The sequence below is a fragment of the Streptomyces klenkii genome (assembly GCF_003626645.1).
Taxonomy (GTDB): Bacteria; Actinomycetota; Actinomycetes; order Streptomycetales; family Streptomycetaceae; genus Streptomyces; species Streptomyces klenkii.
Genome location: NZ_RBAM01000021.1, coordinates 1 through 57671 on the forward strand (window position 1 = coordinate 1; position 57671 = coordinate 57671).

The window sequence follows — 57671 nt, forward strand, 5'->3', positions numbered from 1 at the left end:
TCGAGGCCGGTCACGGATCCGCCGGAGGACTCCACGGCCGTGGTGAGCTGGCTGACCGAGGTCCCGCTCGCGGGGACCTCCAGCCGGACCGTCATCGAGTACGAGACGCTTGGCGCCGTTGCCATGGCCGACTTCCTCTGCTTTCCAGGTTTCGCTGATGCGCGGCTCGATCGTCCCACCTACCCACCGGTAGGGGGTAACCAGGTCCGGGTTGCGGAAATAAAGTTCCGCAAAAGCCCGACGGGCGCCCTTCCCGGAGGAAGGGCGCCCGTCAGAACGCTGATGACACCGACCCGCCATGCTCGCCTCGCGGCAAGTGGTCGCTCGTAGCGACGAAGGTTGGGCCCGGGGGCTTGGATCGAGCCGGTGCCACACCCAGGCTAACAAACCGTCCCCGGAAGTCATTCCGCCCCGGCGAATTCACCCGTCGGGGCTCCCCCGGCCGGAGCCCGGGAGCCCCGGCCGGAGCTGGGGGAGGGTCACTTCCGGGACGGGCGCGGCCAGTACCGGAGCACTCGGCTCCACAGCACCCGATCCCGCGGCGCCCGATCCCGCAGCACTCGGCCCCGCAGCACTCGGCCCCGCGGCGCTCAGTCCCGCAGCAGGTCCGGCACGCCGTCGGCGTCCGGGTCGTCGCGCTCGCCGGAGAGCACCGTCAGGCGCTGCGTGGCGCGGGTCAGCGCCACGTACAGCACCCGCAGGCCCGCCGGGGACTCGTCGGCGATCTCGGCCGGCGAGACCACGATCGTCGCGTCGTACTCCAGGCCCTTCGCCTCCAGGCTGCCCAGCACCACGACCCGGTCGCCGAGCCCGGCCACCCAGCCGCGGGCCTCGGCGCGCCGCCCCATGGGCACGACCACGCCGACCGTGCCCTCGACGTCCGCCAGCAGGTGCTCCGCCTCGGCCCGCACGGCCGGGCCGAGCGCGGCGCCCGCGACGGCGAAGCGCGGCACGACGCCCGTGGAGCGGACGGCCGCGGGCGACTCCATGCCCGGCATCGCCAGCGCGAGCACCTTGGCCGCGAGGTCGGCGATCTCCGCGGGGTTGCGGTAGTTCACGGTGAGCCGGAAGCGGGTGCGGCGGCGGGCGCCGAGGGCCTCGTCGCGGGCGGCGGCGGCCTCGTCCGGGTCGGACCAGGAGGACTGCGCCGGGTCGCCGACGATCGTCCAGGTGGCCGTGCGGCCGCGGCGACCGACCATCCGCCACTGCATGGGCGTGAGGTCCTGGGCCTCGTCCACGATGACGTGGGCGTAGTCGCGGCGCTCCTGCGCCAGGCGCTCGGCGCGCTCGCGGCGCGACTCCGAGCGCTGGGGCATCAGCTCCTCCAGCCCGGTGAGGTGGTCGAGCGGGTCGTACTCGCGCGGCTTCTTCGGGCGGGCCGGGGCGCCCAGCAGCGTCTCCAGCTCGTCCAGCAGCGCCACGTCGTGCACGGACAGCGGGCCGCGGCCGGCGGCGTCCAGGCGGCGCAGCGAGCGGGCCAGCAGGCGGGTCTCGCGCGGGTTGAGCACCCGGCGCGAGGCGCGGGCGAGGCGCTTCTCGTCGGCCATGCCCGCCAACACCTGACGCGGCGTCAATTCCGGCCACCAGGCGTCGAGGAAGGCGAGGAAGTCGTCCTCGGTGGTGATGTCCTCGTCGAAGGCGGAGCGGGCCTCGGCGGCGAGCTCCGGGTCGGTGTAGCGCTTGGGGCCGCCGGCCCGGGACCACAGGGCGTCGAGGATCAGCCGGCGGGCGCGCGGGCGCAGCAGGTTGACCGGCGCGGTGCCGCCGAGGGCGGTGTTGCGGATCCGCTTGAGGTCCTCGGCGCCGAGCTCGATGCGGGCGCCGAAGGCGACGACGCGCAGCCGCTCGGGCCCGCCCGGGCCCTCCAGCACGCCGCGGACCGCCTTGCGGAGCACCTTGAGCATGCGCGAGGAGCCCTTGACGCGGGCCACGGCCGGCTCGTCGTACGTGTCGGCCTCGGCGCCGTCGACCAGCGAGCCGACGGCGCGGATGGCGACCTGCCCCTCCTCGCCGAGGGAGGGCAGCACGCCCTCGGTGTAGGCGACGAGGAGCGGGGTCGGGGAGACGACGAGGATGCCGCCCGCGTACCGGCGGCGGTCCTGGTAGAGGAGGTAGGCGGCGCGGTGCAGGGCCACGGCGGTCTTGCCGGTGCCGGGGCCGCCCTCGACCTCGGTCACCGACGCGGCGGGCGCGCGGATGACCATGTCCTGCTCGGCCTGGATGGAGGAGACGATGTCGCGCATCGTGTGGCTGCGGGCCTGGCCGAGCGCGGCCATCAGCGCGCCGTCGCCGACGACCGGCAGGGTGCTCCCGCCGAGCGTGGCCGTCAGCTCCGGGCGCAGCAGGTCGTCCTCGACGCCGAGGACGCGGCGGCCCTTGGAGCGGATGACGCGGCGGCGCACGACGCGGCCGGGCGCCACGGGCGTGGCGCGGTAGAAGGGCGCGGCGGCGGGCGCCCGCCAGTCGATGACGAGCGGCGAGTAGTCGGCGTCGAGGACGCCGATGCGGCCGATGTGCAGGGTCTCGGCGATGTCGGCGCGGTCGCCGAGGACGGCGTCGTCGGCGGGCTCGACGGAGGTGTACGCGCCGTCGGGGCCCTTCTTGCCGTCCTTGCCGAGCAGCAGGTCGATGCGGCCGAAGAGGAAGTCCTCGAATTCGCTGTTGAGCCGGTTGAGGTGCACCCCGGCCCGGAAGACCTGGGCGTCCCGCTCGGCGAGCGCGCCGGGCGTGCCGACCTGCCCGCGCTTGGCGGCGTCGTCCATGAGGAACTCGGCCTCGTGGATCTTCTCCTCCAGACGCCGGTAGACCCGGTCCAGATGCTGTTGTTCCGTACCGATCTCGCGGTCGCGGACCCCGTCGGGCTCGCTCTGCGGTCCGGTCGCCACCTGCGCGTGCGTGGCGTTCTGCGCGGCCACCCAAGCCCCCTTCTGCTGTGCCTAGGGCAGCCGTCAACCGTACGCGAACACAGGTGCTGAGCGCACCTGTCAGGACATGGTTGTTTTTATTCGGGCTGAATGGGTTTTGGTCACACCTTGACGGTGGCGAGGAGTTTGCCGTCGAGGGTCCGGACCTCGAACCGGGATATGTCATTCCGGTTCAGTGCGGCGCCGCCGTGGGTGTAGAGCGGCTCTTTGCCCCATTTACTGCCCGTATCGGCTTTGCCGGCAGCGCCGGTCGCGTCCGTCGCGTCCAGGCCGTAGCCGCCCGGCGGGACCGCCCACGTCGTCACCGTCTGCCGCTCCCCGTTCTTGCCCACGGCCACGAGATCGCAGGTCAGCGGGCCTCTGACGTGGGCGAGCCGGAGGGCCACGTGGGTGCCCCAGGGCTTCTCCTGGAGCGAGACCGTCGCGTCGACCTTCGTCGCCGGATCCACCGCGCCGATCTTCTCGCCGTCCTCGTACATCTGCTGGGCCGCGCTCGCGGTGCTGTGATCCGGCGCCTCCTCCGGGAAGACCGCCGCGCCCACCAGCGGGCCCGCGACGATCAGTGCGGCGGCAGCCGCGACCAGGCACAGGCGGCGGGTGCGCCGCGCGCGGCGGCCTGCCGCGACCCGGCCCAGCAGCCGGCCGAGCAGCGCCGGGTCCGGGCGCGGCACAAGCGCCTCCTCGGGACGGGGGGAGTCCAGGCCCGGCGTGGACTCCTTCAGCTCGGCGAGGAGCGGCGTCAGGTCCATCAGGCCGTCGAGCTCGGCGGCGCACTCCGGGCAGTCGGCGAGGTGCTCCTCGAACCGGGCCGCGTCCGCCTCGTCCAGGACGCCCAGCGCGTAGGCGCCCACGGCGGTGTGCTGCTCGTCCCGCTCGTGCTGGCCGCGGTCCGGTGCCGGCCGGTTCATGCCGTCACTCCTCGTTCTTCGAGCGAGAGCTTCATCGAGCGCAGTGCGTAGAAGACGCGGGACCGCACGGTCCCCGCCGGCACGCCCAGCGCCTCGGCCGCCTCGCTCACGGTACGTCCCCTGAAATAGGTCTCGATCAGCGCCTCCCGGTGCGCCTCCGTCAGGTCGCCCAGCGCGTCGGAGATCGTCATCAGGCGCAGCGCCCGGTCGATCTCGTCCGCCGCGGGCATCAGCTCCAGCGGGCCGGGGTCGACCTCGCGCGGGCGCGCCTGCCGGCTGCGGTGGTTGTCTATGACGATGCGCCGGGCGACGGTCACCAGCCAGGGCCGTACGGAGCCGGGGGCTCCGCGCAGCCGGTCGGCGTTGCGCCAGGCGCGCAGCAGCGTCTCCTGGACCACGTCCTCCGCCCGCTGGCGGTCGCCGTCCACCAGGCGCAGCACGAAGGCGAGGAGCGGGCCCGCGTGCTCTTCGTAGAGCGCCCGCATCAGGTCCTCGTCGGGGCTCGTCCTGTCAGCCACGGCGGCATCCTTGCGCAAGCCTTCTCCCTGGTCGATAGCGCGCGTCGGTGATCCTGCCGGTACCCGTCAGTAGCCGTAGCCGCCGGTTCCGCCCGTCCCGCCGCCGGTGCCGGGGCCCGGTGGGCCCCGTCGGCCAGGAGTACGGGGCGGACGGGCGGCCTGTTCAGCGCGCGGCGGAGAATTTCGGCCCTACGGACCGGCCGCCTCAGCGGGTGCCGACCGTGCGGCGGCGGTGCCGGGCCACGCGCTCGCGGTTCCCGCAGACCTCGCTGGAGCACCAGCGGCGTCTGCGGCCGCGGGAGGTGTCCAGGTAGACCAGGGAACACGTCTCGCCCTCGCAGCGGCGCAGCTGCCCGCGCGCGGCGGGGTCGGTGAGCAACTCCACCGCGTCGCGGGCGACCTGCCCGAGCAGGGCCCCGCAGTCGGGCGCGCCGGCGAGGCTGCGCAGCAGGGTCCCGTCGGCGCCGCGGTCCGCCTTCAGGGCGGGCGGGGCGGTGACGGCGAGGGCGTTCACCCGCTCCAGGTCGGGGTCGGCGGCGCGGCCGTCGACTTCGGCGTGCACGACCCGGTGCAGCAGGTCACGGACGGCGCGGAAACGGGCGAGCCAGGTGGCGTCGACGGCGGCCAGGGGCGTGCCGGGCGGGACGGCTCCGGAGCCGAGCAGCCAGTCCCGCAGCCGCTCGGGGCTGTCGAGCCGCTCTACGGGCTCCCCGCCGAGCCGCCCGCCGACCGTGCCCACCAGATCCAGGCAGAGCCGCCCGCCGTCAAACCTGAGTCCGCCCTCCACCAACACCCCACCAGAGTGCCCCGCGAGAGCCGCGGGTGTTAACCCCGCGAACCCCCTGTCCCCGGCGGGACGGCAGTGTCCGACGGCTACGCCCCCATCGCGGCCGCATCCCCTGGCGGGAGCCACGAGTCGGCGGGCCGAGTCAGCCAGGACTCTCGCGCCGCGAGAGTCGCCGCCGCCGTGCGCAAGGACGTCAGCGCCGGGTGGCGCAGGCCGCGGCGCCAGACCAGGGAGACCGGGGAGAGCGGGACCGGGTCGGCCAGGGGGCGCAGGACCATGCCCGGGACGTCGATGAACTCCTCGCTCGCCAGGACCGACCACCCCCGCCGCCGCACCACCCGCACGAACTCGCCCTTCCCCTCGATCTCCGGGAACGGCGCGGCGATCCCGATGCCCCGCCCCTCGAAGAGCCGCTCGGCCAGGTCCGTCCACTCGGCCGTGGCCGGATTGCCCGCGGCGGCGTACAGCGTCTCCCCCGCGAGGGAGTCCAGCGGCACCTCCGGCAGGGCCGCCAGCCGGTGCTCCTCGGGCAGGAGAACCGCCATCCGCTCGTACCGTACGGGGCAGTGCTCCAGCTGCCCCCGCACCGCCGGGCCGAGCCCGGCCACGCGTCCGAAGGAGACGTCCAGCCGCCCCGCGAGGATCTCTCCGGCCGCGCCCGTGAGCCCGCTGTGGAAGCGCGCCACCAGCTCGTGCTCCGGCGCCGCGCCGCGCGCGGCGGTCAGCACCCGCCACCCCGTGCCGACCGTGGCCGCGCAGTCCACGATCAGCGGCCGCTCCTCCCGCGCCCAGGCCGCGTCGAGCTCCTCGTGCGCGGCGAGCACCCGCCGCGCGTACGGCAGGAGCCGTTCCCCTTCCGCGGTGAGCGTGACCTGACGCGTCGTCCGGGCGAACAGCTCGCTCCCCAGCCGCTGTTCGAGCCGCCGGACATCCCGGCTCAGCGCCTGCTGGGCGGTGAACAGCCGGGCCGCGGCCCGGGTGAAGTGCAATTCCTCGGCGACCACAGCGAACGCCCGCAGCAGCCGCGGCTCTATGTCGTACGGCACGAGCCGCAGTTAACAACAGATCCGCGTGAACGGCGACCGATGAGGTGTTGGACCGCGCGCGGGCGCCGCAACAAAGCTGAAGCCCATGCCCCCGCTCGAACCCCTCGCCCCGTACGCCCGTCTCTTCGCCGTCCCCGGCGCCCGCGCCTTCACCGCCTGGAACCTCCTCGCCCGCCTCCCCATGGGCATGTTCGGCGTCAGCGCCGTCCTGATGATCTCCGCCGCCCGCGGCTCGTACGCGCTCGCCGGCGCCGTCACCGCGACCGGCCTCGCCGCGACGGCGGTCGTCGGCCCGCTGACGGCCCGGCTCGTGGACCGCCACGGGCAGGCCCGCGTCACCGTCCCCGCCGCCGCACTGGCCGCGCTGGGCTCCCTGGCCCTGGTCGTGTGCGTGCACGCCGGCGCCCCCGCCTGGACCCTGTTCGTCTGCTACGCGGCGACCGCCACCACCCCCAACACCGGTGGCATGTCCCGCGCCCGCTGGTCGCACCTCCTGCGCGCCGACCCGGCCGCCCTGCACACCGCCAACGCCTTCGAGCAGGCGGCGGACGAGGCGTGCTTCATGTGCGGGCCGGTCCTCGCGACGTTCCTGTGCACGTCCCTCTTCCCCGAGGCGGGCACGCTCGCCGCCGCGCTGATGTTCCTCACCGGCGCCGTGCTCTTCGCGGCCCAGAAACGCACCGAACCCCCCATATCCGCCCGGCCCGTGCGCCCGCGCTCGCCGCTCCGCGGCAACCCCGGCCTCGCCTCGGTCCTGGCCGTCTTCCTCTGCACGGGCGCGCTGTTCGGCTCGCTGGAGGTCGTGACGATCGGCTTCGCCGACGCCGAGGGCCACCGCCCCGCCGCGGGAGCCGTCCTCGCCCTGCAAGCCGCCGGCTCCTGCGCGGCGGGCCTGCTCTACGGGCTGGCGCGCCCGGCCGCCCCCGCGTCCGCCCGCTTCCCCCGCTGCCTGGCGGCCATGGCCGCCCTCGCGCTGCTGCCGCTCGCGGCGACGGCCGCGGGCGGCGGCCTCCCCGCCCTCGCCGCCGCGCTGCTCCTGGCCGGCATGGCCACGGCGCCCACCATGGTCACGGGCATGAACCTCGTCCAGGGCCTGACCCCGCCCGGCAGCCTCAACGAGGGCATGACCCTGGCCGTGACCGGCCTCCTCGCCGGCATCGCGGCGGGCTCGGCGGCCGGCGGCTACGCCGTGGAGCACGCGGGAGCGGCGGGCTACGCCGTACCGGCCGCCGCCGCGGCGGCCGCACTGCTCACGGCGACGGCCGGCCGCCGGGCCCTCGCCCTGCGGCAGCCCGCGCGGCCCGCCGCCTGAGGAGCGTCCCCAGCCCCGCGGCCACCAGGATTCCACCGGTCGTCCCGCCCGCCACATAGGCCACGGTCATCCCCGAGCCCCCACCGGCTCCGGAGGCCCCGCCCGTCGCGCCGGCGGACGTGACCTCCAGGTGCGCCACCTTCGTGACCCGCCCGTGGTGGCTGGCCACCGTCACCGCGTACGTGCCGGGCGCGAGCCCCCGCCGGATCCGCGCGGGCGCGAAGTACCGCGGATCGTCCCCGTCGCCCGCCTTGCTGTCGTCGCGCCGCAGCCGCACCGGCTTCTCGAACGCCGGCGACGTGGCCGTCAGCCGCTCCTCCTCGCCCGGGTCCGGCGACCGGTCGCGCCACAGGACGTTGACGGTGCCGCCGGGCGGCACCCGGTGCCCGCGGCCCCGGGCGTCCTCCGGGCCGGACGCCGGGGAGGTGCCGAAGAAGGCGGGCCCGCGCGCCCGGCCGACGTAGTCGCGGTCACCGGGCCGCGCCGCCCGCACCGTCAGCGGCTTCTCGTCGACGACGCGCCCGCCCGGCCCGTACAGCGTGACCTTGTACGTGCCGTCGCGGACGCCCTGCGGCAGCTCGGCCGCCCCGGAGAACAGCCGCGGATTGTTCCAGTCCGCGCTCGACGGGTCGTGCGCCAGTCGCACCTCCTTGCGGAAGGCGGGCGAGCGCACGGTGAAGGCCTTGCCGCTCTCGCCGGGGTACAGGTCGTCGTACGCCATCCACAGCCGCTCCCCCGGCCGCAGCACCTCGCCGGGCGAGGCCGCCGAGAAGCTCGGCCGCTGCGACGGCTTCACCTCGACCCGGTCCTCGGCGACGACCCGGCCGCCGGCCCGGACGGTGAGCGGGTACGTGCCGGGCCCGGTGGTCATCGCGATAGCCGGGCGGGCGTGGTGGGCGTGCTCGCGCGGCGCGAGCCGGACGGGGCGCGGGAAGACGGGCGAAGAAACGGTGACGTCGCCGCCCCCGCGGACGCCCTGCACCTCTATGTCGACGAGCTCGCCGGGGCGGTTGTCGAAGGCGCTGTTGAGCAGCACGTGCACGGGGCTGCCGTCGCCGGCGAACGCCGGGGCGGCGGCGCCTCCGGCGCACCACAGGGCTCCCGTGGCCAGCACTGCGGCCACCGCCGTACGCGTCCGGTTCACCGGGCCACCACCCCCTCGTCGTGGAGCGTCACCAGGAAAGAGGGCCGGGGCCGCCGGTAGGTTGCCGCAGCGCACATAACAAAAGCCCCTGATCTGCGTTTCCGCAGATCAGGGGCTTTTGTTCACATGGGATGAAGGGGTCTGGGGGTCATGCCCCCAGAAATACGGCGGACGAACCCGGCTCGCGCACTTCGCGAGCAGGGCCCGCCCGTTCGTCCGTGGAGATGGCGGGAATCGAACCCGCGTCCAACGGTGCAGAATCAGGGCTTCTCCGTGTGCAGTCCGCTGCGATTTTCTCGGCCCCGGAGATCACGCGGACAAGTCTCCGACGGGCTCAGTCACTGTTTGATTTCCCACCCACCCCCGTGACCGGGGTCAGTGGTTTAGTTCCCTAGCTGATGCCAGGATCCGGGTCGGGAACAGCCCCGGGCTGACACTTCGCAAGTCGCTACTTAGGCAGCGAGGGCGAAGGAATCGCGCTTGGTGTTGGCGATTATTGGTTGCGACATATGGTTTACGAGATCATTGCCGCTTCCTCGACACGCTTCCCCTGCTTCGACATCCGCTGTCGAAACCGATCATCCCCATGTTGATTTTTCAATGTGCGCGCACCGGGTACCACCCCGTGTGCCGCTACGCCCATCGTACGTGACCGACGGGCGCCCGTGCCAGCGTATTACCGCTGCCTACCGCTGCTGGCCCCGCGCAGCGGACGCCCGCTGCCGGCGGCGCGCCGCGGCGATCGCACGGTTCGACTCGCGCGTGTCCTGCTTCTCGCGCAGGGTCTGCCGCTTGTCGTACTCCTTCTTGCCCTTGGCGAGAGCGATCTCGACCTTGGCCCGGCCGTCCTTGAAGTAGATGGCGAGGGGCACGATGGTGTGCCCCGTCTCCTGCGACTTGGAGTCGAGCTTGTCGATCTCGACCCGGTGCAGCAGCAGCTTCCGCTTGCGCCGCGCGCTGTGGTTCGTCCACGTGCCCTGGGTGTACTCGGGGATGTGGGCGTTGTGCAGCCACGCCTCGCCGCCGTCGATCTGCACGAAGCCGTCCACCAGCGAGGAGCGACCCTGGCGCAGCGACTTGACCTCCGTACCCGTGAGGACCATGCCGCACTCGTACGTGGTCAGGATGTGGTAGTCGTGCCGCGCCTTCTTGTTCTGCGCGACGAGCTTGCGCCCCGTCTCTTTCTTCTCTGTCTTAGCCATAGCGCCGCCATTCTCGCACTAGGACCCACCCCCGAGGCCACTCAATACTGTGCGGGCCCGCTCCTCCGCGTCGCCGCGGACCACCAGGTCGGGGGCGATGCCGCGGCCGTCGACGACGCGGCCCGCCGGAGTGCGGTAGTGGCCGACGGTGAGCTCGGCGACGGAGCCGTCCGCGAGACGGCTCGGCATCTGCACCGAGCCCTTGCCGAAGGTCCGCGAGCCGGCCACGACCGCCCGGCCGCGGTCCTGGAGGGCCCCCGCCAGCAGCTCGGCCGCGCTCATCGTGCCGCCGTCGACCAGGACGACGAGCGGCAGGGCGGTGGCCCCGCCGGTGCGGGCCTCCAGGGCGCGCTGCCTGCCGTGCACGTCGTAGGTGGCGACGAGCCCGCCGTCGAGGAAGGCGGAGGCGGCCGTGACCGCCTCGTCGACGAGGCCGCCCGAGTTTCCCCGCAGGTCGAGGAGGATGCCCTCGCCGGGCAGGGCCTGCGCGGCGGCCGCGCGCACCTGCTCGCCGGTGCCGCGCGTGAACGAGCCGACCTTGATCCGTACGGCCGCGGCTCCCGCGCCGCCGTCCCCGGCGAGCCGCTCGACCGTGACGCTCTCGGTGGCCAGCCGCGCCCGGTACAGCGTGCGCTCCCAGCTGCGGCCGGCGCGCTCGACCCCGATCCGCACGGGCGTGCCCGCGCCCGGCCGGGCAGCGGTGTCGCCGCGGAGGCGGGCGACGACCTCGGTGACGGGCCGGCCGTCGACGGGCGTGCCGTCGACGCTGCGCAGCCGGTCCCCGGGGCGGAGGCCGGCCCGGCCGGCGGGGCTGCCGGGGCGGACGCTGTCGACCTCGGTGCGGCCGCCGGCGGCGCGGCGCGCGGAGAGGCCGACGCCGATGTACGTGCCGTTCAGGGCGCGCTCCAGGCCCTCGTACTCGCGGGCGCTGTAGACGGCGCTCCAGCGGTCGCCGCTGCGGCCGACGACCTCGGCGGCGGCCTCCGAGCCGGACTTGCCGTCCTCGACGGCCCGCGCCGCGGCGGCCTCGACCTCGCCGCGGTCGACGGGGGTGCCGGCGCCGTCGCCGGGGCGCTCGTCGCCCGCGACGGCGCGGTCCGCGGGTCTCGCCGCCGTGCGCGACGCGGCGCGGGCCTCCGGCGCTTTCCGGCCGTCCTGGCCGCCCCTGCCGTCCGGGCTCCAGGAGCCGGCCGCGGCGCCGGTGGCCAGCACGCCCGCGAAGACCAGTGTCAGCGCGGCGCCGCGGCGGGCGCGGCGCTGCGGGTGGAACATCGACGGGCCGGGCATGCGCGTGAGTCTAGGACACCAAGGCGCGCCGTACGGGGAGTTGACCGTACGGCGCCCTTGGCTCATGTCACACCTTGAGGTACTTGCGGAGCGCCGCGAACGCCGCGAGCGCGGGCATCAGCAGCCCGATGGCGAGCACCAGCGGCAGCTTGGCCAGGACCGCGTCCCAGCCGATGAACTGGATGAGGTCGATCTGGTCGACCAGCCAGTTGTTCACGAGGAAGTAGTGGCCGGCGACGAGCAGCACGCACGCCAAGCCCGCGCCGAGCAGGCCCGCGAAGGCGGCCTCCATGATGAACGGGATCTGGATGTAGAAGCTGGACGCACCGACCAGCCGCATGATCCCGGTCTCCCGGCGGCGGCTGAACGCGGAGACGCGGACGGTGTTGACGATCAGCATCAGCGCGACGACGAGCATCAGCGCCATCACGCCGAGCGCCGCGTAGTTCATGCCGTTGACCAGGTTGAAGAGGTTGGACAGGACGTCCTTCTGGTCCTGCACCATCTGCACGCCGGGGCGCTGCGAGAACGCGGTCGAGATGACCTCGAACTTGGTGGGGTCCTTGAGCTTGACGCGGAAGGACTCCTGCATCTGGTCCGGGGTGACGAAGCCCGCGATCGGCGACTTCTTGTCGAACTGCTCCTTGTAGTGCTTGTACGCCTCGTCGGCCGTCTCGAACTGGACCTTCTGGACGACGCTCATCTTCTCCAGATCGGCGCGGATCTCCTTCTTCTGGTCCTCCGTCGCCGCTCCCTTGGCACAGGAGGGGAAGGACTCCGCGTCGGTCTTGTTGCAGAGGTAGATCGAGACGTTGACCTTGTCGTACCAGTACCCCTTCATCGTGCTGGCCTGCTCGCGCATGAGCAGGGAGCCGCCGAAGAGGGCGAGCGAGAGCGCCACGGAGACGATCACCGCGAAAGTCATCGTGAGATTGCGGCGGAGACCGACGCCGATCTCCGAGAGGACGAACTGGGCGCGCATGGCGTCCTTTCAGGCTTCAGTGCTGGTAGCCGTACACGCCGCGCGACTGGTCGCGTACGAGGCGTCCCTTTTCCAATTCGATGACGCGCTTGCGCATCTGGTCCACGATCTGCTGGTCGTGGGTGGCCATGATGACCGTGGTCCCGGTCCGGTTGATCCGGTCGAGGAGCTTCATGATGCCCACCGAGGTCTGCGGGTCGAGGTTGCCCGTCGGCTCGTCCGCGATCAGCAGCATCGGGCGGTTGACGAACGCCCGGGCGATCGCCACGCGCTGCTGCTCACCGCCCGAGAGCTCGCCCGGCCGGCGGTCCTCCTTGCCGCCCAGGCCCACCAGCTCCAGCACCTGCGGGACGGCCTTCCTGATCTCCCCGCGCGGCTTGCCGATCACCTCCAGCGCGAAGGCGACGTTCTCGCTGACGCTCTTGTTGGGCAGCAGCCGGAAGTCCTGGAAGACCGTGCCCAGCTGGCGGCGCATGTGGGGCACCTTCCAGTTGGACAGCCGGGCCAGGTCCTTGCCCAGGACGTGCACCTGGCCGGTGCTCGCGCGCTCCTCGCGGAGCAGCAGCCTCAGGAAGGTGGACTTGCCCGAGCCCGAGGAACCGACGAGGAAGACGAACTCGCCTTTCTCGATCTCCAGCGAGACGTCGCGGAGCGCCGGACGGTTCTGCTTCGGGTAGGACTTGGAGACGTTGTCGAATCGGATCACGAGTGCACCACGCGTCGACCTGGATAGGGGGACGGACCGCCGCGCAGGCGGCTCCCGTTCGGTGTGCGTGACCATACGCGAACGAGCCGTGCACGCGCAGGCAGCGACCGGGGTCGGCGCGTTTATTACCGTCATGTTCGGGGACAAAACGAGGACAATCGGCCCGCACGCGCCGTTCGCCGGGGAAGCTGGCAGAGTGGTAGGGGGAACCGCACGGCTCTCCCGCGCGTTGGACGTACCGGAGGAGGAGATCGCATGACATGCGACCGACTGGTGTGCGCCAACTGCGCGGGCCCTGTCAGCGAGGGCCGCTGCCCGGTCTGCCGGGCCAGCAGGGAGCGGCTCCAGCAGCAGGAAGGCCTCTTCGCCGGCCTGACGCCCGCAACGCTGATCGCGCTGCTGGTCGCGCTGGTGGCGGTGGCCGTGCTCGCACACGGATTCGCCGGGTAGGCGCGCCGTCACGCGTGGTCATGCGCGTGCCCGCTCGAACGACGCACGAAGGCCCGGAGCGCTGAGCGCTCCGGGCCCTTTGCGTGCTTGCGTGACCCAGCCGCGGGCTGCGTGACTACGCGGCTACGTCCGCGGCCTGTGTCAGGCCGCCGCCGCGCCCGCGTTGCGGGTCATGAGGCGGGGCAGGAGCCGGAAGCCGACGCCGCCCGCGATCATCGTCGCGGCACCGATCACCAGGAAGCCGGTCTGGGAGGCGCCGGTCTCGGCCAGCTGCTCCTTGGGCTTGTCCTGCTGCACGGGCTTGGCGCCCGCGCTGTCGGTGTCCGTGTTGTTGCCGCAGTTGTTGCTGGTGTCGACGGGGCAGACCTTGCCCTGGTCACCGGAGTCGCTGCCGCCGGTGGAACCGGAACCGCCGGTGGCGCCCGTGGTGCCGGAGCCGCCGGTGCCGCTCTGGTCGCCGCCGGTGGTGCCGTGGTCGTCACCGGTGGAGCCGGTGGAACCAGTGCTGCCGGTGGTGCCGGTGGAGCCCGTGCTGCCGGTCGAGCCGGTGGAACCCGTGGAGCCGGTGGAGCCCGTCGAGCCGGTGCTGCCGGTGGAACCGGTGCTGCCCGTCGAGCCGGTGGAGCCCGTGGAACCGGTCGAGCCGGTCGAACCCGTGGAGCCCGTGCTGCCGGTGCTGCCGGTGCTGCCGGTCGAACCCGTGGAGCCGGTGGAGCCCGTCGAACCCGTGGAGCCGGTCTCGCCGGTCGCACCGGTGCTGCCCGTGGAACCGGTCGAACCGGTGGAGCCCGTGCTACCGGTCGTGCCGGTGGTACCGGTCGAGCCCGTGGAACCCGTCTCGCCGGTCGCACCCGTAGAACCCGTGGTGCCCGTGGTACCCGAGCTGCCGGTGGTCTCGCCCGAGCCGCCGATGCTGCCGGTGGAGCCCGTCGAGCCGGTGGAACCGGTGGACCCGGTCTCACCCGTGGAACCGGTCGTGCCGGTGGAGCCCGTGGAACCCGTCTCGCCGGTCGAACCCGTGGAGCCGGTGGAGCCGGTCTCGCCGGTCGAGCCGGTGCTGCCCGTGGTGGTGCCGCCCGAGGTGGGCGGCTGCGGGATGGTGTCCGGGTCGTCGGGCGAGGCGACGGCGTGGACGCCCGCCTTCACACCGACACCCGCGACCTGGACGTTGACGCCGGCGGCCGATGCCGCACCGGCGGCGGTCAGCGAAGCGCCCGCGGCGACCACCGCGCCGGCGGCTATCCGCGCGACACGCAGTCGCGTCTTCTTCGTCATATGCCTGCTACCCCCAGTAGCTCACTCGTCATTGGAGCAGCTCCGCACGGGGCGGTGGCGCTACTGGAGGCCTGGCACGGCCGGCGGGCCGGCCGTGTGATGCGGCGGCACTGTCGTCCGGGCCGCTCGCCCCCGCCACACGCGCCCCAGTGCTACGCGTGCCGCCGTCAGCCTTGCCAGTTTTTGACGCAGCGTCAAGCCGGATACGGGGGAGTTGTCCTGCTATGGAGGCCCTTGGGGTTACTTCTCCTGCTGCTTGCGCCAGCGGATGCCGGCCTCGAGGAAGCCGTCGATCTCGCCGTCGAGGACGGACTGGGGGTTGCCGACCTCGAACTCCGTACGGAGGTCCTTGACCATCTGGTACGGGTGCAGGACGTACGAACGCATCTGGTTGCCCCAGGAGCCGCCGCTGTCGCCCTTGAGCGCATCCATCTTCGCCTGCTCCTCCTGGCGGCGGCGCTCGAGGAGCTTGGCCTGGAGGACGTTCATGGCGGTCGCCTTGTTCTGGATCTGCGAGCGCTCGTTCTGGCAGGAGACGACGATGCCGGTCGGGAGGTGGGTCAACCGCACCGCGGAGTCGGTGGTGTTGACGCCCTGGCCGCCGGGGCCGGAGGAGCGGTAGACGTCGACGCGCAGCTCGGACTCGTCGATCTCGACGTGGTCGGTCTGCTCGACGACCGGGAGCACCTCGACGCCGGCGAAGGACGTCTGGCGGCGGCCCTGGTTGTCGAAGGGCGAGATGCGCACGAGGCGGTGGGTGCCCTGCTCGACGGAGAGGGTGCCGTAGGCGTAGGGGACCTGGACGGCGAAGGTGGTCGACTTGATGCCGGCCTCTTCGGCGTAGGACGTCTCGTAGACCTCGGTCTTGTAGCCGTGGCGCTCGGCCCAGCGCAGGTACATGCGCTGGAGGCGCTCGGCGAAGTCGGAGGCGTCGACGCCGCCGGCCTCGGCGCGGATGTTGACGAGGGCCTCGCGGGAGTCGTACTCGCCGGAGAGGAGGGTACGGACCTCCATCTCGTCCAGCGCCTTGCGGACGGAGGTGAGCTCGGCCTCGGCCTCGGCGAGGGCGTCGGCGTCGTCCTCGGCCTCGGCGAGCTCGAAGAGCACTCCGAGGTCGTCGATGCGGCTGCGGAGGGCCTCGGTCTTGCGCAGCTCCGCCTGGAGGTGCGACAGCTGGCTCGTGATCTTCTGCGCCGCCTCGGGGTCGTCCCACAGGGACGGGGCGGCCGCCTGCTCCTCGAGCACGGCGATGTCGGCCCTCATCCTGTCGAGGTCCAGGACGGCCTCGATCGACCCCATGGTCGAGGAGAGGGACTTCAGCTCTTCGGATACGTCAACGACTGCCACGCACCCAGCCTAACGGCTACGCCGCGCTTCCCGGCCCCCAAGGCCCCTCCGGGGCGCTCCGCTGAACCGCGCCGCCCCGGCCCCCACCGGCGCGGAAGCCGCCGCCCGCCCTGCCGGACGGGCCCCACCTCCACGGCGCCGGGCCCGGGCCCACCCGCAGCAACGGGGACGCCGGGCGCCCTCTCCCCCGCCGCGACGGCGATCAGCCACCGCGGCACAGACCGGCGGTGCCGAGCAGGCACCAGGCCGGGGACAGTCCGGCACCGCCGGACACCGCCGCGGGGGCCGGGCGCCGTCGCGGCGGATCCAGGGGCGCGGGCCCACCCGCAGCAACGGGGACGCCGGGCGCCCTCTCCCCCGCCGCGTCAGCGTTGGGGGTCCGGGTGGTGGATGCCGGGTTTGGCGTCGGCGGCGTCGTGGTCGGCGGTGGCGAACCAGCCGCCCACGCCCGCCGCGGCCGCCAGGGCGACCGCCGCCGCGCCGAGGCGGATGCGGCGGCGGCGCTGTTCCGCCGGGGAGCGGTGGCGGGCGGAGCCGGCGCGGCGCTGCCCGGCGGCGCGGGGCGCGCGGGCCGTGCCGTGGGCGCCGCCGGCGAGCTCGGCGGGCGTGGGCACGCGCATGCTGGTGTGAGTGTCGCGGCTGGAGTCCGAGACGGCGCCCGGCACGAGCGGGACGACGCCCCGCCGGCGCGCGGCGGCGGGCACGCCGCCCCCGTCCGCGGGGACCGCGGGGTCGTCGGCGTCGCCCTCCCCGTCGTCGGGCTCGTCGATGTCGAGGGGCGGTATCCCGGCGAGCCCGGGCAGCAGCTCCCGCAGGCGTACGGCGAGCTCGGAGGCGCGCAGCCGGGACGCGGGCCCCTTGGCCAGGCACTGGACGACGAGCTGCCACAGCTCGTCGGGGATGCCGGGCAGCGGCGCGACGGTCTCGGTGACGTGCCGCCGCAGCACCGCGCCGGGGTGCCCGCCGCCGAAGGGCGTGAAGCCGGCCAGCAGCTCGTACAGGACGGTGGCGAGGGCGTAGACGTCGACGGAGGCCCGCGGCGGCAGCCCCTCGATGATCTCGGGGGCGAGGTAGTCGGGCGTGCCGATGACGCTGCGGGGGCCGGTCCCGCGGCCGCCTTCCCGGGCGGGCCGGGGGGCGTCCACGAGGCGGGCGATGCCGAAGTCGGTGAGCAGCGCGGGGTGCGCGCCGCCGGGCCCGAGCGGGCCCTGCATATCGAGCAGGACGTTCTCGGGCTTGACGTCGCGGTGGACGATCCCGGCGGCGTGCGCGGCGGCGAGCCCGTCCGCGACGTCGGCGACGATGGCGACCGCGGCCTCGGGCGCGAGCCGCCGCTCGCGGTCGAGCCGGGTGCGCAGGTCCGTGCCCCGGATCAGGTCCATGACCAGGGCGAGGTCGGCGCCGTCGACGACGAGGTCGCGGACGCCGACGACGTTCGGGTGGTCGAGCCCGAGGAGCGCGGCGCGCTCCTGGACGAACCGTCCGACGAGCTCCTGGTCGGAGGCGAGATCCTCGCGCAGGAGCTTGATGGCGACCGGGCCCTCGGGCCCTTCGCCGAGCCACACGGTGCCCGCGCTGCCACGGCCGAGGACCTGGTGGGCGGTGTACCGGCTGCCGATCTTCCGTGCCAAGACTGTTCCCCGACTCCTCGTCTCCGACTCCGACAGGCGCGCTGGCGACCAAGCTACTGCCAACGCTCACCCCCGAGGCGGAAAACGCCAACCGGGTGTCGACAAATCGATTACCTGGTCATGTGCCGGAGGAGCCCGAGGAACCGGAGGAGTCCGAGGTGAGCCCGGCGATCCAGTCCTTGACGTCCGTGACCCAGTCCCAGGCGGCGTCCCAGAAGCTCTTGCCGTCGGCGACCCAGTCCTTCAGAGGGGTGAATTCCCAGACGAGCCACGCGCCGATGACCAGGATGACGATCATGAACAGGCAGCCCTTGAGGCAGCCCAGCCCGGGGATCCGCATCGGATTCGCGCTGCGCTGCCGCGGCGGCCGCGGCTCACGGCGCGCGGGCGGCTCCGGAGCGTACGGCTGGGGCTGCGGCTGCGGCGCCGGGGGCTGCTGGTAGCGCGGCTCCTGCCGGCGCTGCTGCCTGCGGGACGGCGGCGCGGGCTGCGGCTGCTGAGGGGCGTACGGCTGGGGCTGCGGCGCGTAGTGCTGCGGGGGCGGCGGCCGGTGTCCCTGGGGCTGCTGAGGGGCGTACTGCTGCCCGTAGCCCTGCTGCTGGTACCCCTGCTGGCCGCCGTAGCCCGGCGGCGGCTGCTGCTGGGGCTGCTGCGGCTGCCCGGCCCGCCGCTGGGGGCGGCGGCGCAGCGGGTCCTCGCTCGGGTCGAGGTACTGCACCTGGGTCTGGTCGTTGCGGTCGCGGGCGGCCCGCATCTGGGTCTGCCAGGGGTGCGCGCCGTCGCCCTCCGGGGGCAGCGGCGGTACGGGCGGCATGGCGCGGGTCGGGTCGGCGGAGCCGCCGGGGCCGGAGCCGGCCGGCATGACGCGCGTGGCGTCGGAGCCGGGGCCCGAGCCGGGGCCGTTGCCTCCGGCGGAGGTGTTCGGCAGGAGGCTGGTGGCGGCGTTCGGGTCGTAGGAGCCCGGCGCGCCCGGTGAGCCCGCCGTCGACGGCAGCACCTGCGTGGGGTCGGCGTCGCCCGCGCCGGGACGGGAGCCGGGGCCGGCGCCCTGGCCGGTGCCGGGCACGACGGCCGGCTCCGGATCGGGCCCGAGCAGCCCGGCGACGCCGAGGGCGGCCTCGGCCTGGTCCGGGGAGGCGTGCACGCCGACGCCCGCGGCGACGACGCGCAGCGCCCGCGCCAGGTTCTCCGCGCTGGGACGCTCCTCGGGCCGCTTGCGCAGGCAGCGCTCTATGACCGTCCAGAGGGGCTCCGGGACGGTGGTGGGGCGGCGCGGCTCGGAGCTGAGGTGCTGGTGGAGCACTTCGAGGGCGGTCGCGCCCGCGAACGGCGGCCGGCCGGTGACCAGCTCGTAGAGCAGGATGCCCGCGCCGTAGATGTCGACGGCGGAGGTCTGCGGGCGGCCCTCGGCGGACTCGGGCGCGACGTAGGCGGGCGTGCCGACGAACTCGTGGGTACGGGTCAGGCCCGGGGAGTCCGCGAGGCGCGCGATGCCGAAGTCGGTGAGCATCGGGTGCATCTGGCCGCCGTCGCTCCGCAGGAGGACGTTGGCGGGCTTGAGGTCCCGGTGGACGATGCCGTCGGCGTGGCTGGCGGCGAGCGCGTCGGCGATCTGGGCGGTGAGGAGGGAGGCGGCGACGGGCGTGAAGGGGCCGTTGTCGCGCAGGTAGTGGTGCAGGTCCGGGCCGTCGACGAGGTCCATGACGAGCGCGAGCAGGTCGCCCTCGACGACGAGGTCGCGGGTGCGGACGATGTTGGGGTGGGTGAGCCGGAGGAGCACGGAGCGCTCGCGCAGGAAGCGCATCACGACGTCCGCGTCGGAGGCCAGCTCCTCCTTGAGCACCTTGATCGCGACGGTCTCGCCGGGCCGGCCGGACACGGCCGCCTCGGCGCCCGCGGCCTCCCGCTGGCGTGCTCGCCAGACGGTGCCGGTCGCGCCGCGTCCGAGCACCTCCTCAAGCAAGTACTTGCTGCCTACCGGCCGCACGTCATGCGCTCCCTGGTCGTCATCTCGTCATCGTCGTCGTCATGCTCTGCATGGTCGTCAAGCTCTGCATGGTCGTCATGCTCCGCGAGGGCCTCTTTCGTGCCCGGCCTTCGCGCCCGGCTTTCCGCCCACTGTAGTGCCGTCCTACGGGCCTCCGGTTTGTCGACGGTTTGCCGAGGGTTTGCCGAATCCGCGGGGCTGAGGGGAAGACGCGGGTCGCGGGCCGTTGGTTGCCGCGCGGCGCGCGGAAGGCGCGCGGGCGGGCCGCGCGCGGCGCTCACGCGGCGTGAACGGAAGGTCCCGGCGGGGCGCCGCGGCCGGTCGGGAGCGGCCGTGCGGCCGGTTGCGCGGCCGGCCCGCCGCCCACTCCCGAGCGAAAGAAAATCTGTACGACTTGTTCGAAAAGAGACCCGTCATGGGCCGATATCGAACCGATCATGAGGTCCTCCCGGAAGGATTCGATCACCTTCCGCTTTCTTCGCACCCTCCCGCGGTCGTTCAAGATCACGAATTGGCCGTCGCCGGGCGCGTCGCTCCCGGCAGGTGCGAGGATGCTCGCAGCACGATGCGGAGGGGCGGGGCCGGTGCTTCCGGTACGTTCCGCGCGCCGTGGTGACCTGTACGTGCACCGGGGCAGAAGGGACCGTTGACGGCGATGCAGATCAGGCTGACCGTCCTCGGGCCGCTCAGCGGCCACCACACCACTGCGCCCGCCGTGCCCGCGGCGACCTGCGCCTGCGACGTGCTGGTGACCGCCCCCGCGGGGACCGCCCTGGCCGGTGTGGCCAGCGGCCTCGCCACGGCCGCGGCGGCAGCCGGCTGCGACCTGGGCACCGGGGCCGTCGTGGTCTACGCCGGGGCCGAGCGGCTCGACCCCCAGCGCAGCGCGCTGGGCGAGCCCCCGCTGATCGACGGCGCCGTCCTCTCCCTGTCCGCCCCGGCCGACCCCGAGCGGCACGCGGGCGTGCTCATGTCCGGCGTGCCGGAGGCCGCGGCGCGGCTCCACGTCGTCTCCGGGCCGGACGCGGGCGGCGTGCACCTGCTGCACGGCGGCGAGGTGCACGTGGGGCGCTCCGCGACGGCGGACATCCCGCTGGACGACCCCGACGTCTCCCGGCTGCACTGCGCGGTCGTCCTCCACGACGACGGCACGATCACGCTGCGGGACCTGGGCTCCACGAACGGGACCGTGCTCGCGGGCGAGCCGGTCGGCGCGGAGCCGGTGCGGCTGCCCGCCGGGGAGCTGCTGCGGGTCGGCGAGTCGGTGCTGAGCCTGCACGCCGCGGACGACTCCTCCCCGCGCGTCCTGCCGGCCGCGCCCGACGGCGAGGGCCACCTGCGCGTGGGCGGCAGCGCCCCCGGGGCGTCCCCCGCGGGCGCGGTCGCCCCGCCGGTGCGCGGCGCGTGGCTGGGCGCGCCGGCGGGCGTGACGGGCGCGGGCTCGACGGGCCTGGCGGCGGGCCCGGACTTCGGCGGCCCGGCCGCCTCCGGCCACGACTCGGCGACGCACGGCGGCCGCGGCTTCCCCCTGCGGGACGCGGCGCCCGGCGGCCTGTCGGTCCGCGTCCCGGCCCAGCCGGGCCCGTCCGGAACGGCACCCCAGGACGGCGGCCGGCCGAACCGTGCGGGCGCCTCCGCCCAGGAGCGGGGCACCTCTTACGGGACGGGGTCGGTGGGCCGGGCCGGTGGCTTCGGCGGCGGGGTGCCCGGCCAGGACGGCGGTGCGGACGCGTACGGGGCGAAGGCGGACGCTTACGGGGCGAGGGGCGGGGCCGGAACGGCCGGTCAGGCGGGAGCGGACGGCGGCCCGGGCTCGTACAGAACAGACGACGGCCCAGGCTCGTACAGAACACCGGGCCCGTACAGAACTACGGCAAGCGGAACGGGTCCGGCGGGCCGGGTGGCACCGCCCGGCAGCACCCTGCCCGGCCAGGACAGCGGTGCGGACCCGTACGGGCCGGGGGGCACGGCCGGTCAGGCGGAGACGAACGGCGTGCCCGGCGGCTTCGGTAGCGGGCTGCCCGGGCAGGCGGGCCAACCCGACGGAGCCCCCGGCTCCCCCGGGCCCGCCCCCGCCGGTGAAACCGGCAAGCGGACGCGCGGGCGCGGGATAGGCGCGTGGGCCCGGCGGCTGGCCGGCGGACGCGGCGGCCGGGGCGCCGACGCGGACGCGTGGGGCGGCCCGGAGGACGACGCGGGCGCCGAGGAGCGGGCCCGCTCCGAGGCCGCCGCGCTGCGCGAGCGCTGGCCCGACCCCGCGGAGACGCTGCTCACCGCGCTCGGCCCCGGCCCCCGGCTGTGGGAGCGCGGCCCGGACCATCCCGACCTGCTGACCGTACGGCTGGGCACGGCCGACCGGCATTCGGCCGAAAACGGCGCCCTGCTGCCCTCGGTGCCGGTGACGGTCGCGCTGCGCGAAGCCGGTTCGCTGGGGCTCGCGGGCCCGCGGGGCCGGCTGTCGGCCCTGGCGCGCTCGGTGCTGGCTCAGCTGGCGGCGCTGCACGCCCCGGCGTGCCTGGAGTTCGTGCTGATCAGTGCGGACCGGGCGCGCCCGGTCGAGGAGCGCCTGGCGGAGTGGTCGTGGCTGGGCTGGCTGCCGCAGCTGCGCCCGGTGCGCGGGCAGGACTGCCGGCTGCTGGTGGCGTACGACCGCGAGCAGGCCGCGGCCCGCACGGCGGAGCTGGTGCGGCGCCTGGACGAGGGCCCGCTGGGCCCGCACTGGGCGACGGCCGCACCGGCGGCGGTGGCGGCCGCGGCGGAGCGTCACTCCGGCCCGTACACGGTGGTGATCGTGGACGGGGACCCCGGTTCGGCCGAGCTGCGGGAGACGGTGTCGCGGCTGGCGGTGGGCGGCTCCGCGGCGGGCATCCACCTGGTGTGCCTGGCGGACGCCCCGGCGACCACGCCGGCGTCGCCGGTGGTGTCGACGCTGGCAACGGCCCGCACGGCGGCCCCGGCGTTCCCGTACTGCGGCGCGGTGGCGCTGCTGAGCGGTGACGTGGCCACGGTGGTGCAGGTGATCCACCGCGCGCCCGCCCAGGACGGCGGCGCGCGCGGCGGCCCCGAGGCCGAAGCGCCGTCGGGCCCCGCCGTCATCGCCGCCGTGGACGCGGTGTCGCGGGCGTGGGCGGAGCGGTTCGCGCGGGCGCTGGCGCCGCTGCGGATGGCGGACGGCGTGGCGGGCGGGGCGGCCGCGCGCGTGGCGGCGGCGCTGCCGCGCAGTGCGCGCCTGCTGGACGAGCTGGGGCTGGCCCGGGCGACCCCGGCGTCGCTGACGGCACGCTGGGCGGCGGCCACGGACCGCGGTTCGCGGCCCGGCGGCCGGGCGGTGGCGGTGCTGGGCGCGGGCCCGCACGGGCCGCTGGCCGTGGACCTGGCGGCGGACGGCCCGCACCTGCTGGTGGAGGGGTGCGCGGGCAGCGGCAAGACGGAGCTGCTGCGCTCGCTCGCCGCGTCGCTGGCGGCGGCGGACCGGCCCGACCGGCTCTCGCTGGTCCTGGTGGACGGCGGGGGCGCGGAGCGCGGCGAGGGGCTGCGGCTGTGCACGGACCTGCCGCACGTGTCGACGTACCTGGCGGCCGCGGACCCCGTACGGATGCGGGAGTTCGCCCAGGCGCTGACGTCGGAGCTCAAGCGGCGCGCGGAGCTGCTGGGCCGGCTCGACTTCACGGCGTGGCACACGCAGCACGCGGCCGCATCCGCCGCGCAGGTGGTCGCGCCGCGGCGGGCGGCGGACGGCTCGGGCGACCTGGAGTCCGTACCGACGGGAACGCTCAAGCTGCGCACGCAGAAGGACGGCCCGTCGCTCACGGCCCGGACGGCGCTGCCGCGCCTGGTGGTCCTGGTGGACGACTTCGACGCGCTGGTGGCCCCCGCCCTGGGCAGTACGGGCCGGCCGTCGGCGGGCTCGGTGGTCCGGGCGCTGGAAGCCGTGGCCCGGGACGGCGAGCGGCTCGGCGTGCACCTGGTGGCCGCGTCCGGCCGCCCGGACCGTACGGCCGACACGGCGGCCGTCGAGCGGGCCGGGCTGCGCGCGACGCTGGAGATCGCCCCGCCGTCGGCGGACGGCACGCCCGGCGACGGCAGCGGCGCGGGCGAACCGGCCCCCGGCCGCGGCCGGCTGATGCGGCCGGACGACGACGTGACGACGCCGTTCCAGGCGGGCCGGGTGACGGGCCGCATCCCGCGGACGGCGACACTGCGCCCGACGGTCGTGCCGATCGACTGGCAGCGCATGGGCGACCCACCGACCCGCCGCCCCCTCCGCGAACTGGGCAACGGCCCGACGGACCTGGCCCTCCTCGCCAGCGCGCTCCAGCGCGCCGCGCAGTCAGCAGCGGCGGAGGCGGCACCGCCGCTGCTTTGACGCTGCGCGCCGGGGTGGGCACGGCCGGTGGACTCGGCGCCGCGCACACCGCCCGCCAAGCCCGCCCCCTGGGCCTGGGGCGCAGACACCCGGACCCGGGGCTGAGGCCGGCTCGGCACCGCCGGTCTGCGACATGGGGGCTGATCGCCGTCGCGGCGGGACTGCGGTGCGCGGCACCGCGAGGTGCGGGCGTTCGCCGGGGCCGGCGGGAGAGCAGGCGCGGGAAGCCGGCCACAACGGCGCCCACGCGTCGACCCGCCCAGCTGCACACCGGTCGGCTCGCCCCGTCCCAAGGCTGAGGACACCCCGGCACCGCCGGACTGCTGCGCGGGGGCCGATCGCCGTCGCGGCGGGAGGGCCGCGCGCGGCAGCGCGGGATGCGGACGCGGCGAGGCCTGCACGAGCGGGGAGCCGATCGCGACAGCGGCCTCTCGCCGACCGGCGCGACCCGGCACGGCGCGCATCCGCCGACTCACACGGCCCCCGGGCCAGGAGCTGACGGCAGCGCGGGGCCGCCGCCGTCGCGGCGGGGCGCGGGGCGCGGCCGCCCACCGGCCGGCTCGGTCGCCCCGGGCCCGGGGCCGTCCCCGTACCGCCCACCGCAGGTGACGCCGTATCACAGCCCGGTCACGATCAGTGAATTGCGCCCGATGGTGGTATTGCGGCGGCCCCCGGGCGGGCGTAGGACTGTCGCACGGGAGGCGAGCGCGGATGCGGGGGCCGACGTGCGGCGGCCGCCGGCGGGGAGCTCGTACGGGAGGGGCGGCTATGCGGACTTCGCTTCGTTCGGTGCGCGGGGCGCGCAGCGCGCTCGCGCTCCTCGCGGCCGGGGCCCTGGCCCTGTCGGTCGCGGGGTGCGGCGACAGCGGCAGCGACGGCGGCGCCCCGCCGGGCGGCATCCGGCACACGGTCCAGCTTCCCAAGCTCAGCGGGCAGAAGCTGAAGGTGACGGCGGTCTGGACGGGAGCCGAGCAGAAGGGCTTCACGAAGGTCCTGGAGGAGTTCTCCCGGCGCACGGGCGCCGAAGTCGCCTACGTGCCCAGCGGCGACGACATGTCCGCCTTCGTCGGCTCGAAGATCGCGGGCGGCGACCCTCCGGACGTGGCGATGCTGCAACAGCCCGGGGCGTTACGCGAGTTCGCGCAGAAGGGCTGGCTCAAGCCCCTCGGCAGCGAGGCGTCGGCGGAGCTGGACAAGAATTTCACGAAGGGCTGGCAGGACCTCGGCTCGTACGAGGGCAAGCACTACGGCGTCTACTTCAAGGTCAGCAACAAGTCCCTGGTCTGGTACAACACGAAGGTCTTCGAGGGCGCCGGGGCGAAGGAGCCGAAGACCTGGCCGGAGTTCCTGAGCACCGCGCAGCTGATCGCCGACTACGGCATCCCGCCGGTGTCGGTGGGCGGGGCGGACGGCTGGACGCTCACCGACTGGTTCGAGAACGTCTACCTCTCGCAGGCGGGCCCCGAGAAGTACGACCTGCTGGCGCAGCACCGGATCCCGTGGACGGACCCGTCCGTGAAGGACGCCCTGACGGTGCTCGGGCGGCTCTTCGGCGGGAAGGGCCTGCTGGCGGACGGCAACGACGGGGCGCTCCAGACGCAGTTCCCGACCTCGGTCACGCAGACGTTCACGGGAGGGGAGGAGCCGAAGGCCGCCATGGTCTTCGAGGGCGACTTCGCGGCGGCGAACGTCATCGGGGCGGGGGCGCGGATAGGCAAGGAGGCCAAGGTCTTCCCGTTCCCCGCGGTGGGGGCGAAGGCGCCGGTGGTGACCGGCGGCGACGTGGGCGTGGCGCTGAAGGACGGCCCGGCGGCTCAGGCCCTGCTGACGTTCCTCGCCTCGGCCGACGCGGCGCAGGTGTGGGCCGGGCAGGGCGGCTTCCTGTCCGCCAACAAGAACCTGGACCTCGCCGCCTACCCCGACGACACGCTCCGCTCCATCGCGCGGGCCGTGATCGCGGCGGGCGACGGCTTCCGCTTCGACATGTCCGACCTGGCGCCCGCCTCCTTCGGCGGCAAGCCGGGCCAAGGCGAGTGGAAGGACCTCCAGGATTTCCTGAAGGACCCCGGTGACGTGGCGGGCACCCAGCGGAAGCTGGAGTCCGACGCGGCCAAGGCGTTCAAGAGCTGACGGGAGGCCCGCACGATGTCGACCGCAACCGCGGGCGGCGCTGCGGCCCCCGGGCCGCCCCGCCCCACCGCGAACCGCACGAAAAAGGCCAGGAGCATGCAGGGCACCCGCCTCTGGGTGGCCGCCCTCTTCCTGCTGCCCGCGCTGGCGCTGCTCGGCGCGCTCGTCGTCTACCCCATCGGCTACTCGGTGTGGCGCAGCCTCTTCGACGCGAGCGGCAACGGGTTCGTGGGCGTGGACAACTACCACGAGGTGTTCACCGACGACCGGATCCGTACGGCGCTGAAGAACAACGTCATCTGGGTCGTCGTGGCGCCGTCCGTGGCCACCGCCCTCGGCCTGGTCTTCGCCGTGCTCACCGAACGGGTGCGCTGGGGCACGGCGTTCAAGCTCGTCGTCTTCATGCCGATGGCGATCTCGATGCTGGCCTCGGGCATCATCTTCCGGCTGGTGTACGAGCAGAACCCGGACCGCGGCGTGGCGAACGCGGTGTGGGTGGGGATCCACGACACGTTCTCGCCGCCCGCGCCCTTCCCCGGCGCGCACCCCAGGGGCGACGCGCCGCTGACGGAGAGCCACGGCGCGTTCACGACCAGGGCGGTGGTGAAGGCGGGCAGCGCGACCGCCCTGCCGCTGGTGGGCGCCAAGCCCGCGGACATGAAGGGCGCCAAGGACGCCATCCCGGCGCGGGACGTCGCCGGGAAGGTCACCGGCACGGTGTGGCGGGACTTCACGCGCGGCGGCGGTGGCACCCCGGGGAAGATCGACCAGGGCGAGGAGGCCCTGGAGGGCGTGACGGTGGAGGCGGTCAAGGACGGCCGGACCGTCGCCTCGGCCACCTCGGCCGCCGACGGCACCTTCACCCTGCCCGGCACGGCGGACGGCGCCCAGCTGCGCCTGCCCGCCTCGAACTTCGCCGCGCCCTACAACGGCGTCGACTGGCTGGGCCCCTCGCTCGTCACCCCGGCCATCATCGGCGCGTACATCTGGATGTGGGCGGGCTTCGCGATGGTGCTGATCGCGGCGGGGCTCGCGAGCGTGCCGCGGGAGCTGCTGGAGGCGGCGCGGGTCGACGGCGCGAACGAGTGGCAGGTCTTCCGCAGGGTGACGGTGCCGCTGCTGGCGCCGGTGCTCGCCGTCGTGCTGATCACGCTGATGATCAACGTGTTGAAGATCTTCGACCTCGTCTACATCATCGCGCCGGGGGCCAGCCTGGACAAGGCGAACGTGCTGGCCCTCCAGCTGTACCAGTCCTCCTTCGGCACGGACGTCAACCAGGGCGTGGGCAGCGCGATCGCGGTCTTCCTGCTGGTGCTCGTCCTGCCGGTGATGTACGTCAACCTCCGGCGGATCCGAAGGGAGCGGCGGCGATGACCACGCTGGACACGGCCGTACGGGCCAGGCAGTCGCTTCCCGCGCGGATCGCCGCGCGGCTGGGCGGCGGGGCGGTGCGGTTCTTCCTCGTCGCGGTCGGGCTGTTCTGGCTGACGCCGACGGTGGGGCTGCTGCTGTCCTCGCTGCGGGACAAGCGGGACATCGCGGCGTCGGGCTGGTGGCAGGTCTTCTCCCACCCGGCACAGCTGACCACCGACAGCTACAGCAAGCTCTTCCACAACGACACGGTGATGCAGTCCCTCGGCACCACGGCCCTCATCACCGTGCCCGCGACGGTGCTGGTGATCCTCGTCGGCGCCCTCGCCGGTTACGCCTTCGCCTGGCTCGACTTCCCGGGCCGCGACTGGTGGTTCATGGCCGTGGTGGGGCTGCTGGTGGTGCCGGTGCAGGTGGCCCTGATCCCGGTGGCCAAGCTCTTCAACACCCTCGGCATCTTCGAGAGCACGCCCGGCGTGGTGCTCTTCCACACGGCCTTCGGCCTGCCCTTCGCGGTCTTCCTGCTGCGGAACTTCTTCGCGGAGATCCCGCGGGAGCTGCTGGAGGCCGCCCGGCTGGACGGGGCGGGCGAACTGCGGCTGTTCCTGCGGGTGGTGCTGCCGCTGGGCGGGCCGGCCATCGCCTCGCTGGGGATCTTCCAGTTCCTGTGGGTGTGGAACGACATGCTGATCGCGCTGATCTTCGCGGACAGCGGGCACCCGCCGGTCACGGTCGCCTTGCAGCAGCAGGTCCGGCAGTTCGGCGACAACATCGACATCCTCGCCTCGGGCGCGTTCTTGTCGATGGCGGTGCCGCTGGCGGTGTTCTTCGCTTTCCAGCGGCAGTTCGTGAGCGGGGTGATGGCTGGGGCGGTGAAGTGACCGTCATGACCTCTCATATCTTCGGTCCTGCCTCCGGGCCTACCTCCGGACGTACAGCGACACCATGCCCCCGCGCACGAACACGGCCGCTTCCCTCTCCTCCCGGCAGAACTCCGCCAGCACATCCGCCTTCGCCGACTCGGCCCGCTGCCCGCGGAACCACCGGGTGCCCACCGTGTTGGTGTCCCCCACGACCCACACCCGGCTCCCGGACGGCAGCCGGGCCAGCCGCTCGCGCAGCTCCCCCGCACCGACCTCGGTGCCGAAGAGCGTGCCGGACGCGGCCGGTGACCTCTTCAGGGTGAGGTCGTACAGGCCGGTGAAGTCGCGGGGGTAGGCGAGGGCCACGCGCCGCTCGTACTGCGGCAGGAACAGCACCGCGTCCCCCGGCCGCGCCAGGCGGCCGGCCGCCGCGGCGACCGGGGCCAGTGCGTCGCCGCGGCTGGTGGGCAGGCGCTCGCGCTCGTGCAGCGGCAGCTGTACGGCGAAGGCGGCCAGCACGGCCGCGGCACCGAGCGCCGTCACGGTCCGCCGCCACGGCACGAGGCCCAGGATCCGCTCGGCGCCGGCCGCGGCGAGCAGCGGCACGCCGGCCAGGCAGAACAGCAGGTAGCGGTCGAGGAACAGCGGCTGGTACCGGGCGGCGGCGTAGAGCAGCACGGGCGGGACGACCGCCCAGGGCAGGGCGACCGCGGTGAGCCCGAGGGCCCCGCCGCGGGGCGAGGGCGACGGCGCCGCCCCGCGGAGGCCGGGCCTCGCCCCGCGCAGGCCGGACACCGACCCGCGCAGGCCCCGCACCGGGGCGAGGACGGCGACCGCGGCCAGGACGAGCACCGCAACCAGAACCGCCCGCTCCGGGCCGGCGAACGCCTTCACCAGCGCCTCGGCCTCGGGCAGGCCCGGGGTACGGATCCAGGAGACCTGCGCGCTCTGCCCCCGGGAGACGATCACCAGCGGTATCAGCAGCAGGCAGGCGGCCGCCGCAGCGCACCCCCAGCGCCGCCAGGTCCGCCACGGCGCCCGGGAGAGCAGCAGGGTGACGGCGTGCGCCGCGAGGAGCAGGACCGCGAACTCGTGCAGGAGCGCCGTGCCGGCCATCACCGCGCCGTAGCCGGCCCACCGCCCGTACGAGCCGTGCCCGGCGGCGCGGACCAGCAGCCAGGTGCCGAGCGCGGCGCCCGTCGCGACGAGGGCGTACGAGCGGCCCTCCTGCGCGTAGTGGCTGACGAACGGCGTGACCGCGTAGAGCAGCCCGGCCCACAGGCCGACGCGCGGCCGGGCCAGCCGGCAGCCCAGGGCGCCGACGAGCGCGGCGGTGGCGGCGGACGCGGCGACAGACGGCAGCCGCAGCGCTATCTCGTCCGGGCGCACGGCGAGGACGGCGTGCATCAGCAGGTAGTACAGGCCGTGCACGGCGTCGATCGTGCCCAGCACGTGCCGCATCTCCGGCAGGGACCGGCGCGCCACCTGGAACGTGGCGCTCTCGTCCCGCCACATCGTCCCCCGGTCCAGGCCCCACAGCCCGAGGACGAGCATGACGGCGGCGGGGACGGCCACGGCGAGGACGGCGCCGCGCGTCGGGCGGGCGCGGACCGGAGGGGGCTGCGCCGCCGCCCCCTCCGGCGCGGCCGCTCCTGGCCGCTCCAGCTCTGTCAGCCCCATCGCTCCGTCCCCTCCCCGGTCCTGACGGACCCGGACACCCGGCCACACCGGACTTCCCAATGCGCCGCTTTATACAGATTCATCGGTAAAACTGTCTTTCGTGACAGTGAACGGGAGCGGAACCCTGCCCGCCGCGCAGGTCGGCGTCATCGTCATCGGGTTCAACGACGCCGCCCACATCCGCGACGCCGTCCGCTCCGCGCTCGCCCAGGGGCCGGCCGTCGCCGAGGTCATCGCCGTCGACGACGGCTCCACGGACGGCACCGCTGCGATCCTCGACGAGCTGGCCGGCACCGACCCGCGCCTGCGGATCGTCCACCGCGCGGCCAACAGCGGCGGCTGCGGCACCCCCCGCAACGACGGCGTGCGGGCCGCCACCGCGCCGTACGTGATGTTCCTCGACAGCGACGACACGCTGCCCGAGGGCGCCGCCGACGCCCTCCTCGGCGCGGCCCTGCGCCACCGCGCCCCCGTGGCGGCCGGCCTGTGCGTGCGCCGCGAGCTCCCCCAGCGGCGCGACACCGGCTGGCAGCCCGCCCTCTACCGGCGGCCGGCCGTCTACGCCGCCCCCGAGGCCCGGCCGGCGCTCCTGCGCGACACCCTGTGCGTCAACAAGCTCTACGCGCGGGACTTCCTCACCGAGCACGGCATCGCCTTCCCCGAAGGGCGCTTCATCTACGAGGACTTCGTCTTCACCGCCCGGGTGATGGCCGCCGCGCCGCGCGTGGCGACGGTGCCCGACACCGTCTACATCTGGCACGTGCGGCGCGACGCCGCCGCGCCCTCGATCTCCCTGGACCGCGAGCGCATCGCCAACTGGCAGGCGCGCGTGGCCGCGCACCGCAGCAGCGTCGAGGTCTTCCTCGACGCCGGCAGCAAGCCGCTGGCCCGCGCCGCACGGGTGAAGTTCCTCGACCACGACCTGCGGATGTACGTCCGCGAGCTGCCCGCCCGCAGCGCCGGCTACCGGCACGCCTGGTGGCGCGTCACCCGCGGCTACCTCGCCCGCTTCGACGAGGCCGAGCTGAGCGCGGCCCGGCCGCCGGCCCGCTGGATCGCCCGCGTCGTCCTGGCCGCGGAGGCCCCGCGCGACCTGGAGCGGCTGGCCCAGCTCGCCGCCCGGCCGGCCCGGCTCCTGCCGCCCTACGCGCAGGACGCGGCCGCCGCGCCCCTCTGGTCGACGGACCTGCCCCGGGCGCCCCTGGACGGCGTCTTCGGGCCGGGCGCCGTGCCGCCGCACCACCTGCCGGTGACCGTGGACGCCGAACTGCGCCTCACGGCCCGGGCCCGCGCCCGGCTGCGCCTGCGCGTCCACGACCTCTACGGGCGCCTCGCCACGATCCGGCCGGAGACCGCGGAGGTCGAACTGCGGCACCGGGACGGAGGGCCCGTGCTGCGGCGGGCCGTACCGCTGGCGGACGAGGGCGAGGCGTGGACCGCGCGCGTCGTCCTGCCGCTGTCCGTGCTCGCGGCCCGCGACCGGCGCGACGGCACCGCCCCGCCGCAGACGTGGGACGTGCGCGTCCGGGTGCAGTGCGCGGGCGGGGCCTTCCGCACGACCGTGCGGGCCGTGGGCCGCGGCCTGCACCGCGCGGCCCTCCCCAGCCTCCGCCACGGCCTGCTGCTCGCCCGCCCCTACGCCACCGTGAACGGCTCGCTGGCCCTGCGGCTGGCGTCGGGCGCGCGGGGCGCGTGGGCGGTGATGAGAAACAGCTGATCCCCGGCACCGCGCCCCGCCAGGGGCGCGGGGAACTGCGCGACCAGCCACCGACAACCCGCAGTCATGCTCCATGCTCATGCCCCCCTGCCCCACTACCGGTCGATCTCCTCGAACAACGCTTCCCACTGGTCGAGCACGGCCGGCAGCCGCAACGGTGCGACGTGCTCGCGGGCCGCGCGCCCGTAGCGCTCACGCAGCGCCCCGTCCTCCATAAGCTCCCCGAGCGCCGCGGCAAAGGCCTCCACCTCGCCGGACGGCACCAGCGTCCCCGTACGGCCGTGCCGGACCAGCTCGCGCACGCCGCCCGACAGGTCGAAGCTCACGCAGGGCACCCCCGCGGCGGACGCCTCGGCGAGCGCCATGGGCCGGCCTTCCCGCTCACTCGTGAGGGCGAGGACGGACAGTTCGGCGTAAGCCGCGGCCATGTCCCGCACGCTCCCGCGGAAGCGGACCCGCGCGGCGATGCCCAGCCGCTCGGCCCGGGCCCGCAGCTCCGGCTCCAGCGGCCCGTCCCCGAAGAGGTGCAGCTCCCACCCGGGCCGGCGGGCGACGGCCGCGGCAAAGGCGTCCAGCAGCCGGTCCAGCCGCTTGACGGCCTCCAGCCGCCCGACCGCGCCGACGCGCCGCGTGTCCAGGGCGGCGGCCCGCCCCGCGGGGGCGAACGGCAGCGGGTTGGGCAGGACGCCCGCGTTGGGCAGGCGGCGCCGCCGGAACTCGGCGGCGTCCGGCTCGCTGAGGAACAGCGCCTTGTCCAGGGCCGGATAGTGACGCAGGATCAACTGGAGGTTCTCCGAGGTGCGCGCCTGGTGGAAGGACTCGTGGTACTGCCCGATGCCCCGCAGGTGGGACCACTCGACGGGCTCCAGCCACGCCGCCGCCCAGGGCGAGCCGATGACGACCATGCCGTCGCGGACGGCCCCGAACCTCCGGGCGAGCCGCTGCCGGGCCCGCTCCCGCTCCTGCCGCTCGGCGCGTGCCGACCTCAGCCGCGCGGGGCTCAGCCGCTCGGCGAAGGAGACGGCCCGCCAGGGCGGCGGGGCGGGAGTGCGGTAGAGGGTGAGGTGCCGGTAGGCGGGGGCGGCGGCATACGCGTGGGGCTCGGGGCTGGGGCGGATCCCGATGAGCTCGACGCGGTGGCCGCGCTCCGCGAAGCCCTGGGCAAGGGTGTGCAGGACGCGCTGCGAGCCGCCCATGGAGTCCACGTCGATCCCGACGAGGAAGAGGTTGCGCCGCTTCACCGCCGGCCACCCCCCGCACCGGCCCGGGCGGCAGCGGCGGCGCCGAAGAACAGGTCCACCACGGCCTCGCTCGACCGGCCCGTCTCGTAGGGGTTGAAGCGCTCCCGGAAGCGGGAGTAGGCCCCGGCCCACTCCTCCTGGACCGCCTTCAGGTCGCGCAGGGCGGAGACCAGCTCGCCGGTCGTGGTGAGCATCGGGCCCGGGGCGATGTCGGGCAGGTCGTAGTACGTGCCGCGGGCGGTGGCGCGGTAGTGCTCGTAGTCGTCGGTGAAGAACAGGATGGGCCGGCCGAGGTTGGCGTAGTCGAACATCAGGGACGAGTAGTCCGTGAGGAGGGCGTCGGAGGCGAGCAGCAGGTCGTTGAGGTCGGGGAACTCCCGGCCGTCGCGGACCGCGTGGCCCAGCTCGCGGGGGACGGTGTACCGCTCGTAGTAGTGCGGGCGGACGACGATCGTCCAGTCCTCGCCGAGGTGGCGCACGAGCTCGGCGAGGTCGGCGCGGACGGAGTCGCCGGTGCCGCGCGCCCCGTCGCGGAACGTGGGGGCGTACAGCAGGACGCTCCGGCCGCCGGGGATCTGCAAGCGCTCGCGGGTGGCGGCGGCGCGGTCGCGGCGGGCGGGGTCGTCCCAGCGGACGAGGTCGTCGTTGCGGGGCAGGCCGGTGCGCAGGAGCTCGCCCTCGTAGCCGTTGGCGCGGACGAAGGTGCGCTCGAACTCCTCGCTGGGGGCGATGAGGGCGTCCCAGCGGGCGACCGTCTCGCGGTGCCGCCGCTGCCGCTCGGCGCTCGCCAGCCGCAGCTCGGGCACGTCGAAGCCCATGTGCTTGAACGCCTGTCCGTGCCAGGTCTGGAGATAGCGGGTGGCGGGCCGCTTGCCGTAGAGCGTGGGGAAGCCGTGGGAGTCGACCCAGTAGCGGGCGCGGGCGAGGGCGCGGACGTACTCCCAGCTGCCGCGGCGCACGAGCGGCAGCCCTTCGGGGTAGGAGGAGCGGTTGCCGGCGTACGACCAGACGGCGCGCAGCGGCAGGCCGCGCCGCTGGAGCTCCTCGTGGATGGCGCGGGGGCTGTCGGCGTAGCCGCGGCCCTCCAGGGCCTCGAAGACGACGAGGCCGTCGTCCACGGGCAGCTTCTGCAACTCGTGGTAGGTGAGGGCCTTGATGCGGGGGCCGGTGACGCGGCGGGTGAGCCGCTGGAGGCCGCGGCGGACGGGCTCGGCCCGCCCGGCGGCGGCCTCGGCGCGGCCGAGGGCGCCGGCGCGCTCCCAGGACAGCTCCAGCCGGCCGGCGCCGTGCCCCTCGCAGACCACCCGGACGGTGTGGGCGGCGAGGGGGCCGCGCTGGGGGATCCTCGCCCGCAGCGGGGTGAGGCCGGCGGGGGCCAGCAGCGGGTCGGATCGGGTGAGGCCGAGGCGTTCGAGGACGACGACGGGGTGGCGGCGGCCGCGGAAGCCCTTGGGGCCGAGGGGGATGCGGCGGGGGTCGAGGACGGCCTCGGCGGTGCGGCGGGCGAGGCGGCCGTCCTCGCCGGGCGGGGCCGGCTCGTACGTGAAGGGCACGGCGAGCGGCTCTCCGGTGGTAGCGATGCGCAGCTCGCCGCTGACCGGGCCGGGTGCGGTGAGCAGCAGGGCGGGGTCGTAGGTGTGGAGCCGGATCCGCAGCAGGGGGCCGTCGGCGGCGATGTCCGCCACTTCGTGGCGCAGGGGGCCGGCGGCGAAGGGCTGGTCGTCCAGGCGCCAGGCGGTGATGTCGAGGCCGGCGGCCTCCTCGGCGTCGCGCGGCAGGGCGGGGCCCCAGTACATGCGGCCGTCCTCGCGGACGACGTGGCGGGGGGCGAGCCGGGGCCGGTCGAGGGTACGGGCGCACTCGGCGGCCTCCTCGTGCCGCCCGGTGCACAGCAGGTATTGGCAGATCTGCTGTTCGCGGGGCATGGCGGCGAGCGCCTCGGGGGCGGTCTCCGCGAGGTAAGGGGTGACGGCGGCGGCGAAGCCGGCGATCCACCCGGCGTCGCGGAAGGGCAGGTCGCCCAGGTAGAGGCGGAAGTCGTGGCGGAGGAACTTCTCGTCCTTCGCGGGGCGCAGGGCGGCGTTGCCGGACTCCTCCAGGAAGGCGTCGATGAGGCGGGCGGCCTTGATGCGGTCGACGGCGTTGCGCAGTTTGTGGCGGCTGGAGGAGATGGAGAGGGTGGCGGGGTCGGCGGCGAGGCGCCAGGTGTAGACGGGCCAGGGGACGACGGCGAAGGTGCGGGCGAGGGTGAGGGCGCGGGCGGTGAAGAGCTGGTCCTCGTAGTGCATGTCCTCGGGGAAGCGGAGGCCGTGGCGGGCGAGGAAGTCCGCGCGGTAGAGCTTGTTGGTGGAGAGGTGGTCGAGGAAGAACTCGGGGGCGGAGCGGATGCCGTGGACGACGCGGGCGTCCTCGAACAGCTCGGGATACCACAGGCCGGTGGTGCGGGACTCCTCGAAGAGCCGGGTGACCTCGCCGGTGACGAGGTCGGCGCCGGTCTCCTCGGCGGTGAGCAGCAGGGACTTGCAGGCGTGGTAGGGCAGTTCGTCGTCGCTGTCGAGGAACATCAGGTGGGGGGCGCGGGCCGCGTCGATGCCGGCGTTGCGCGGGGCGCCGCAGCCGCCGCTGTTGGCCGGCAGCCGGATGAGCCGGACCCGGGGGTCGGTGGCGGTCAGCCGCTCGGCGGCGGCGAAGGTGCCGTCCGTCGAGCAGTCGTCGACGATGATCACTTCGAGGTTGCGCAGGGACTGGGCGAGGACCGACCGCACGGCACGCGGCAGGCGTTCGGCGTCGTTGTGGACGATCACGACGACACTGACATCGGGGCCGGGGGCGGGATGTGCGGCGGTCACGGTCACCTCGTCTCGGTGCGGTCCGGCGCATCGCGGGCACGCTCGGGCGGCCCGCCATCCGCGCGGACGGATTCGCGATTACCCAAAGCGTAGATGCGGGCACTGACAGTCACCTCCCGCGAGGGGTCCGAGCGGGTGCGCCAGGCGTGCAGGGCGAGGGCCGCGGTCACCCCGGTGATCAGGACGACGTCGCGGAAGGCATGCCTCCGGGCGGTCTCCAGATACGGCCAGGACACCCCGGCGGCCTCGGGGAGCAACGGCAGCCACAGCCACACCGAGCGTGCCGCCGCGGCACGCACCACCAGCGACGCGGCGAGCGAGGGGAGGACGACGAGCATGTAGTGCTGGAACGAGGGCCGCGAGACCAGGAACGCCGCGAGCATCAGCAGCGCCGCGCACTCCACCAGCCGCAGGGCCGGATCGCCGCCGGCCCGCCACCGCCACCGCGCGCACAGCAGCACCGCCACCGCCGCGCCGGCCGCGAGGGCGAAGGCGAGCGGCTCGGGCACCCCGAGGCGCGGCAGCACCGACGGCCAGGCGGCGTCGAACGGGCGGGCGTACGCGTCCTGGCCGTGCATCAGGAACGGCAGCGTCCGGGTGAAGAACAGCCCCGGCCGGGGCATCGCGAGCGCCGACGCCAGGGACACCGCGGCGGGGACGCCCACGGCCCAGGCCAGCCCCCGCCACCGCCGGGCCAGCACGAACAGCAGCAGCAGCGGTACGAGCATCGGCTTCAGCGCCAGCGCCGCGCCCACCACTCCCCCGGCCGCGGACCAGCGCCCGCCGCGCGCGAACAGGAGGGCGGCGGGGAAGGCGACGGCCGACAGGACCGTCCAGTTGCCGAGGTAGACGACGCCGTGGAAGGGCTCGAAGACGCCGAGCGCGGCGGTGACGCCCGCCGCGAGCCGGCTGTCGGGCCGCACGCCGAAGACCCGCAGGGCGAGGACCACCCCCGCCAGGACGAGCAGCGCGGCGGCCACGGGCACCGCCGTGGCCAGCACGTCCGCGCCGGCCGGCGTCTGCGGGAGCGCCGCGAACACCGCGCCCGGCAGGTAGAGGAAGCGCTTGTCCGCGTACGGGGAACCGCCGTCGAGCAGGGCCCGCGCCGCCCGCACCACGACCGCGTTGTCGATGCCGGGCGTCCGGGGGCCCTGCACCACGCGCACGACGTCCAGCGCGAGGACCAGCAGCGCGGCGAGCAGCACCGGCCACGGGGCCCGCCCGCGCAGCCAGCGCCCGAAGAGGTCGGCGCGGTCGGCCCTCCCACCGCTCTCGGTGTTCCCGCTGTTTTCGACGCTCACGGCGCTCACGGCGTGACCTCGGAGAGGGTGAACCCGGCCGGGCCGCGGACGGTCCGGCGCACGGCCGGGTCCCCCCGGTCCAGGCCCGGCCCGCCGTTCTGCTGTAGCACCCAGCGCACGCGGTACTCCTTGAGGATGCCGAGCCGCTCGGCCCGGGAGGCGTCCCGGGCGAAGTAGCGGCGGGTCGCGGCGCGGCGGCGCGCCGCGTCGGGGAGGAAGACGTCGGGATAGGCGGGGGCGACGGTGTACGGCCCGTACGCGGGGAGCATGCGCAGCGCGTAGTAGTTGTCGGTCATCACCGTCTGCCGGGCGGGCACTTCGCGCGCCGCCCACGTGAACCGTGGCCAGAGCGCGACGGTGTGGATGTGGCGGAGGACGGGCGGGACGGCCTGGGGCCGCAGGACGTAGCCGAGCACCCCGGCCTGTGTCCAGGCGCCGGCCAGCAGGGCGACGGCGGTCAGCGGGGCGAGGGCGGCCCGCACCCGGCGCCCGGCGCCCGCCGTCTCCAGGGCGAGCGCGACCTGCGCCGGGACGAGGACGGCGGGCAGGATCCTCCCCCACGCCTGATGCCCGCTCAGCCCTCCGGCGGCGAAGACGGCGAGCCCGAGCGCGAAGAAGAGCACCAGGGGGTCGCGGCGGTCGCGCCGCGCGCGCAGCACGAGGGCGGCCGCGCCGAGCGCGGTCAGGCAGAACTTCGTCGCGAGGTGGTCGTAGAGCGGCCGGTGGATGTCGTCCAGGCCGCTGCCCGTGCCGAGCAGGGAGTAGAAGCCGTAGTACGGCCAGCAGGCGGGCACGGCCGCGGCCAGGGCGCCCGCCGCGGCCACCCGCAGCCACACCGCGCGCGCGGGCCAGGGGCGGGCGCCGAGGAGCATCGCGGCGCAGCCCAGCGCCGCGACGGCTCCGGTGAACTGATGGACGAGCAGGATCCCGGCGAGCAGCAGACCGGTGCCCAGAAAGGCCGTGGTCCCCCAAGCGGCGGCCAGGGCGCGCCGCAGCAGCGCCCATAGGTGGAAGGCCAGTCCGAAGGCGAACGTGCTCGGATAGGCGAGAGTGAGCGACATCGACGTGAGGCCCGGGAAACCGCTCCACGCGAAAAGCCTCACTCCATACAGCAGGAGCAGGCAGAGCACCGCCAGCGGCACCGCCGCCCTGCTGCGGGTGAACGTCCGCACGAAGGCGTGCACGCCCGTGCCGAGCAGCACGAGGGCGGCGAGCGCGCCCAGGCGCAGCACGGTGAAGGTTCCCCAGCCGGTCGCCGATCCGGTGAGCGCGAGCAGGACCGCCCAGGGCGAGTAGTACGGGCTCGGGGTGGCGGCGTCGACCAGGGGGTTGCCGGGGTGCAGCGGGTCGGCGCGCAGCCGTTCGAGGACGGCCGCGTGCATGCCGAGGTCACCGGACCAGGGCAGCCGTACGGTCATGAGCAGCAGGAGGACGGCCAGCAGCAGGACGCAGGCCGAGGCGGGCAGGTGGGCGCCCGGCGCGCGGCCTTGCGGGGCGGCCCCGGGCGGGGCCGCCGGTTCAGCGGGCGCGGCGACCGGCAGCACGGGCCGGCCTCGTGCGCAGCCGCCACGGCATGACCACCGATTCGAGCTGGACGGCCAGGTTCATCTTCGACTCCCCGGCGGCGCGGTCCTCGAAGTGGATGGGCACCTCCATGACGGTGTACCCGGCCTTCAGCGCCCGGTACTTCATCTCCACCTGGAAGCTGTAGCCGGCGCTGTCGACGGTCTCCAGGTCGATGGCGGCGATGGCGGCGGCGGACCACAGGTTGAAGCCGCCGGTGATGTCCCGGACGCGGGTGCCCAGGACGGTGCTGGCGTAGGCGTTGGCCCAGCGGGAGAGCAGCTTGCGGTGGACCTTCCAGGCGTCCGAGAGGGAGCCGCCGGGCACGTACCGGCTGCCGACGACGACGTCCGCGCCGGTCGCGAGGGCGACCCCGAGCATCTCGGGGATCTTCGCCGCGGGGTGGCTGCCGTCGGCGTCCATCTGGAGGACGTAGGCGGCGCCTTCGGAGACGGCCCGGGCCATGCCCGCGGCGTAGGCGCGGCCGAGGCCGTCCTTGGTGGTGCGGTGCAGGACGCCCATCCGGGTGCGGCCGGGCTCGTTGTACTTCTCGGCCAGCTGTTCGGCGATCCTGCCGGTGCCGTCGGGGCTGTTGTCGTCGACGACGAGCAGCCGCAGGCCCTCCAGGGGCAGGGCCATGAGCGCCTCGGCCATGGTGGCGAGGTTCGCCGCCTCGTTGTACGTGGGCATGACGACGGTCGTCGCGGTGCGGCCCCACTCCGCGGGCAGCGGGGGCGCCGGGGCGGGGGTACGGGGTGCGCTCATGGGCTGGTCCTCGGGGTTCGTCGGGCGGCGGGAGTGCGCCGGGACATCAAGGAGGGGAAAGGAAGGGGAGGGGGAAGGATGGGGAGGGGAAAGCAGAGCGGGAAGGGCTCAGGCGGCGGAGAAGCGGATGGCCGCGTCGGGGATGGCCGTGCCGCACCAGATGCGGGCGCCGTCGCACAGTTCGTTGTCGGCGCCGACCTCCGCGTGGTCGCCGATCACCACGCCGTCGAGGGCGGTGCGCGGCCCGACCCGGGCGCCCTGGCCGATCATGCTCGCGCGGATCCGGGCGCCGGCCTCGATGCGGGCGCCGTCCAGGACGACGGACCCGTCGACCTCGGCGCCCGCCGCGACATACGCGCCCGCGCCGACGACCGTGCCGCCGGTCAGCACGGCACCGGGCTCGACGCGGGCCCCGGGCAGCAGAAGGTGCTCACCCGGCTCCCCGGGGACGGCGGGCGAGCGCACGACGCCCCGGACGAGGTCGGCCGACGCCTGTACGAAGGAGGCGGGGCGGCCGAGGTCCAGCCAGTACGAGGCGTCGACCACGCCGTGCAGCAGCGCGCCGGAGGACAGCAGGCCGGGGAAGGTCTCGCGTTCGACGGAGACCGGGCGTCCGGTGGGGATGGTGTCGATGACGTCGCGCCGGAAGACGTAGGCCCCGGCGTTGATCTGGTCGGTGACGATCTCCTCGGGGCGGCGCGGCTTCTCGGTGAAGGCCAGGACGCGCCCGTCGGCGTCGGTGGGGACGAGCCCGAAGGCCCTGGGGTCGGCCACCCGGGTCAGGTGCAGGGTGACGTCGGCCTGCGCCCGTTCGTGGCGGCGCAGCAGGCCTCTGATGTCGAGTCCGGTGAGGATGTCGCCGTTGAAGACGAGGACGGGGCCGCCGGGGCCGGTGGTGAGGGCGTCCGCCGCGCTGCGGATGGCGCCGCCGGTGCCGAGCGGCTCCTTCTCGGTGACGTAGGTCAGGCGCAGGCCGTGGGCGGAGCCGTCGCCGAAGTAGGGCTCGAAGACCTCGGCGAGGTAGGAGGTGGCCAGGACGACGTGGCGGACGCCGGCGGCCCGGGCGCGGGCGAGCTGGTGGGCGATGAAGGGCACCCCGGCGGCCGGGACCATCGGCTTCGGCGTGTTGAGGGTGAGCGGCCGGAGCCGGGTTCCCTTGCCGCCGACGAGCAGTACCGCCTCTGTCATGCCACTGTCCTCGCCGTCGTCATCGCACTGTGTCAGTTTTTGCGGCAATTTACACTACAATCGGTTCTCTACGACAAATGTCTGCTTTGCGTGGCGGCCATACCGGGACGACCGTAATGGGAGAGGCCCTTGCGACCCCTGCGTTCCTTGCGACCGGCAGCAGCACCGGGGCTCGCGGCCCTCGGCCGGGAGTTCGCCAAGTTCGGCACCGTGGGCGGCCTCGGCATCGTCGTCAACCTCGCGGTCTTCAACCTCTGCCGTACGGTCACCGGCCTGCCGGTCGTGCGGTGCAGCGTGATCGCCACGGTGGTCGCCATCGCCTTCAACTACCTGGGGCTGCGTCACTTCGCCTACCGGGACCGCGACAGGAGCCGGCGCAGCCGCCAGGTCGCCCTCTTCGCCGCCTTCAGCGCCGTCGGGCTGGTGATCGAGAACGGGGTGCTCTACGCGGCCACGTACACGTTCGGCTGGGACACCCCGTTCCAGAACAACCTCTTCAAGTTCCTGGGCATCGGCGCCGCCACGCTCTTCCGCTTCTGGTCCTACCGGGCCTGGGTGTTCAGAGCGCTGCTCCCGGGCGACACGAGCGACACGGGCGACACGGGTGGCGCCAACGGCACAGGCAGCACGAGCAGCACCGGCAGCCCCACGGATCACGGCGAGCCCTCGAACAACACGAGCAACCCCGCCGCGTACCACCCCGAGACCACCGCACCTCCACCGTAGAGACACACCCGCACCCCTAGCGGAGCACGCGCGAGCGGCCTCGCCGCCAACAGCAGCAGAACCGGCAGGAACGGCAGCATGAAGCGCGGCTTGGACAGCGGCGAACCCGGCGTTCCCACTATCAGCACCCACGCCAGCGCGACCGTCGCCACCAGCGGCCACGGCACCCGCCGGTCCCGGGCCAGCGCCCACACCCCGACCGCGCCCAGCACCAGCACCGCGATCACCGCGGCGGTCCGCAGATCGGCCATCCGCCCGGCGTGCCGGTACAGCAGCATGTCCTTCAGCACGTGCGCCGTCCCCGCACCGAAGTCGAACGACTGTCCCCACGCGCGCTCGGCCTCGAACCAGCCGTCGACGCGCCCCACCTTGCTCCCCAGGAACAGCCAGCTCGCGAGTATCCCCAGCGGGGCCGTCAGCACGGCCACCCAGGCGCGCCAGGCGCGCCGGCCGCCCCGCTGCTGGATCAGCTCCCACCCGGCCGCCAGCCCCACCGTGCCCACCAGCACCGACGCGGACGGCCGCACCGCCCCCGCCACGGCGCACAGCGCCGCCGCCGTCAGCCAGCGGCGCTCCAGCACGGCCAGCAGCGTCCAGATCAGCGCCGCGCTGAAGACGGCCTCCGAGTAGGGCACCCACAGCGCGAACGCGTACGGCGAGCACGCCCACAGCGCCACGCACGCGTACCCGGCGCCCGGCCGCCCGCCGACCGCCCGCACCAGCCGGAAGACGCCCGCAGCCGCCACGGACGCCGCCGCCCACGACACCACCACCCCGGCCCACACCATGGGCAGCGCCGTCACCAGGTGCACCGCCCGGATCAGCGCGGGCACCAGCGGAAAGAACGCCAGCCTGCTGAACTTGGGCTCGCCGTCCGGGCCGTAGGGGATCTCCCCCGGATAGCCGTGCTGCGCGATGTGCAGGTAGTGGCCGCTGTCCCAGCGGCGCAGCACCATCTCCGGCGTCCGCCCGAAGTGCCGGCTGACCAGCAGCATGACCGTGAAGCCGACGGCCGCCACCACCAGGTAGAGGGCCACCGCACGGGCGGTCTGGTGCCGGGCGTACGCCGGTGGGCCCGGCCGGGCGGAGCTCCCGGCGGCAGGCTTCCCGGCGACGGCGGGAGCGGAGACGGAAAGGGCTGCTGAGGAGGGGGACGCGGACCCCGAAGGATCGGACGTCAACCGGAAAACGGCCTTCATTCGTCCCTCATAGCACGGCAAAAGGACGGCCCCGGGGGATTTGTCCCCAGGGCCGTCCCTTGTTCACTCCGGCGTCAGCGGTGCGTCATTTCCTCCGCGATTCCGCGCGCCGGCGCGCGGAATCGCGCGCCCGTCAGCTGTGCGTCCGCAGCAGGGTGCGCATCGTCCGCATGGCGACCGACAGGTTCGCCAGGTCGAAGGCGTCCGACCCGCGGATCTCGTCGAGCGTGGTGCGCGCCCGGCCGAGGATCGCCGCGTTCTTCTCCTCCCAGGAGGCGAAGCGCTGCTCCGGCGTCGAGGAGCCGTTGCCCACCGAGAGGATGTCCGCCGTGAGCGCGGCGTGCGCCGCGTACAGGTCCTCGCGGATGGAGGCGCGGGCCATCGACTGCCAGCGGTCGGCCCGCGGCAGCTCGATGATCCGGTCCATCAGCTGGGTGATGTGCAGCCGGTCGGCGAGGTCGTAGTAGACCTCGGCCACGTCCAGAGGCTCCTTGCCGGCGCGGTCGGCGACCGCGACGACGTCCAGCGCCGGGAAGACGGAGGAGAAGCCCGCCACGCGCACGGCCAGCTCGTCCGGCACCCCGGCCGCCACCAGCTCGTCGTGGATGCCCTGCCACCACTCGATGTCGGCGCCCTTGAGCAGCTTGGGCAGCTCGTCCCAGACCTTGGCGACGCCGTCGTGGAAGAACTCGATCGTCCCGGCCAGCTCCAGCGGCTGCGGCCGGTTGTTGAGCAGCCAGCGGGTGCCGCGCTCGACCAGGCGCCGCGAGTGCAGCCGGATCCGGGTCTGCACGTCGGCGGGGACCACGTTGTCCAGGCCCTCGACGGCGTCCCACACGGAGCCCAGCTCGAAGATGGCGCGGGCGGCGGTCTGCGCCCGGACGATCTCCTCCAGCGAGGCGCCGGTCTCCTCCCGCAGGCGGTGCAGGAAGGTGGAGCCGCCGCTGTTGACCGTGTCGTTGACCAGAACGGTCGTGATGATCTCCCGTCGCAGGGCGTGCGCGTCGACCTGCTCGCGGTAGCCCGTGGTCAGCGGCTGCGGGAAGTAGGCGTGCAGCAGCCGCTCCAGGTACGGGTCGTCGGGCAGCCCGGTGGCGAGCAGCTCCTCTGCCGTGGTGATCTTGATGTAGGCGAGGAGGACGGCCAGCTCCGGCTGGGTCAGGCCGCGGCCCGCGGAGAGCCGCTCGCGGATCTGCCGGTCGGTGGGCAGGAACTCCAGGGCCCGGTCCAGGTGGCCGTCCCGGCCGAGGCGGCGCATGATCCGCTGGTGGGCGTGGAGCAGGCTGGGGGCCTGCGCCACGGCGTTGGCCAGGGCCACGTTCTGCGCGTAGTTGTTGCGCAGGACGAGCTCGCCGACCTCGTCGGTCATCTCGGCGAGGAGCTTGTTGCGCTGCTTGACGGTCATGTCGCCGTCGGTGACGAGCGCGTTGAGCAGGATCTTGATGTTCACCTCGTGGTCGGAGGTGTCCACGCCGGCGCTGTTGTCGATCGCGTCGGTGTTGATCCGGCCGCCGTTCGAGGCGAACTCGATCCGGCCGAGCTGGGTCAGGCCCAGGTTGCCGCCCTCGCCGACGACCTTGACGCGCAGGTCCTGGCCGTCGACGCGGATGGCGTCGTTGGCCTTGTCGCCGACGTCCGCGTGGGACTCGGTGGAGGCCTTGACGTACGTGCCGATGCCGCCGTTCCACAGCAGATCGACCGGCGAGCGCAGGATGGCCTTCATCAGCTCGGCGGGGGTCATCTTGGTGACGCCCGCCTCGATGCCGAGGGCCGCCCGCACGTGCGCGTTGACCGGGATCGACTTGGCGCTGCGCGGGTGGATGCCGCCGCCCGCGGACAGCAGCTCCTTGTTGTAGTCGGCCCAGGACGAGCGGGGCAGCTCGAACAGGCGGCGGCGCTCGGCGTAGGAGACGGCCGCGTCCGGCGACGGGTCGATGAAGATGTGCCGGTGGTCGAAGGCGGCGACCAGGCGGATGTGCTCGGAGAGCAGCATGCCGTTGCCGAAGACGTCACCGGACATGTCGCCGACGCCGACGACCGTGAAGTCCTCGGTCTGGGTGTCGTGGCCGAGCTCCTGGAAGTGGCGCTTGACCGACTCCCAGGCGCCGCGGGCGGTGATGCCCATGCCCTTGTGGTCGTAGCCGGCCGAGCCGCCGGAGGCGAAGGCGTCGCCGAGCCAGAAGCCGTAGGACTGGGCGACCTCGTTGGCGATGTCCGAGAACGTCGCGGTGCCCTTGTCGGCGGCGACGACGAGGTAGGTGTCGTCCTCGTCGTGGCGGACGACGTCCTTCGGGGGCACGACCTCGCCGCCGACCATGTTGTCGGTGATGTCGAGGAGGCCGGAGATGAAGGTCTTGTACGAGGCGATGCCCTCGGCCAGCCACGCGTCGCGGTCCACGGACGGGTCGGGCAGGCGCTTGCCGACGAAGCCGCCCTTGGCGCCCACCGGCACGATGACGGTGTTCTTCACCATCTGGGCCTTGACCAGGCCGAGGATCTCCGTACGGAAGTCCTCGCGGCGGTCGGACCAGCGCAGGCCGCCTCGGGCGACCTTGCCGAAGCGCAGGTGCACGCCCTCGACGCGCGGCGAGTACACCCAGATCTCGAAGGCCGGGCGGGGCGCCGGCAGCTCGGGGATGGCCTGCGGGTCGAGCTTGATGGACAGGTACGGGCGGGGCCGGCCGTCCGCGTCGCGCTGGAAGTGGTTGGTGCGCAGCGTGGCCTTGATGACGGTGAGGAAGGCCCGCAGGATGCGGTCCTCGTCCAGGCTCGCGACCTGGTCCAGGGCGCCGTCCAGCTCCTCCATCAGGCCGTCGATGAGCTCGTTGCCGGCGCGCTGGAGCGCGGGCGACATCCGGGCCTCGAAGAGGTTGACCAGCAGGCGGGTGGTGTGGACGTTGTTGCTGAGGGTGTCCTCCATGTACGCCTGGCTGAACGGCCAGGCGGCCTGCCGCAAGTACTTGGCGTAGGCGCGGAGCACCATGGCCTGCCGCCAGTCGAGACCGGCCCGCAGCACCAGGTTGTTGAAGTTGTCGTTCTCCGCGGCACCGGTCCACACGGCCGCGAAGGCCTCCTGGAAGCGGGCGCGGGCGTCGTCGCCCTCGATCCGCTCGGGCATGCGCAGCCCGAAGTCGTAGATCCAGGCGGTCGTCCGGTCCGAGCAGCGCAGCTCGTACGGGCGCTCGTCGACGACCTCGACGCCGAGGCGCTGGAGGACCGGCAGGACGGCGGAGAGGGAGACCGGCTCGCCCGTGCGGTAGATCTTGAAGCGGCGCTCGCCGGGGGCCGCGCCGACCGGCTCGTAGAGGCTGAGCTCGAAGTCGCGGTCGCCGCCGGCGGTGGTCAGCTTCTCCAGGTGGCCGAGGTCGGCGACGGCGGCGCGCGGGGTGTGGTCGGCCTTGTAGCCCTCGGGGAAGGCCTGGCCGTAGCGGCGCAGCAGCTCGGCGGCGCGCTCCTCGCCGGCCTCGGCGGTCAGCGTCTCCGCGAAGCCGTCCGCCCAGGAGCGGGCGGCCTCGACGAGGCGGGCCTCGATGCGGTCGGCGTCGGCGTCGGTGAGGTCGGGCAGGGTGGCGCCCGGCGCGACGCGGATGACGAAGTGCAGCCGGGAGAGGACCGACTCGGTGTTCCAGGCGGTGAAGTCGACGCTGGTGCCGCCGAGCTCCTCCTTGAGGATGTCGATCAGGCGCAGCCGCACGCCGGTGGTGTAGCGGTCGCGCGGGAGGTAGACCAGCGCCGAGTAGTAGCGCCCGTACTCCTCCTGGCGCAGGTACAGCCGCAGGCGGCGGCGCTCCTGGAGGTAGAGCACGCTGGTGGCGATGGAGCGCAGCTGGTCGGCGGCGATCTGGAAGAGCTCGTCGCGCGGGTAGGTCTCCAGGATCTGGAGCAGGTCGCGGCCGTCGTGGCTGTCGGGCGTGAAGCCGGCGTCGGCGAGGACCTTCTGGACCTTGCGGCGGATCACCGGGACGCGGCGCACGGACTCGGTGTACGCGGCCGAGGAGAACAGGCCGAGGAAGCGGCGCTCGCCGGTCACGTTGCCGTCGGCGTCGAACTTCTTGACGCCCACGTAGTCGAGGTAGGAGGGCCGGTGGACCGTGGCGCGGCTGTTGGCCTTGGTCAGGACGAGCCGCTTGTGCTCACGGGCCTTGGCGCGGGCGTCGGCGGGCAGCCGGTTGAACGACGGGGACGCCGGGCGCGGCAGGTGCGAGTGCGGGCCGTGGTGGTCCTCGTCGTGGTGCGAGGGGTCGGAGCGCAGGATGCCGAGGCCGGTGCCGGGGACGGCGGTGAGCACGTCCTCCTCGGTGCCGTCGGTGGCGAGCTTCGTCAGCTCGTACTCGCGGTAGCCGAGGAAGGTGAAGTGGTCGGCGGCCAGCCAGCGCAGCAGCTCGCGGGCCTCGGTGGTCTCCGAGGAGGGGACGTCCGCCGGGGCGGGCTCCTCGGGCAGCTCGTCGGCGATGCGCAGGGCCGCGTCGCGCATCTTGGACCAGTCCTCGACGGCCTCGCGGACGTCGGAGAGGACGCGCAGCAGGTCGGCGGCGATCTGCTTGAGGTCGCCGCGGTCGGTCTCGCGGTCGATCTCGACGTGGATCCAGGACTCGGTGAGGGCGTCGTGCGGCAGCACGGCGTCCTTCCCGCTGCCGTGGGCGTCGCAGCTGGCGCCGAGGACCTCGAGCAGGCGGCCGGTGACGTCACGGCGCACGACCATCTGCGGGTGGATCACGACGTGGATGCCGCGGCCCTGGCGGGAGAGCTCGTTGGTCACCGAGTCGACCAGGAAGGGCATGTCGTCGGTGACGACCTCGACCACGGAGTGGCTGCACGTCCAGCCGTTCTCCTCGACCGTCGGGGTGTGCACCCTGACGTTGGCCGTGCCCTGCGGGCGCGTCTCGGCGAGGCGGTAGTGGGAGACGGCCGCGCCGAAGACGTCGACCGGGTCGCGACCGGCCAGGTCCTCCGGGGCGGTGTGCAGGTAGTAGCGCTGGAGGTACGCGGTCAGCGTCTCCGGGTCGAGCCCCGCCTCGCTCTTCTGCCCCGTCGGTTGCTGCCCCCCGGCCGGGCTGTTCTCAGCGACGCGGGCCGCCCGCTCCAGCAGCTCTGCCTTGGCTTCGTCCAGCTTGGTCTGCATGTCCTCTGGCTCCTGTCGCGCGCCGTTGCGTGACATAGGTGGTGAAGGCATCACGCCGCGACGCGGGGTCTCCGGTCGTCTTCGACGGTATGCCGGAATGAGGGGTGACAGGGACGTTCGTGGCCAACTTCATGGGAGTGACCACCATGGGACGCGCCCCGCCCGGGCGAACAGCGGCTCCCCGGGTGCCGTGGCACTCCGGGCGAAGGACAGGGGCGCCGTCGCCCCTGCTGGATATCGCGCTGATCACCTGGTAAGGCTATCGCCCTTCCCGGGGGAGGCGTCATGAGCCGTTTGTGTACAAAACCCGGACCCGAACTTTGACACTCTGCACAGCGCGGTCAGCCGGCGAGGCGCTCCGCCTCGGCGACGGCCTCCACCAGCGTGTCCACGACGGGCACCCCGGCCCCGACGAGCCCGGCCCGGTCGTGCGAACCTCCGGTGTACAGCACGGCGTGCGCCCCCACGTGAGCCGCCGCCACCGCATCGTCCAGCGCGTCGCCGATGACGACCGTCCGCACGGCCGGTATGCCCTCCAGGCCGGCGAGGTGGCGCGCCATGTGCTCGGCCTTGCTGCCGCCCGAGGGGCCCGTGCGGCCGTCGACCCGGACGAACCTGCGCTCGATGCCGAAGGTGCGCACGAGCGGCAGCAGGTCCTCGTGCCCGTACATCGACATGATCGACTGGGTGCCGCCGCCGTCCTGCCAGCGCTCCAGCAACGACTCGGCGCCGTCCGCGAGGCGGCAGCGCAGGTGGTGGTCGTGGTAGTGCCGCTGGAAGACGCGGTCCATGTGCTCCCACTCGGCCTCGGTGGGCAGCCGGCCCATCAGCCGCTCGTAGAAGCGCGGGATGGGGACGCAGTACAGCTCGCGGTACCGCTCCAGGGAGATCGGCTCCAGCCCTATCTCCGCGAAGGCGGCGTTCGTCGCCGCCATGACCGCGTCGATGTCGTGGAAGAGCGTGCCGTTCCAGTCCCAGACGATGTGCGCCCCGGGCGCCCCGTGCTTCCCCATGCGAAAACTGTACGGGTCCCCTGTGACAAAGCCCCCTGACCTGCGGTTCCGCCGGCTGCTGACGGTCGCGGCGGGCGCTAGACCAGGTTGGGGATCTCCTGCACGCCGAACCACATGAGGTCGTGGTCCTCGGCCCCGTCGACCGTGAACCGCGCGTCGTCGTCGCCGCGGTCCGCGGCGCCCAGCGCGGCGGCGGCCGCCGCGACGTCCTCCTCGGCGTCGCCGGAGTCGACGTGGACGGCGGCGGCCTTCGACAGCGGCACAGCGGCCGAGAGCCGCACCTCGCCGTACGCGGCCTGGTCAAGCCCGCGCTCGGGGTCGGTGGCCACGGCGCCCTCGGGCACGTCGACGGCGACGACCACGCGGCGGCGCGGCGCCTCCGGGTCGGCGGCGAGCATGCGCAGCGAGCCCTCGGCGGCGCGGCCCAGGGCCGCGTACTCCAGCTCCTCGACGTCGTCGGAGCGGTACCACTCGCGCAGGGCCGGGGTGACGGCGAAGGCGTCCAGCGGGGCCGGGCCCAGCGCTCCCGCCTTGTGCGCCTCGGCGAGACCGGGGAGGGTCAAGGGGACGTAGACGCGCATGACCGCCGCTTTCCTTCGGTTCCGGGGATTTTCGACTGCGTGATCAGCATACGGGCGAGGGTCCCCCTTCGAAGTGCAGGTGAGGCGCGTGCGGGCGGCTCGGCGCCGGCCCGGGTCACGGCGCGTGCCGCCCGGCCGCCCCGCACTCCCCGCAGGTCCCCCGAATAGGTGAACCGCCGAGGGCCCGTGCGGCCCGGCCCGCCGTCCTTGATGGCCTCCGGCCCCCTCGATAGAAGATCACCGACGGAAGCTACTGCCCGGTAATCCACCGGGCCCGGCGGCACAGGGGGCGATCAGCATGAACAGGACGACCGGAACCAGGACCACGGGAAGCGGGCCCACCGGAAGCAGGGCCACGGGAAGCAGGGTCAGCAGCAGGACAGCCGCCCGTACGACCAGGCCGGCCGCAGGAACCGCGCCCCCGCGGCGCACCGACGCCCGGCGGCCGCCCGCCCCGGCCCCCGCCGCCGCACGCCGCCGCGACCGCCTCCCCCGCTACTGGTTCGCCGAACGGCTCCTGCTCACCCTCAGCGGCCGGCGCCCCGTCCACTGGATGCTCGGCCACACCCTCGGCGCCGCGTACGACCAGCTGGCCGCCCTGGCCCCCTACGCGCCCCTGCTGCCCGCCCCGCCGGGCCGCGGCCCGGCCGTGCGGCACTGCGACGAGTTCCGGCCCTCCCCCGGCGTCATCGAAGCCTTCGCCAGGATCACGGCGGGGGACCGGCTGCTCGCCCTCGCCTTCCGCCTGGAGCACTGCACCGACCAGCGGTGGCGCTGCTCCGCCGTCGAACTCGGCGGCGCCCGCCGCTGACACGCGAAAGGCGGGGCAGGACCCCCGGATCACCAGGAGGTCCCGCCCCGCCTCACATCCCGCGCGCGGGTTTGATTCCGCGGTTACTTCTTGCGGTTACTTCTTACGGCGCCGACCGCCGCTGTTCTTCTGCGCCTTGCGGCGCTCGGCGCGGGTCATGCCGTCCGCCGCGGAGCGGAACTCGCCGGTGTCGTCGCTCGCGTAGTCGGTCTCGATCGTGCCGCCCGCACCGTCCACCGTCGGCGCGGAGAAGTGCAGCCGGTCCGGCCGCTGCGGCTGCGCGAGGCCCTTCGCCCGGATCTCGGGCCGGGCGGCGGGGATGGTGTCCTGCACCTTGTCCAGGGACGGCGCGGACTCCTCGACCGGCACCTCCTCCAGCTGCTGGTCGACCTGGACCTCCAGGTTGAACAGGTAGCCGACGGACTCCTCCTTGATGCCCTCCATCATGGCCTGGAACATGTCGAAGCCCTCGCGCTGGTACTCCACCAGGGGGTCCTTCTGGGCCATGGCCCGCAGGCCGATGCCCTCCTGGAGGTAGTCCATCTCGTAGAGGTGCTCGCGCCACTTGCGGTCCAGCACCGACAGGACCACGCGCCGCTCCAGCTCACGCATGATGTCGGAGCCCAGCTGCTCCTCGCGCGCCGCGTACTGCTCGTTGATGTCGTCCTTGATGGACTCGGCGATGAACTCGGCCGTGATGCCCGCGCGGTCGCCCGCCGCCTCCTCCAGCTCGTCGATGGTGACCTTCACCGGGTAGAGCTGCTTGAAGGCGCTCCACAGCCGCTCCAGGTCCCACTCCTCGGCGAAGCCCTCGACGGTCTCCTGGCGGATGTAGTCGTCGATGGTGTCGTCCATGAAGTGCTGGATCTGCTCCTGAAGATCCTCGCCCTCCAGGACGCGGCGGCGCTCCCCGTAGATGACCTCGCGCTGGCGGTTGAGCACCTCGTCGTACTTCAGGACGTTCTTACGCGTCTCGAAGTTCTGCTGCTCGACCTGGGACTGCGCCGAGGCGATGGCCCGGGTGACCATCTTGTTCTCGATCGGCACGTCGTCGGGCACGTTGGCCATGGCCATCACGCGCTCGACCATCTGGGCCTTGAACAGGCGCATCAGGTCGTCGCCCAGCGACAGGTAGAAGCGGGACTCGCCCGGGTCGCCCTGACGGCCGGAACGGCCGCGGAGCTGGTTGTCGATGCGGCGCGACTCGTGGCGCTCCGTGCCGAGCACGTAGAGGCCGCCGAGGTCCTTGACCTCTTCGAACTCGGCCTTGACCGCGGCCTCGGCGCGCTCCAGGGCGCCGGGCAGCGAGGCCGCCCACTCCTCGACGTGCTCCACCGGGTCGAGGCCCATCTGGCGCAGCTCCGCCTCGGCGAGGTCGTCCGGATTGCCGCCCAGCTTGATGTCCGTACCGCGGCCGGCCATGTTCGTGGCGACGGTGACGGCGCCCTTGCGGCCGGCCTGCGCGACGATCGAGGCCTCGCGCTCGTGGTGCTTGGCGTTGAGGACCTCGTGCTGGATGCCGCGCTTGGCGAGCTGCTGCGAGAGGTACTCGGACTTCTCCACGGAAGTGGTGCCGACCAGGATCGGCTGCCCCTTCTCGTGCTTCTCCGCGATGTCCTTGACCACGGCGTCGAACTTGGCGACCTCGGTGCGGTAGATGAGGTCGGACTGGTCCTTGCGGACCATCGGCCGGTTGGTCGGGATCGGCACCACGCCGAGCTTGTAGATCTGGTGGAACTCGGCGGCCTCGGTCATGGCCGTACCGGTCATGCCGGACAGCTTGTTGTAGAGGCGGAAGAAGTTCTGCAGGGTGATCGTGGCGAGCGTCTGGTTCTCGTCCTTGATATCCACCCCTTCCTTCGCCTCGATGGCCTGGTGCATGCCCTCGTTGTAGCGGCGGCCGGCGAGGATACGGCCCGTGTGCTCGTCGACGATCATGACTTCGCCGTCCATGACGACGTAGTCCTTGTCCTTCTTGAAGAGCTCCTTCGCCTTGATGGCGTTGTTGAGGTAGCCCACGAGCGGGGTGTTGACCGACTCGTAGAGGTTGTCGATGCCCAGCCAGTCCTCGACCTTGGAGACACCGGCCTCGTGGATGGCGACCGTGCGCTTCTTCTCGTCGACCTCGTAGTCGCCGGTCTCCTCGACGCCCTTCTGCGGGTTGGCCGGCTCGCCCTTGGTGAGGCGGGTGACCAGCTTGGCGAAGTCGCCGTACCACTTGGTGGCCTGGTCGGCCGGGCCCGAGATGATCAGCGGCGTACGGGCCTCGTCGACGAGGATCGAGTCGACCTCGTCGACCACGGCGAAGTTGTGCCCGCGCTGGACCAGCTCGTCCTGCGACCAGGCCATGTTGTCGCGCAGGTAGTCGAAGCCGAACTCGTTGTTCGTGCCGTACGTGATGTCGCAGCCGTACTGCTCGCGGCGCTGCGCCGGCGTCATGTTCGCCAGGATGCAGCCGACGCTCAGGCCCAGGAACTTGTGGACCCGGCCCATCATCTCGGAGTCGCGCTCGGCCAGGTAGTCGTTGACGGTGATCAGGTGGACGCCCTCGCCCGAGAGGGCGTTCAGATACGCCGGGAGGGTGCCGACGAGGGTCTTGCCCTCACCGGTCTTCATCTCGGCCACGTACCCCAGGTGCAGGGCGGCACCGCCCATGAGCTGGACGTCGTAGTGACGCTGGCCGAGGACGCGCTTGGCCGCCTCGCGGACGGTCGCGAACGCCTCGGGAAGGAGGTCGTCCAGGCTCTCCCCGTCGGCATAGCGCTGCTTGTACTCGTCGGTCAGGGCGCGCAGCTCGGCGTCGGAGAGGGTCAGGAAGTCCTCTTCGATGGAATTGACCTGGTCCGCGATGCGGTGCAGCTTGCGCAGGATCTTGCCTTCTCCTGCACGCATGATCTTGCCGAAGACGGACACGTAGGCTAGCTCCTTGCCGGTCGGGCCTGGCACCGGTTCTCCCCCGCCGTGGGCAGGGGGCGGGTACGCGGGCACGACGGGACAGTCCCCGCCGCAACGGCCATCGTAAGCGAGGACCCCGCCGCGCCGGGAGGTCCGTCATCACCCGGGCCGGGTGTCACCCGCGGTGTCACCCGTCCATGGAACGAGCGAACCGCCGCGGGAGTGCCCCGCCACGGCTTCTTACACTCCGCCCATGGAGCCCACGAGCCTCACCACCGAGCGCCTGCTGCTGCGCCCCTTCACCGCCGCCGACGCGCCCGCCCTGCACGCCGCCTGCCAGGATCCGGACATCCCGCGGTACACGAGCGTGCCCTCTCCGTACACCCCCGAGGACGCCCGGGCGTTCGCCGGCGAGACCTGCCCCGCCGGCTGGCGCGACGACTCCGTCTATACGTGGGGCGTGTTCACCCGTGAGGGGGGACGGCTGGCCGGCTCCATGAGCGTGGTGCCGCTCCCGCAGCCCTCCCGCGAGCGCCAGGCCGAGATCGGCTACTGGACCGCCAAGGAGCAGCGCGGCCGCGGGTACACCGCCGAGGCCGCCCGCGAGGCGGCCCGGTGGGCCTTCGAGCGCCTCGGCGTCGAGCGCCTGGAGTGGTACGCGGAGGCCGGCAACGAGGGCTCCCGCGCCGTGGCCCTGAAGGCCGGCTTCACGATGGAGGGCACCTTGCGGGCGAAGATCGCCCACGCGGGCACGCGCCGCGACGCGTGGACCGGCTCCCTGCTCCCCTCCGACCTGGGACTGCCCTCCATCGCCCCCTACCTGCCCTTTCCCGGGCGCGACCGGCCGGCTCCGGGCCGCGGCTGACCGGGTCCGGGGGCGTTGTCAGTGCCCCCGCCTAAGGTGATCGGCATGACAACTGCCGCCTCCGCCAAGGCCCGTAAGCCCGGAGCCCGCAAGCCCGAGCACCACCTGTCGGCCGATGACGCCCGCCGGCTGGCCCTGCGCGCCCAAGGCCTGCTCGGCGCCCCGGACCGGCGTGCGGGCACGCGCGGCGTGCTGCGCCGGCTGGGGGCCGTCCAGCTGGACACGATCTCGGTGCTCGCCCGCTCGCACGAGCTGGTGCCGTACGCACGGCTGGGCGCGGTCGGGCGGGACGCGGTCGAGGCGGCCTACTGGTCGGGGGACCACGCCTTCGAGTACTGGTCGCACGCCGCGTGCATCCTGCCCGTCGAGGAGTGGCCGCTGTTCGCCTTCCGGCGCCGGGCCTTCCAGGCCCGCGGCCACCGCTGGCACGTGATGGAGGATGCCGAGCGCTCGTGCGCCGCCGTCCGCGAGCGGCTGAAGGCCGAGGGCCCGCTGACGGCCACGGAGCTGGGCGGCGCCAAGAACGGCGGGGAGTGGTACGACTGGTCCGAGACGAAGATCGCGGTGGAGTGGCTGCTGGACACCGGCGAGGTGGTCTGCACCCGCCGGCGCGGCTGGAAGCGCGTGTACGACCTGGCCGAGCGCGCCGTCCCGGACGGGCTCTTCCACGACGACCTGGACGACGCCGCGTGCACCCGGCGCCTGGTGGCGCAGGCCGGCGCCGCGATGGGCGTGGCGACCAGGGCGGACCTCGCCGACTACCACCGCCTCAAGGGCGAGCAGGTGGACGCCGTCATCGAGGAGACCGGCCTGGTGCCGGTCGAGGTGGCGGGCTGGTCGAAGCCGGCCTGGGCCGACCCCGAGACCCTGGCGGCGCCGCCGCGCGGCCGGCACCGCACGACGCTGCTGTCGCCGTTCGACTCGCTGGTGTGGGACCGCCCCCGCACCGAGCGGATCTTCGGCTTCACCCACCGCCTGGAGGCGTACGTGCCGAAGGCCAAGCGGATACACGGCTATTTCGCGATGCCCCTGCTGGCGGGCGGCCGGCTGCTGGGCCGCGTCGACCCCGCGCGCGACGGCGGCACGCTGGTGGCCCGGCAGGTCTCCCTCGACGGGCCCAAGGCCGTGGCACCCATGGCCGAGGCGCTCCGGGAGGCGGCGGAGTGGGTGGGCTGCCACGCCGTACGGATCGAGCGCTGCGACGACGCGAAGCTCGCGGCGGAGCTGGTGAAGGCCCTGGCCTGAGCGCCCCGGCCCGAGCCGGCCGGGGCCCACCGGCATCCGTACTGCGGCTACCTGATCTCCAGGATCTTCTCCCGCATCGCGTACACCACCGCCTCCATCCTGGAGTGCAGCTGGAGCTTCTCCAGGATGTTGCGCACGTGGTTCTTGACGGTGTTCTCGGAGATGAACAACTCCTTGGCGATGTCGCGGTTGTTCATCCCCGTGGCCACCAGCTTGAGGACCTCCAGCTCGCGGTCGGTCAGCCGGGGCGCCGGCACCAGCCGCCGCTCGTCCGTGCGCTGGATCATCGACTTGAACTCGGTGAGGAGCTTGGAGGCCATCGAGGGGCTGATCTGCGACTGCCCGTCCGCCACCGCCCGGATCGCCGTCGCGACCTCGTCGGTGGAGATCTCCTTGAGGAGATAGCCGGTGGCCCCGGCCTTGATGGCGTCGTAGAGGTCGGCCTCCTCATCGCTGATCGTCAGCATGATGATCTTCGCGCTGGGGGCCACCTCCTTGATGGAGGTGCAGGCCTCGATGCCGCCGCGCTTGGGCATGCGGACGTCCATCAGCACGATGTCGGGGAGCAGATCCGCGGCCTTGTCCACGGCCTCCGCGCCGTCCCCGGCCTCGCCGACGACCTGGATGTCCTCTTCCTGGGCCAGGACGATCTCCAGGCCGCGACGGAAGAGCGCGTGGTCGTCCACGACCAGGACCCGGATGGGCTCCTCGCGCGCCGCGCCCCTGTCCGTGCAGGAGCCTTCGTCGTCGTCCTCGCCGGGCTCGAGTACGGGTCCGAACCTGTCCGCCATTGTTCCTCCCCCTGAAGACCCCTGAAGGCCCAGAGCCCCTCGCGGTTGCACCGTGCTGCATGCTGCGTGCTGCGCCGCCCAACCGGTTCCCCGGTGCCGGTGGTTGGCTGCCGGGGTCATGATTTCATGCCGGGACGCCGGGCCGCGCTCTCCCTGCATTTCACGGGTCCCGTCGTCGCACGCCGGTGCCCCGGGAGCGCGGGGGGCGCGCTCCGAGGGCACCTGGCTTCGGGTGGACTACGGCGATGGACGCGGGAGGCCGGGGCCTCCCGGCTCAGCCGCCCAGCTCCCCGCCCGCACCACCGGGCTCTCCTTCGAAGAGCGGGTCGGCATTGAGGTGGATGACGCCGTAGTCGTAGGCGTGCCGCCGGTAGACGACACTGGGTTGTTTGGTGTCGGAGTCGACGAACAGGTAGAAGTCGTGCCCGACCAACTCCATTTCGTAGAGCGCCTGGTCGAGGGTCATGGGCGCTGCGGAGTGGGTCTTCTCGCGGACCACCAGGGGGCCCTCGCCGCGGATCTCCAGGGATCCCATGCGGGTGACCGGCACCCCGTCCGCCGCCTGATCGGTGGCGAGTTCACCGCTGTCGGTGAGCTCGGCGGCGCCGATGACGGTCGATGCGACATCGCTCGCGGGGATGCGGCCGTTGCCCCGCCGGGTGTGGCGCTTGTCGTTCTGCTTGCGCAGTCGTGCTTCGAGCTTGCTGGTGGCCAGATCCAGTGCGACATACGGATCGGTTGCTGCGGCCTCCGCGCGGATCACCGGGCCACGGGAACGCACCGTGATCTCCACCCGGTCGGAGCGGTCGGCCTGCCTGGGGTTGGGCTCCTTGGACACCTCGACGTCGAGGCTGATCACCTTGCCGTCGAGCTTCTGGATCTTGTCCAGCTTCAGCTTCTCGGCCACGTGCTTGCGAAAGCGCTCGGGCACCTCGGTCTTGCGGCCTTTGACGACGATGTCCACGCAGAACTCCGTTCCCGGATCGCCCCGCCGAAGGTGCGGAGCGCATCCCTCTTGCATCAGACTCCGGGGATACCCGGAGCCACCGACTTGGCGGTTTTCACCTCCTCCTCCCCCATCGGCAAGGTCTGCACCCCGTCGACTTCAAGCTTCCGCGAAAGCGAGCAAAGCGCGCCATTCGGAAATGCGAGGCATAGCCCCTGCCATTCCTCACAACCGAACATATCTCGCTCGGACGCCTGTCGGTAGCCCCTACCGGGACGTACCTCCATTCAGGTGTTTGCTTGCCGTTACCATCAGCAACGAATGACATTGGCCTTCAGTTCCGGTTCTTTTCAGCCGAGCGCGGGAGCGCGCCGGACGCGGCCACGACGGCGGCGCCCACTACGCGCCCGCCCGCGAGCGAGACGGCACGGGCCGCCTCGGCCAGCGAGGACCCGGTGGTCATCAGGTCGTCTACCAGCACCACCGGCCCTTCGCGCATCAACAGCCTCTCTGCTCCCATACGTACCCCTAGTGCACCGGCGACATTCGCCCTGCGCTGCCGGGCGCCGAGCCCGGCCTGGTCGGCGACGACCCTGCACTGCCGCAGCACGGCCGCCACGGCAACCGGGAGCCCGCCCGCACGAAGGGCCCGCGCGGCGCCGAGGGCGAGCCGCCGGCCCGCGTCGTGGCCCCGGGCGGCGACGGCGCGGCGGGCGGAGGGGACGGGGACGAGCAGCAAGGGTCTTTCACCGGCCTCCAGGGCCCCTCCCCCGCCCCACCGGCCACCGCCCGGGCCACTGGCCGCGCAGCGCACCGCGCCCGCCAGGGCGGCCCCCAGCGGCCCCGCCAGCCCCAGCGCCCCGCGCTCCTTGTGCGCGAGCAGCGCCGAGCGCACCGGGCCCTCGTACAGGGCGGCGGCATGGACCGGCGGCAGCCC

Annotated in this window: 40 protein-coding genes and 1 other RNA gene (1 of these 41 running past the window's edge); 11 read left to right on the plus strand and 30 right to left on the minus strand. The window is 73.8% G+C overall.

Annotated features, from left to right (window positions below; translation table 11 throughout):
• Positions 1 to 590: 590 nt before the first annotated feature.
• The 5 genes from D7231_RS30980 to D7231_RS31000 form a co-directional block, all read right to left on the minus strand.
• Entirely contained in the window at positions 591 to 2915 is a 2325-nt protein-coding gene (locus tag D7231_RS30980; protein WP_120758985.1) for a HelD family protein, read from the minus strand.
• A gap of 110 nt (positions 2916 to 3025) precedes the next feature.
• Positions 3026 to 3832 carry an anti-sigma factor family protein gene (locus tag D7231_RS30985; RefSeq protein ID WP_120758987.1) on the minus strand — a complete coding sequence of 269 codons (807 nt, stop codon included), beginning with the start codon at positions 3830 to 3832 and terminating at the stop codon, positions 3026 to 3028.
• Positions 3829 to 4368, minus strand: coding sequence for a sigma-70 family RNA polymerase sigma factor (locus D7231_RS30990; protein WP_120758989.1), 540 nt, complete (start codon positions 4366 to 4368; stop codon positions 3829 to 3831). The genes D7231_RS30985 and D7231_RS30990 overlap by 4 nt, the downstream gene beginning before the upstream one ends.
• Before the next feature lie 187 nt (positions 4369 to 4555).
• Complete coding sequence (locus D7231_RS30995; RefSeq protein ID WP_391476021.1) at positions 4556 to 5137, minus strand: CGNR zinc finger domain-containing protein; 582 nt, start codon at positions 5135 to 5137, stop codon at positions 4556 to 4558.
• A gap of 86 nt (positions 5138 to 5223) precedes the next feature.
• The gene (locus D7231_RS31000; RefSeq protein WP_120758994.1) at positions 5224 to 6183 is read right to left on the minus strand and encodes a LysR family transcriptional regulator; all 960 of its coding nucleotides are present in this window, start codon (positions 6181 to 6183) and stop codon (positions 5224 to 5226) included.
• An 85-nt stretch (positions 6184 to 6268) separates the two neighbouring features.
• Here D7231_RS31000 and D7231_RS31005 point away from each other — a divergent pair, with 85 nt between their 5' ends.
• Positions 6269 to 7495: an MFS transporter gene (locus D7231_RS31005; RefSeq protein WP_120758996.1), complete on the plus strand. Its 1227-nt coding sequence runs from the start codon at positions 6269 to 6271 to the stop codon at positions 7493 to 7495.
• On the opposite strand, the gene D7231_RS31010 is transcribed toward D7231_RS31005, so the two are convergent.
• From D7231_RS31010 to ftsE, 6 genes are all read right to left on the minus strand, one after another.
• A complete protein-coding gene (locus tag D7231_RS31010; protein ID WP_147449822.1) occupies positions 7434 to 8639 on the minus strand; it encodes a hypothetical protein in 1206 nt (401 codons plus the stop codon). The two genes, D7231_RS31005 and D7231_RS31010, sit on opposite strands and share 62 nt — an antisense overlap.
• A gap of 216 nt (positions 8640 to 8855) precedes the next feature.
• Positions 8856 to 9225: a transfer-messenger RNA gene (ssrA, locus tag D7231_RS31015) on the minus strand.
• 100 nt (positions 9226 to 9325) lie between these two features.
• Positions 9326 to 9841, minus strand: coding sequence for an SsrA-binding protein SmpB (gene smpB / locus D7231_RS31020; protein ID WP_120759000.1), 516 nt, complete (start codon positions 9839 to 9841; stop codon positions 9326 to 9328).
• An 18-nt stretch (positions 9842 to 9859) separates the two neighbouring features.
• A complete protein-coding gene (locus D7231_RS31025; protein WP_194961313.1) occupies positions 9860 to 11128 on the minus strand; it encodes a S41 family peptidase in 1269 nt (422 codons plus the stop codon).
• A gap of 67 nt (positions 11129 to 11195) precedes the next feature.
• A complete protein-coding gene (gene ftsX / locus D7231_RS31030; protein WP_106682122.1) occupies positions 11196 to 12110 on the minus strand; it encodes a permease-like cell division protein FtsX in 915 nt (304 codons plus the stop codon).
• Between the two features lie 16 nt (positions 12111 to 12126).
• Entirely contained in the window at positions 12127 to 12816 is a 690-nt protein-coding gene (gene ftsE, locus D7231_RS31035) for a cell division ATP-binding protein FtsE (protein ID WP_030369273.1), read from the minus strand.
• Positions 12817 to 13071: 255 nt separating this feature from the next.
• On the opposite strand from ftsE, the gene D7231_RS31040 reads away from it, so the two are divergent.
• Positions 13072 to 13266, plus strand: coding sequence for a hypothetical protein (locus tag D7231_RS31040; RefSeq protein ID WP_030369272.1), 195 nt, complete (start codon positions 13072 to 13074; stop codon positions 13264 to 13266).
• A gap of 141 nt (positions 13267 to 13407) precedes the next feature.
• On the opposite strand, the gene D7231_RS36285 is transcribed toward D7231_RS31040, so the two are convergent.
• The 4 genes from D7231_RS36285 to D7231_RS31060 form a co-directional block, all read right to left on the minus strand.
• Complete coding sequence (locus D7231_RS36285; protein ID WP_147449823.1) at positions 13408 to 14541, minus strand: hypothetical protein; 1134 nt, start codon at positions 14539 to 14541, stop codon at positions 13408 to 13410.
• Positions 14542 to 14781: 240 nt separating this feature from the next.
• Positions 14782 to 15888 carry a peptide chain release factor 2 gene (prfB, locus tag D7231_RS31050; protein WP_120759004.1) on the minus strand — a complete coding sequence of 369 codons (1107 nt, stop codon included), beginning with the start codon at positions 15886 to 15888 and terminating at the stop codon, positions 14782 to 14784.
• A gap of 365 nt (positions 15889 to 16253) precedes the next feature.
• Entirely contained in the window at positions 16254 to 17519 is a 1266-nt protein-coding gene (locus D7231_RS31055) for a serine/threonine-protein kinase (protein ID WP_120759006.1), read from the minus strand.
• Between the two features lie 118 nt (positions 17520 to 17637).
• Positions 17638 to 19506, minus strand: coding sequence for a serine/threonine-protein kinase (locus tag D7231_RS31060; RefSeq protein WP_120759008.1), 1869 nt, complete (start codon positions 19504 to 19506; stop codon positions 17638 to 17640).
• A 655-nt stretch (positions 19507 to 20161) separates the two neighbouring features.
• Between D7231_RS31060 and D7231_RS31065 the strand changes: the two genes are divergently transcribed.
• The 4 genes from D7231_RS31065 (at position 20162) to D7231_RS31080 (ending at position 28254) form a co-directional block, all read left to right on the plus strand.
• A complete protein-coding gene (locus D7231_RS31065; protein ID WP_120759010.1) occupies positions 20162 to 23872 on the plus strand; it encodes an FtsK/SpoIIIE domain-containing protein in 3711 nt (1236 codons plus the stop codon).
• A gap of 768 nt (positions 23873 to 24640) precedes the next feature.
• Complete coding sequence (locus D7231_RS31070) at positions 24641 to 26002, plus strand: ABC transporter substrate-binding protein (protein WP_120759012.1); 1362 nt, start codon at positions 24641 to 24643, stop codon at positions 26000 to 26002.
• A 15-nt stretch (positions 26003 to 26017) separates the two neighbouring features.
• A complete protein-coding gene (locus tag D7231_RS31075; RefSeq protein WP_120759014.1) occupies positions 26018 to 27376 on the plus strand; it encodes a carbohydrate ABC transporter permease in 1359 nt (452 codons plus the stop codon).
• A complete protein-coding gene (locus D7231_RS31080) occupies positions 27373 to 28254 on the plus strand; it encodes a carbohydrate ABC transporter permease (RefSeq protein WP_120759016.1) in 882 nt (293 codons plus the stop codon). The genes D7231_RS31075 and D7231_RS31080 overlap by 4 nt, the downstream gene beginning before the upstream one ends.
• 39 nt (positions 28255 to 28293) lie before the next feature.
• Here D7231_RS31080 and D7231_RS31085 read toward each other — a convergent pair whose 3' ends face one another.
• Positions 28294 to 29916 carry a glycosyltransferase family 39 protein gene (locus tag D7231_RS31085; RefSeq protein ID WP_242000010.1) on the minus strand — a complete coding sequence of 541 codons (1623 nt, stop codon included), beginning with the start codon at positions 29914 to 29916 and terminating at the stop codon, positions 28294 to 28296.
• 106 nt (positions 29917 to 30022) lie between these two features.
• Here D7231_RS31085 and D7231_RS31090 point away from each other — a divergent pair, with 106 nt between their 5' ends.
• Positions 30023 to 31633 (plus strand): glycosyltransferase family 2 protein, encoded by a 1611-nt coding sequence (locus D7231_RS31090; protein WP_391476057.1) that lies wholly within the window; start codon positions 30023 to 30025, stop codon positions 31631 to 31633.
• Between the two features lie 95 nt (positions 31634 to 31728).
• Here the strand turns inward: D7231_RS31090 and D7231_RS31095 are convergent, their stop codons facing one another.
• The 6 genes from D7231_RS31095 to manB all read right to left on the minus strand — a co-directional run bounded on the left by D7231_RS31095 (position 31729) and on the right by manB (position 40540).
• On the minus strand, positions 31729 to 32874 hold the full coding sequence (locus tag D7231_RS31095; protein ID WP_242000012.1) for a glycosyltransferase: 1146 nt from the start codon (positions 32872 to 32874) through the stop codon (positions 31729 to 31731).
• Positions 32871 to 35723, minus strand: coding sequence for a bifunctional glycosyltransferase/CDP-glycerol:glycerophosphate glycerophosphotransferase (locus D7231_RS31100; protein WP_120759060.1), 2853 nt, complete (start codon positions 35721 to 35723; stop codon positions 32871 to 32873). Before D7231_RS31100 ends, D7231_RS31095 begins: the two co-directional genes overlap by 4 nt.
• Before the next feature lie 2 nt (positions 35724 to 35725).
• Complete coding sequence (locus D7231_RS31105; protein WP_242000013.1) at positions 35726 to 37033, minus strand: glycosyltransferase family 87 protein; 1308 nt, start codon at positions 37031 to 37033, stop codon at positions 35726 to 35728.
• On the minus strand, positions 37030 to 38568 hold the full coding sequence (locus tag D7231_RS31110) for a hypothetical protein (RefSeq protein WP_242000014.1): 1539 nt from the start codon (positions 38566 to 38568) through the stop codon (positions 37030 to 37032). Before D7231_RS31110 ends, D7231_RS31105 begins: the two co-directional genes overlap by 4 nt.
• Positions 38543 to 39352, minus strand: a complete 810-nt coding sequence (locus tag D7231_RS31115; RefSeq protein WP_120759018.1) for a polyprenol monophosphomannose synthase — start codon at positions 39350 to 39352, stop codon at positions 38543 to 38545. Before D7231_RS31115 ends, D7231_RS31110 begins: the two co-directional genes overlap by 26 nt.
• A gap of 108 nt (positions 39353 to 39460) precedes the next feature.
• Positions 39461 to 40540 (minus strand): mannose-1-phosphate guanylyltransferase, encoded by a 1080-nt coding sequence (gene manB / locus D7231_RS31120; protein ID WP_120759020.1) that lies wholly within the window; start codon positions 40538 to 40540, stop codon positions 39461 to 39463.
• 129 nt (positions 40541 to 40669) lie between these two features.
• On the opposite strand from manB, the gene D7231_RS31125 reads away from it, so the two are divergent.
• Positions 40670 to 41266: a GtrA family protein gene (locus D7231_RS31125; protein ID WP_391476041.1), complete on the plus strand. Its 597-nt coding sequence runs from the start codon at positions 40670 to 40672 to the stop codon at positions 41264 to 41266.
• Here D7231_RS31125 and D7231_RS31130 read toward each other — a convergent pair.
• From D7231_RS31130 to D7231_RS31145, 4 genes are all read right to left on the minus strand, one after another.
• The gene (locus tag D7231_RS31130) at positions 41194 to 42303 is read right to left on the minus strand and encodes a DUF2079 domain-containing protein (protein ID WP_242000015.1); all 1110 of its coding nucleotides are present in this window, start codon (positions 42301 to 42303) and stop codon (positions 41194 to 41196) included. The genes D7231_RS31125 and D7231_RS31130 overlap by 73 nt on opposite strands.
• A gap of 295 nt (positions 42304 to 42598) precedes the next feature.
• On the minus strand, positions 42599 to 47587 hold the full coding sequence (locus D7231_RS31135; protein ID WP_120759028.1) for an NAD-glutamate dehydrogenase: 4989 nt from the start codon (positions 47585 to 47587) through the stop codon (positions 42599 to 42601).
• A 341-nt stretch (positions 47588 to 47928) separates the two neighbouring features.
• Positions 47929 to 48600, minus strand: a complete 672-nt coding sequence (locus tag D7231_RS31140) for an HAD family hydrolase (protein ID WP_120759030.1) — start codon at positions 48598 to 48600, stop codon at positions 47929 to 47931.
• Positions 48601 to 48677: 77 nt separating this feature from the next.
• The gene (locus D7231_RS31145; RefSeq protein WP_120759033.1) at positions 48678 to 49181 is read right to left on the minus strand and encodes a DUF6912 family protein; all 504 of its coding nucleotides are present in this window, start codon (positions 49179 to 49181) and stop codon (positions 48678 to 48680) included.
• Between the two features lie 298 nt (positions 49182 to 49479).
• Between D7231_RS31145 and D7231_RS31150 the strand changes: the two genes are divergently transcribed.
• Complete coding sequence (locus D7231_RS31150; protein WP_242000016.1) at positions 49480 to 49992, plus strand: Rv3235 family protein; 513 nt, start codon at positions 49480 to 49482, stop codon at positions 49990 to 49992.
• A 96-nt stretch (positions 49993 to 50088) separates the two neighbouring features.
• Here the strand turns inward: D7231_RS31150 and secA are convergent, their stop codons facing one another.
• Positions 50089 to 52905: a preprotein translocase subunit SecA gene (secA, locus tag D7231_RS31155; protein WP_120759036.1), complete on the minus strand. Its 2817-nt coding sequence runs from the start codon at positions 52903 to 52905 to the stop codon at positions 50089 to 50091.
• Between the two features lie 235 nt (positions 52906 to 53140).
• Here secA and D7231_RS31160 point away from each other — a divergent pair, with 235 nt between their 5' ends.
• Together D7231_RS31160 and D7231_RS31165 are read left to right on the plus strand one after the other, a co-directional pair.
• Complete coding sequence (locus tag D7231_RS31160) at positions 53141 to 53752, plus strand: GNAT family N-acetyltransferase (RefSeq protein ID WP_120759038.1); 612 nt, start codon at positions 53141 to 53143, stop codon at positions 53750 to 53752.
• 45 nt (positions 53753 to 53797) lie between these two features.
• A complete protein-coding gene (locus D7231_RS31165; protein ID WP_120759040.1) occupies positions 53798 to 54997 on the plus strand; it encodes a winged helix-turn-helix domain-containing protein in 1200 nt (399 codons plus the stop codon).
• 47 nt (positions 54998 to 55044) lie between these two features.
• Here D7231_RS31165 and D7231_RS31170 read toward each other — a convergent pair whose 3' ends face one another.
• From D7231_RS31170 to D7231_RS31180, 3 genes are all read right to left on the minus strand, one after another.
• A complete protein-coding gene (locus tag D7231_RS31170) occupies positions 55045 to 55788 on the minus strand; it encodes a response regulator (protein WP_106677980.1) in 744 nt (247 codons plus the stop codon).
• Positions 55789 to 56062: 274 nt separating this feature from the next.
• The gene (gene hpf, locus D7231_RS31175; protein ID WP_391476051.1) at positions 56063 to 56752 is read right to left on the minus strand and encodes a ribosome hibernation-promoting factor, HPF/YfiA family; all 690 of its coding nucleotides are present in this window, start codon (positions 56750 to 56752) and stop codon (positions 56063 to 56065) included.
• A 316-nt stretch (positions 56753 to 57068) separates the two neighbouring features.
• Positions 57069 to 57671: the 3' portion of a ComF family protein gene (locus D7231_RS31180; protein WP_120759045.1), read on the minus strand. The gene runs 150 nt beyond the window's last position; only the last 603 of its 753 coding nucleotides appear in the window; its start codon lies off the right edge, out of view; it ends in the stop codon at positions 57069 to 57071.

Bases quoted from the DNA above. Each gene is read 5' to 3' on its own strand.
- D7231_RS30985 (WP_120758987.1), bottom strand. From the start codon at position 3,832: ATGAACCGGCCGGCACCGGACCGCGGCCAGCACGAGCGGGACGAGCAG.
- D7231_RS31005 (WP_120758996.1), top strand. From the start codon at position 6,269: ATGCCCCCGCTCGAACCCCTCGCCCCGTACGCCCGTCTCTTCGCCGTC.
- smpB (WP_120759000.1), bottom strand. From the start codon at position 9,841: ATGGCTAAGACAGAGAAGAAAGAGACGGGGCGCAAGCTCGTCGCGCAG.
- D7231_RS31025 (WP_194961313.1), bottom strand. From the start codon at position 11,128: ATGCCCGGCCCGTCGATGTTCCACCCGCAGCGCCGCGCCCGCCGCGGC.
- ftsX (WP_106682122.1), bottom strand. From the start codon at position 12,110: ATGCGCGCCCAGTTCGTCCTCTCGGAGATCGGCGTCGGTCTCCGCCGC.
- D7231_RS31040 (WP_030369272.1), top strand. From the start codon at position 13,072: ATGACATGCGACCGACTGGTGTGCGCCAACTGCGCGGGCCCTGTCAGC.
- D7231_RS36285 (WP_147449823.1), bottom strand. From the start codon at position 14,541: ATGACGAAGAAGACGCGACTGCGTGTCGCGCGGATAGCCGCCGGCGCG.
- D7231_RS31065 (WP_120759010.1), top strand. From the start codon at position 20,162: ATGCAGATCAGGCTGACCGTCCTCGGGCCGCTCAGCGGCCACCACACC.
- D7231_RS31070 (WP_120759012.1), top strand. From the start codon at position 24,641: ATGCGGACTTCGCTTCGTTCGGTGCGCGGGGCGCGCAGCGCGCTCGCG.
- D7231_RS31075 (WP_120759014.1), top strand. From the start codon at position 26,018: ATGTCGACCGCAACCGCGGGCGGCGCTGCGGCCCCCGGGCCGCCCCGC.
- D7231_RS31080 (WP_120759016.1), top strand. From the start codon at position 27,373: ATGACCACGCTGGACACGGCCGTACGGGCCAGGCAGTCGCTTCCCGCG.
- D7231_RS31085 (WP_242000010.1), bottom strand. From the start codon at position 29,916: ATGGGGCTGACAGAGCTGGAGCGGCCAGGAGCGGCCGCGCCGGAGGGG.
- D7231_RS31115 (WP_120759018.1), bottom strand. From the start codon at position 39,352: ATGAGCGCACCCCGTACCCCCGCCCCGGCGCCCCCGCTGCCCGCGGAG.
- manB (WP_120759020.1), bottom strand. From the start codon at position 40,540: ATGACAGAGGCGGTACTGCTCGTCGGCGGCAAGGGAACCCGGCTCCGG.
- D7231_RS31135 (WP_120759028.1), bottom strand. From the start codon at position 47,587: ATGCAGACCAAGCTGGACGAAGCCAAGGCAGAGCTGCTGGAGCGGGCG.
- D7231_RS31140 (WP_120759030.1), bottom strand. From the start codon at position 48,600: ATGGGGAAGCACGGGGCGCCCGGGGCGCACATCGTCTGGGACTGGAAC.
- D7231_RS31145 (WP_120759033.1), bottom strand. From the start codon at position 49,181: ATGCGCGTCTACGTCCCCTTGACCCTCCCCGGTCTCGCCGAGGCGCAC.
- D7231_RS31150 (WP_242000016.1), top strand. From the start codon at position 49,480: ATGAACAGGACGACCGGAACCAGGACCACGGGAAGCGGGCCCACCGGA.
- D7231_RS31160 (WP_120759038.1), top strand. From the start codon at position 53,141: ATGGAGCCCACGAGCCTCACCACCGAGCGCCTGCTGCTGCGCCCCTTC.
- D7231_RS31165 (WP_120759040.1), top strand. From the start codon at position 53,798: ATGACAACTGCCGCCTCCGCCAAGGCCCGTAAGCCCGGAGCCCGCAAG.
- D7231_RS31170 (WP_106677980.1), bottom strand. From the start codon at position 55,788: ATGGCGGACAGGTTCGGACCCGTACTCGAGCCCGGCGAGGACGACGAC.